Raw genomic sequence first — 56,967 nt, 5'->3', positions numbered from 1 at the left:
ATTTGTCGGTAGGCTCCACCGTCTCTCTGACGACCGTAGGAGCCGCTTCGCTGATGATCTGGTACCAGCAGCCCGTTTATGTCGTGATCATCGTCTCTTTGCTTGCAGGGGCGCTTATCGGCCTGCTGAACGCTTTGCTGATCGTTAAACTGCGGATACCGGATTTGCTGGCGACCCTTGCGGTGATGTACATCGTCGGCGGCATCCACAAAACCTATGCGCAGGGCTACAACATCTATAATCATATGGAATTTCCCGACGGCACCAAGGCTCCCGGGGAAATGAGCGCCGCTTTCCTTCAGCTGGGGCAGGGGAAGTGGTTCGGCATCCCGATCTCCGCCGTTTTGTTGATCATCGCCGTGGCGGCGGTCCATATTTTCCTGACGCGCACGAAATACGGCAGGCAAATGTACGTCACCGGCGGCAACGAGGAGGCGGCGCGACTTTCCGGGATCAAGGTGAAAAAAGTCCGCACCCTCGCCTACGTTGCATCGGGCATTTTTGCGGCCATCGGCGGCATTTTGTATGCGTCGCGCGTCGGCTCGGGGCAAATCGACGCAGGTTCGCCGCTGCTGATGGAATCCGTCGCCGCCGTCTTCGTCGGCTTCTCGGTTTTTGGCGCGAGAAAGCCGAACGTCATCGGCACCTTCATCGGCTCCGTGCTGATCGGCGTGCTTGTCAACGGCTTGACGATGATGAACATGCAGTATTTTACGCATGACATTATCAAAGGAACGGTGCTTGTGCTGGCGCTTGCCGTCACTTTTTATGTTTTGAACCGTTCCAAAGCTTAAAACTCTTGAAATTATAATGGCGCTGTATTACTATAAGTTTGTCCGCGCCTGCGGCTGTACTGGCTTTACGGCGATTCTATCTGTAAATAACAGCAGATGAACGTATATTTTGCTGCAAAACGGAAAGAGTGAGTAACAACCGATCGAACCTTTGGGGAGGTGAAATGACCATGAATAAATCCGAACTGATTTCCCAAGTAGCTGAAACTGCAGAATTGTCCAAAAAGGATGCGACGAAAGCCGTTGACGCGGTATTCGAAGCGATCGCTCAAGCTCTGCAAAACGGAGACAAAGTCCAACTCGTTGGATTTGGCAACTTTGAAGTTCGCGAGCGTTCCGCCCGTAAAGGACGCAACCCGCAAACCGGTGAAGAAATCGAAATCCCTTCGAGCAAAATCCCTGCTTTCAAACCAGGCAAAGCGCTCAAAGACGGAATCAAATAAGATTTCTACATATTTCCAATAAGCTGGTGAGAAAAAGACCGTGATGAACCCGGCTGCCGCTGCAGATCTTGATCCGCAGCAGCGTTTCGGGTACCTGCAAAGCTTTTCGGTTCAACCCGATTTGACGCGCAGGCGTTCACGGCCTTTTCTTTTCTGTCTGGACGGTACGAGACGGATCGGCAGGGACCGGCCGGGGGGGAGTTTTCAAGCGTACTTCATTGGGATGCGGGTTGGTCTTGGTCCGCGTATGCGATCAGGACGACGGGATAACCTGCTTCCCGGCTGATCTGGCGTTCATACTCCCGGAGCTTCGAAATCGTTTCTTCGTCCAGCGGCGCCGGTTCGTAATGATTCATCATGGGGCTCACTCCTTTTTTAGTATATTGCTTGATTAGCTTTCCCAGGACGGCATCGAATTTTACGAGAAGAATCGATCGCGCAGATGATGGCGGAAGGAGGGAATTCATATGGAAAATCCGAACAACAACGATTACATCGTCGTGAAGGCCAAAGAAAACGGCGTGCAGGTGATCGGGCTGACCCGCGGTACTGATACGAAATTCCATCATACGGAAAAGCTCGATAAAGGCGAGGTTTTGATCGCGCAGTTCACGGATCATACGTCCGCCATGAAAATCCGCGGCAAGGCGGAGGTTCAAACCAAGCACGGGGTGATCGAAAGCGACAGCTAAATGCAGGCATAGCCTGCTTTTTTTTCGTTGGGTAATCGAGGTATGGACTCCGGGAATGAAGCTTAAACTATAGGTACCGAACAAGCGAGGAGGACTACCAGATGACCCGTTATATCCTTCCATGCGCCGCGCTCATCCTTGCTTTGGGAACGGCGCCGCCTTTATTTTGGGCAACCCCGCATGCCGATGCCGCCCCGGCCCGTCCCAAACAGGTGATGCCGGTCGTTTTGCATCGGCAGGGCTGGGAATTGAGCGACGACAACATCGTCGACGTGCTGCATTCGCTGCCTTTGACGCTGGCGATCCGCCGCGTGGAATGGCATGCGCCCGCGATATCCATCGACCTGACGGTACCCGCTCCCGAAACGACGCGAACGGAAATGTACAAAAACATCGCCGAAATCCTGTCGTTTTGCTTCTCGGGCACAAGCAACGTCCAGCAGGTCAAGCTGAGGCTGATGGCCGAGGATCCGTGGCTGGATACGCGCCATCTCCTTCTGGCGGCCGACACGGGACGAAGCGCATGGGATTCGGCCATGTACCGCGAACTCCGGCTGACGGGAGAAGCGGCGCTGCCCGAATACATAAAGAGCCGTTTGCACGTGATCGAAACCCTGTTGTGGAAAGAGCGTTACGGCGGATATTTTAGCGGGTAGATATATATAAAAATAAGGCTTCCCCACCCGTGCGTGGGGAAAAAACATGTGATATAATAGAAAAGATTGTGAACAAATGATCTTGTTCGTCGGATAAGCAAGTGATTCAAGAGAAATAAGGCTCGGAGGCTGACGATGAAACCGTACCGCGTACCCCAACTAGCAAAGAAATATGTCGAATACGACATGATCCAAAAACATACGGAGCTGCCGCCTTTTCCAGACGCTCGTGTTCAGCTTTTATACATTTTCCTGAACCAGGGAACCGGCAGTCACGGCATGCACAGCGAGCTGTTTTCGCTGGTGACTTCCCTCGTTCAATTAGGTATAGATACGCATGAAACGATTGATACGCAAAAGGACAAACCGGGCGAAGGCTTTATGCGTTCCCGCCAGCTGAAGGTTCTCGCAGGAGACTATTTCAGCAGCCGGTTTTATCAGCTCTTGTCCCAGAAGGGACAAATCGAAGCCGTTTCGCGCCTAAGCCAGGCCATTTGCGACGTCAATGTGCTGAAGATGAACTTGTACGGCAAAATGAAAAGCCTGTTATTGTCGGCAGAAGAATATTTGCGGCATACGGTGCAGCTGAATATGCAGCTGTTTCTTTCTTTTACGCCCCTGCTGGAAGAATCCCTCCACGAGTTGTGGGGCACTCTGCTCCGCAAAGTCAGCGAATGCGAAACCGTGTCGAGGGAAATGCAGCGGAGCGGCGGCGAACCGTTTCTTTACAGTTACTCTTACTGGCACATCCTGGATGTGGCCAATGAAGAGGATAAAGAGGCGCTGAGAGAACGAAAAATCGACAACAAGGACTGGAAAAAGCTGATGCTGAAATACAAAGCGGCCGAGCATATGGCCGAACGGCTGCGTCAAGCGGTAAACGGCGTCCAATCCGTTTTGAAAAACGCCAAAAGCGACGGCTGCCTTCGCGAGATCGGACAGGTTCTGGAGCCGTTCCAGCGTCAGCTGCACGCTTCCGGTTCGGCCGTCGGAGAAGGGTAGGGTTGCTTAATGAATATCAATGCTTCGGAGCCCAAAACGCATACGGAGGACCACAAATACGACCACGTCCAATCCGTATTCGAAAGCATCGCTCACAAGTACGACATCATGAACGACATTTTAAGTTTCCGCAGGCATAAGGCCTGGCGCAAATTTACGATGAAGAAGATGGCGATGAAACCCGGGGATACGGCCATCGACCTGTGCTGCGGTACATGCGACTGGACGCTCAGCATGGCTGAGGCCAGCCGGACCGGCCAAGTGGTGGGACTTGATTTTAGCCCCAACATGCTGAAGGTAGGGGAAAGCAAGGTCCGGGCCAAACATCTCGAAAACCAGATTACGCTGGTGCAGGGGAATGCGATGGAGCTGCCGTTCGAGGATAACCGGTTCGATTATGCGACGATCGGTTTCGGCCTTCGGAACGTGCCGGATCTGGTGCAGGTGCTCCAGGAAATGAAACGCGTGGTCAAACCCGGCGGCATGGTCGTTTGCTTGGAATTGTCCAAGCCGACATGGCAGCCGTTCAAGAGCATTTATTATTTTTATTTTCAAAAGGTACTGCCTAATCTGGGCAAACTTTTCGCCAAAAGATACGAGCAGTACAAGTGGCTGCCGGATTCGCTTGCGCTTTTTCCCGGAAGGGAGGAGCTGGCGTCGATATTCCGGGACGTCGGGTTACAGCATGTCAAGGCCTATCCCCTGACTGGCGGCATCGCGGCACTACATATTGGGATTAAGGAGAATCGGCATGTTTAAGAAAATCGGCGTTTTTTTGGAAATGATCAAAATCGAACATACATTGTTCGCACTTCCCTTTGCGTTTATGGGGGCCATTTTGGGATCGGTGGCCGTAAACGGCCATCTGCCTTCATGGGCGCAAATCGGCTGGATATTGATGGCCATGTTCGGGGCGCGGAGCGCCGCATTCGGTTTGAACCGGATGATCGACCAAGTCATCGATAAAAAGAACCCCCGCACGGCCGGGCGGGCGATTCCCGCAGGGCTTCTCAAAACGGCCGAAGTCATCGTGTTTACGATCGTTTGTTTCGTATTGTTGTTCTGGGCGGCGTTCGAATTGTCCCCGCTTGCCGTAAAGCTGCTTCCGATCGCGGTCTTTTTCCTTGTTTTTTATTCTTACACGAAGCGCTTTACATGGCTCTGCCATTTGATTCTCGGGCTTACGATCGCGCTGGCTCCGCTGGGCGGCTGGGTGGCCGTGACGAACAGCATCGACTGGACGGCGCTTTTGCTTTACGTTTCCGTCGCGTTCTGGACGGCGGGTTTCGACGTGATTTACGCGATTCAGGACATGGAATTCGATAAAAAGGAAGGGCTGTTCTCCATTCCTGCCCGCTTCGGCCTGCACGGGTCGTTGAAAATCGCAAGATATTTTCATATGGTCACGGCCGCAGGTTTTATCATCCTCTTTTTTGCGACGGATTTGAGCTGGTGGTATTTCGCCGGGATGGTCATTTCTTATTTTATCCTATTCTATGAACATTTCATTTTGTCGCCAAATGATATGAGCAAGCTGCAGACCTCGTTTTTCACCATGAACAGCGTGCTTAGTATCGTTGTTTTTGTCTTTACGCTGATTGACTTGGTGGTGCAGTTCCATTGATCGATGCGAAAAAACGGGGCTGGGTCGTCGGAATCACGGGAGCTAGCGGCTCCGTTTATGGCGTACGCCTGGTCGAAGCTCTTTTGAATGAAAATTATCCGGTTCATTTGGTCGTTTCCAATGCGGGCTGGCGGGTCCTTGGCGAGGAACTCGGGTGGAACGCGGCAAGGCGGGAGCAGGCGCTGCAGGACAAATTCGGCGGGCTTCCGGGCAAGCTGACGTACCATGCGATCGCGGACATCGGCGCGACCATTGCAAGCGGCTCCTACCAGGTCGAAGGCATGGTGATCGTTCCGTGTTCCATGGGCACGTTGTCCGCGGTGGCCAGCGGCGCCTCCGACAATCTGATGACGCGGGCGGCGGACGTCATGCTGAAGGAAGGGCGACCGCTCGTCCTGGTGCCGCGGGAAACGCCTTTGCATGCCATCCATCTGGAAAATATGCTGAAGCTTGCCCGGCTCGGAGTGAAAATGATTCCGGCCATGCCGGCTTTTTATTTTCATCCCGAAACGATCGACGATCTGGTCGATTTTCAGGTAGGCAAAATATTGGACAGCCTGCGGATCGAACATCGGCTGTTTACCCGCTGGGACGGCGGGCAGGCCGCGCACAAGCGGGAAAAACCCTGAATCCGGTACAGTGTCATCTGCGTATGAACTGTGCTATGATGAACTAAAACTGGTTATTGCATGAAAACAACTCGAATTCTGCTGCTGCAAAAGGGAAATGCGGATTGAGAATACGCTGACACGGGTGAAGGAATGAAAAGATTAGACATATTCGGCTTACTGAAAAAAGATATGAACTACATTGAAAACGAGCTCTTTCGCAGCATCGAAGGAGAGCATCAGCTGCTGAACGAAACGTCCATGCATCTGCTGAAGGCGGGAGGCAAACGGCTGCGTCCCGTGTTCGTGCTGATGGGGGGGAAGTTCGGAAACTACGACTTGGAAAAGCTTAAGCACGTGGCGGTGCCGCTGGAGCTGATCCATATGGCCTCTCTCGTTCATGACGACGTGATCGATGACGCGGATACCCGCCGCGGGGAGTTGACGGTCAAGTCCAAATGGGACAACCGGATCGCGATGTACACCGGCGACTATATCTATGCCCGGGCTCTCATGATCGCAGCGCAGCTGGAAAAACCGCAAATTCATCAAATCCTGTCCAAAGCGATGGTCGAAATGTCCATCGGCGAAATGGAGCAGATCCGCGACTTTTTCAATACCGAGCAAAGCGTGCGCCGCTACCTGCTGCGGATTCGCCGCAAAACCGCCCTTCTGATCGCGGTCAGCTGCCAGCTCGGAGCCGTGGCTTCCGACGCGGATGAGAAGGTGTCCAATTTGCTGTACCGTTACGGATACAACGTCGGCATGGCCTTTCAAATCCAGGATGACCTGCTGGACCTGTGCGGGACGGAAAAACAGATCGGCAAACCTCCGGGAAGCGACATCCGGCAGGGGAACATTACGCTGCCGGTCATTTTTGCCCTCCAGGACGAAGAGCTGAAGGCTCCCCTGCTCAGGGAAATCGGCTATATCCGCGAACGCAACGGGGAATGCGACGTGACCGGGGCCATTCAGATGATCAAGTCCAGCAGCGGCATTTCGCGGGCCGAAGCCTTGGCGGATCGTTACATAAAAAAAGCGCTTGGCGCGCTGGAGCGCCTCCCGGATAACCGGACGAAGAAAAATTTGAGGGACATCGCCCATTTCGTGACCAAACGCTCTTATTGAAGCACCTTGCCGCCTTCCATTGCAGGTATGACGAAGTTAATATCAGTCTGATTTTATATATTGTAAGATTGCCATACTTAACCTTACGACTTGAGTCAAAATAGGAGAGTGAGTTTATGGAACGAACTTTTTTAATGGTCAAGCCAGACGGAGTACAACGTGGTTTAATCGGCAAAATCATCGCAAGACTGGAAGACAAAGGGTTCAAAATGGTGGCAGGCAAGCTGGTGCAAGTGTCGCAGGAACAGGCGAAACGCCATTACGCCGAACATGAAGGCAAGGATTTTTACGATAACCTGGTCAACTTTATTACTTCCGGCCCCGTCTTCGCCATGGTATGGGAAGGCGACGACATTATCGCCCTGTCGCGGATGTTGATGGGGAAAACGAACGTGAAGGAAGCGCAGCCGGGCACCATCCGCGGCGATTACGCTTCGCACACCCCGCATAATCTGATCCACGGTTCCGATTCCCCGGAAAGCAGCGCGCGCGAGATCGCGAATTTTTTTGAAGCGCACGAACTGGTGGAATACGACAAGACCATCTCGCCGTGGACGTAAAACAGCCGTATCCGCCGACCGGGGGGGAATCTGCCGGAATTTCCCTGCCGGACCGTGATTATATGATGTTCATCGAAAACGTAAAGAAAAGCACCGGCATCGATCTGTCGGAATATAAGGAAGCGCAAATGAAACGCCGTTTGACCACGCTCCGCGTTAAAAACGGTTACACGAGTTTCGCCGCTTTTTTCGAGGCTTTTTCCAAGGACAAATCCTTGTTTTATGAATTTTTGGACCGGATGACGATCAATGTATCCGAATTTTGGCGCAACCCGAACCGCTGGGAGGTTTTGCGGGACATCATCCTTCCCGAGCTGGCCGGCGGAAGTCCGCGGGGGCTTAAGGTTTGGAGCGCTGCCTGTTCCACGGGGGAGGAACCGTATACGCTTGCGATGATCCTCGACGGCAAAGGCCTGCTGGATGCGTCCAAGCTGGTTGCGACCGACATCGATGAAGGCGCTTTGGCCAAAGCCAAGCAGGGGCTTTACATGGAGCGATCCCTCAAGGATGTGCCGCAGGACGTCGCCGCCCGCTATTTTACGCAGGATGGAGCCCTGTTCAAATTCAGCGAGCTGCTGAAAAAGAAGGTCGAGTTCCGCAAGCAAAACCTGCTGCTTGACCCGTTCGAAAAGGGACATGACTTGATCGTCTGCCGGAATGTCATGATTTATTTTACGGAGGAAGCCAAATCCAAGCTGTACCACAAATTCGCGGAAGCCCTCCGCCCGGGCGGGTATTTGTTCGTCGGCAGCACGGAGCAAATTTTTTCGCCGGGACAATACGGGCTCGAGCCGACCGAAACGTTTTTTTACCGGAAAAAAGGCTGACGTTCCAGAACAGGTATAATGAAGGCCGGTTCAAACCGATACTATGATTGACATGGGAACTCACAAAAGTGGAGGTTCGTATCATTCATGGACAAACGCCAGGTCATTACCGCGTACCGCCGCGGGTTTATTACGATTCAGGAATGCGGGCAAATTCTGGGCATCGAAGATATCCGGCTAAGCCGGATGGTGCGGGATTCCGTGGAAAACCTGGAGAACGCCCCGAAGCCCGCCGGCAGACTCACCGCAAACGGCAGCAGCGCAGAATAAGACGCCGACCCTTGATTTCAAAGGGCCGGCTTTTTTTGTATGCGGATTTACAGGCAACAGATTACCGTGATCATGCTCTGGCGGCAAATTTTGAATCAACGCGTGACAGGGCCTACCGTTAAATATTATAATGGGCAAAGATATCATCGGATTTTAGCCGTTTACCGTTTAACAGTTTAAAGGGGGAAAGCAACATGAGTATTTCTAACTTCATCGCAAGCGGAGTGTTGCGAATATGAGAACGGTACATGTGGATTTGGGAGAACGCTCGTACCCGATTTATATCGGCACCGGCCTGCTGCCGCAGGCGGGATCGTTTCTGGTCAAACACGGCTTGTCCGTCAAAAGCCCGCATCTGATCGTCACCGACGACAAGGTCGCCCCGCATCATCTGGATACGCTGAAGTCAACGCTCGAGAAAGCCGGCTTTCGCCTGGTCGTCTCGGTGGTGAAATCGGGCGAAAGCTCCAAATCGCTGCAGGTGTTCGAGGAAGTCATGACTTCGGCCATCCAAGGCGGCTTGGACCGCAAATCTTCGGTCATTGCCCTCGGCGGCGGCGTCGTCGGGGACTTGGCGGGTTTCGTGGCCGCGACCTATATGCGCGGCATCGCATTCATTCAAATGCCGACCACGGTGCTGGCCCATGACAGCAGCGTCGGGGGCAAGGTGGCCGTGAACCATCCGCTGGCGAAAAACATGATCGGCGCCTTCCATCAGCCCGAGTTCGTGCTGTACGACCTCGACACGTTGATGACGCTGCCTCCGCGCGAAGTGTCGGCGGGTTTGGCGGAGATGGTCAAACACGGGCTCATCCGGGATGCCGCATTCGCCTACTGGTGCAGAGACTATGCGCAGGAACTGCTTTCGCTCGACCGGGAGGCGCTGGGGTACGGTCTCGAACGCGGGGTGGCCATTAAGGCGGAGGTGGTGTCCCAGGACGAGCGCGAAGGCGGTCTGCGGGCCATATTGAACCTTGGCCATACGATCGGCCATGCCATTGAGGCGGTTGCCGGGTACGGCGAATTCCTTCACGGCGAAGCCATTTCGATCGGGATGGCCGGCTCGGCCCTGTTGGCCGAGGCGCTCGGCCGCGGCACAGGGCTGTACGAAGACACGACGGCCATGCTGAAAGCGTTGAATTTGCCGGTCATTTTGCCCGACCATTTGGGCGAAGACGAGCTGATGGCAGCAATGATGCATGACAAAAAGTTCAAGGAAAACACGATGGTATTCATCGTACCGGATGCCATCGGCTCCGTCAGCATCGTGAAGGATATTCCGCAACAGCTGGTCAGAGATATCCTGAAGCAGCTTAGAAAAGGAGGAAAAGCCAATGTGTAACAGAGGGATAAGGGGCGCCACGACCGTCCGGCATAACGACGAGCGCGAAATTCTCGACGAGACCGTCGTTCTGATGCGCGAAATCGTCGAGCGGAACCAAATCGATCCCGAAGATATTTGCAGCGTGTGGATCACGCTTACCCAGGATCTGGACGCGGCCTTCCCGGCCAAAGCGATCCGGGAGCTCGAAGGCTGGGAGATGGTGCCCTTGATGTGTTCCGTGGAGGTGCCGGTGAAGGGCAGCCTTCCGCGCTGCATCCGGCTGATGGTACAGGTGAACACCGAAAAAAGCCAACGCGAAATGAAACACGTGTATTTGAACGAGGCCCAAAGATTGCGCCCGGATCTGGCGGCTCCCAAATCCTAACTTTTTTTGGAAGGATGCTTGCCAGGACAGGTTTCATCCTGTATAGTGTAGGTTAACGGTTCGGGCAACAGGGAATCCTTTGCAGGAACCGAAACAGGATTGAACCGGGATGGAGATTCCGGTTAATCATGAGACGAGTAGAGTTTAGTTGAGCTGAGTTGAGTATAGAAGAGCCGAGTCCATATGAATCGCAACTTGGAACGTGTCGGGCATTCGTTTTAACGCCCCTTGAAGGTTTTTTGCCCGATTGCAGGCAATAGATCCGCAAGGCGCCGTTGAAGCCGATCTGCTGACGGACCCCTCTTTCCATATACTTAATGAACGTCAAACCCTCTACTTCGGTAGAGGGTTTTTTGCTGTCCAACATCAAAAAACTCGATTCGCTGCTGACATGAAGTCCTTACAACCTGAAGGAGGGAATATGGCCAATGATGAATCCGGGCGTTGAACAGGTTTTGAAGCTGTCCCGCGAATACAATTTGATCCCCGTCGTAAAAAGGCTGCTTGCCGACATGGAAACCCCGATCCGCATTTTCCAGCGGTACGCCGGGCGCGACTGCGCGTTTTTGCTCGAAAGCGTGGAGGGCGGCAGCAGATGGGCGCGATATTCGTTTATCGGCACCGATCCGTTTATGATGATTTACGGCAAAAAGGGCGAAATCGTGCTGGAGCGCCAAGGGAGCAAGGAAACGATGAAGGGCAGGCCGGTGGAAGAGCTGAAGCAGCTGCTTCGCCGGTACCGCAGCCCGAAGCACGATGAGCTGCCGCCGTTTACGGGCGGGGCGATCGGATTTTTCGGATACGATCTGCTGCAATATTACGAGAAACTGCCGGCGCATGCGGTGGATGACCTGGGCATGGACGACATCCGGTTTATGTTCTGCGATTCGGTCATCGTATTCGATCACGTGAAACAGCAGATTTTGCTGGTAGGCAACGTGCATGTCAACCCGGGCGACACGGATGAAGACATCCGCCGCAAATACGCGGAGCTCGACGGGAAGCTGGACCGAATCGCGGAGCAGCTGCAAAGCCATGGGCCGCGGGAGAACGTGAACGGTCGTCCGATTCCGGCAGACATCCCGCTGGGCGACATCAAATCGAACATGACCAAGGAGCAATATATGGCAAACGTGGAGCGCGCCCAGGAATATATACGGGCAGGGGACATTTTTCAGGTGGTGCTGTCCCAGCGCTTCCACATCGAAACCGAAGTTTCCCCGCTGCATGTATACCGGGTGCTGCGGACGTTGAATCCGTCGCCTTACATGTACTACTTGAAAATGCATGAGGAGATCATCGTCGGCACGTCGCCGGAAGCGCTGGTCAAGGTCGAAGGCGACCGCGTGGAGACAAGGCCGATTGCGGGGACGCGCCCGCGGGGGAGCGACGAGCACGAAGACGAACGGCTGGCGCGGGAGCTCCTGGCGGACGAGAAGGAACGCGCCGAACATTTGATGCTCGTCGATTTGGGACGCAACGATCTGGGGCGCGTCTCGAAGTTCGGAACGGTCAAATGCGACATGTTCATGGAAATCGAACGGTACTCCCACGTCATGCATATGGTCTCGAACGTTTCCGGCACGCTTCGCGACGATAAGGACTTTTTTGACGCTTTCCTTTCCTGCCTGCCGGCCGGAACCGTCTCCGGCGCTCCGAAGCTGCGGGCCATGGAGATCATCGCCGAACTGGAGCGGGAAGCCAGGGGAGCTTATGCGGGAGCGATCGGGTATCTCGGATTTAACGCCAATATGGATTCCTGCATCACGATCCGGACGATCATTTTCCGCAAAGGAAAAGCGTTCGTTCAGGCCGGGGCGGGCATCGTGTGGGATTCGGTGCCCGAGAGGGAGTACGAAGAAACGCTCAACAAGGCGAAAGCCCTGCTGAAGTCGATACGCGTGGCCGAAGCGATGTTCCCGCAGGCCGATCAGGCGATGCCGGAGCAGCTGAATCAGGATTATTTTTATGAATATACGCCATAAACCCGAAGGAGGAGATGAGGTATGAGTACGGGCGGATTTATCCCTGCATGCTTAAACCGGTTGATCGAAGGGCGCGATTTGACGCGCGAGGAAGCGCGGCAGCTGATGTCGTCCATTATGGAAGGCAGCGTGACGCAATCGCAGATCGGCGCGGTGCTGATGGCGCTGCGGATCAAAGGCGAAACGGTCGATGAGATTACGGGCTTCGCGGAAGCGATGCGGAACGTGGCCAGCACGGTCAAGGCGGACAACGAAAAGCTGCTGGACACCTGCGGAACGGGCGGGTCGGGCATCCACAAATTCAATATTTCCACGGCGTCAGCCATCATCTCTTCCGCGGCTTCGGTGCGCGTGGCCAAACACGGAAACCGTTCGGCCTCCGGACGCGCCGGCAGCGCGGACGTGCTCGAAGCGCTCGGGGTGAATATTCATCTGAGCAGCGAGCAGGCGAAACGCTGCCTTGATGAAATCGGCATTTGCTTCTTGTTCGCGCAGCTGTACCATCCGTCCATGAAACATGCGGCGGTGCCGCGGAAGGAGCTTGGGGTCCGGACGGTGTTCAACATGCTGGGGCCGCTGACGAACCCGGCCGGAGCGGATCGGCAGCTGCTCGGGATCTACGACCGCAACCGGACGGAAACGATCGCGGAGGTGCTTCGCGAGCTTGGCTCCAAACGGGCGCTTGTCGTAACCAGCCACGACGGGCTGGACGAAATCAGCATTTCGGCGCCGACCCAGGTCTCGGAGCTGCGGGACGGCGTGGTGCGGACCTACCAAATCCACCCCCACGATCTCGGTCTCGATGTGCATCCGCTGGAGGCCGTTCTGGGCGGGGACGCGTTGCAAAACGCCAGGATCGTCGAGTCCGTGCTTCAAGGCGAACGAAGCCCGTACAGGGACGTTGTGCTCGCCAACGCCGGAGCATGCATTTATGTGGCCGGCCTTGCGGACAGCATCGCCGAAGGCGTTCATGCCGCCGCGAAAGCGATCGATAACGGAAGTGCTTATGCTAAATTGCAGCAATTGATTCAAATGACGGGAGAGCTGAGTTATGTATCTTGATCGAATTGTCGTGACGAAACGGGAGGAAGCAGCCAAGCTGGCGGAACGTTTATCGGTAGACCATGCGCTGCAAGCCATTGCGAACATGCCCGCGACCAAAGGTTTTGCGCGGGCGCTGACGGCCGGGAGAAAGCGGGACATGGGGCTCATCGCGGAAGTGAAGAAGGCATCCCCTTCCAAAGGGCTGATCCGCCCCGATTTCGATCCGGTCCGGATCGCGCTTGATTATGAAGAAGCGGGAGCGGACTGCCTGTCGGTCCTGACCGACGAGCCGTATTTTCAGGGCAAAGGGGAGTATTTGCAGGCGGTGCGCGAGGCCGTGAGCCTGCCGCTGCTCCGGAAGGATTTTATCATCGACGAGCTTCAAATTTATGAAGCCCGGCTGCTCGGCGCCGACGCGATCCTGCTGATCGCGGCCATTCTGACGCCTGAACAGATTTCATCGTATATGAGAACGGCGGCCTCCATAGGCCTCGATTCGCTGATCGAGGTGCACAGCGAGGAAGAGATGAAGCAGGTGCTTCGGCTTGACCTTGCGGACGGAGCGTTGATCGGCATCAACAACCGCAATTTGCATACGTTCGAAACCTCGTTGACAACCACCGAGACGCTGAGCAAGCTGGTACCGGACAGCGTGCCCGTCATCAGCGAAAGCGGCATTTCCGGGGTGAGCGACATGGAGTTCCTGAAGAATACCGGGGCGACAGGCGTTCTTATCGGGGAGTATTTCATGCGCCAGCAGGACGTGCGGGCTGCGGTCCGGGATTTGATGGGCCCCGTTACGGAGGAAGGCGGCGTTTACCGAACATGAACAAAACGATGGTAAAAATTTGTGGACTTCAAAGCGTTGAAGTGCTAAAATCTATGAATAACCTGCCGATCGATTATATCGGCTTCGTATTTGCCAAAAGCCGGCGGCAAGTGACGCCCGGCGCGGCAGCCGAGATGGCCGAAACCGCCAAGGCTTGGGAGGGGTTTCCCGCCCCGCGCACCGTAGGCGTATTCGTCAATCCGGACATGGAGCGGCTTGAGGACGTCATGTCCCGCGTCGCGCTGGACGTAATCCAGCTTCACGGACAGGAAAGCCCAGATTTTTGCCGGGAGGTCAAAAACCGTTTTCAAGCGGAGTTGTTCAAAGTCGTCTCCGTCGAGCCCCAGCACCGATCGGACGGGAATCCGATCCTTATTCAGGACTATGCAGGGGCGGTCGACGCGCTGCTGCTGGATACGTTCGAACCCCAATACGGCGGCGGATCGGGGACCACATTTGCTTGGGATAAAATCCCCGCATATCAAAAATGGACCCGGAAGCAGGGAATTCCGCTGCTGGTGGCAGGGGGGCTGAACGCTTCCAACGTCGCGGGTTTGGTCCGGGATTATGCGCCGGACGGCGTCGACGTATCCAGCGGCGTGGAAACGAACGGAACGAAAGATCTCGAAAAAATTGCAGCTTTTGTGGAAAGGGTGAAGCAGGCATGATTCAATTACCGGATCAAAATGGACGTTTTGGCGAATTCGGAGGACGGTTCGTTCCGGAAACGCTGATGAATGCACTCATAGAGCTCGAGGAAGCTTATCATCGTTATGCGGAGGATCCTTCCTTCCAGGAGGAGCTTTCCTATCTGTTGAAGCAGTACTCGGGACGGGAAACCCCGCTATATTACGCGGAGCGGCTGAGCAAACATCTGGGCAAGGCCAAAATTTATCTGAAACGCGAGGACCTGAACCATACGGGGGCGCATAAGATCAACAACGCGCTGGCGCAGGGCGTACTCGCGAAACGCATGGGCAAAAACAAGGTGATCGCCGAAACGGGAGCCGGCCAGCACGGGGTGGCCACGGCGACCGTCGCCGCGCTGCTCGGCATGGAATGCAAAGTGTTCATGGGCGAGGAAGATACGAAGCGCCAAGCATTAAACGTATTCCGGATGCAGCTTCTCGGGGCCGAAGTCGTACCGGTGACCTCGGGATCGCGGACGCTGAAGGATGCCGGCAACGAGGCGCTCCGGTATTGGGTGAGCAACGTGGACGACACCTTTTACATTTTGGGTTCCGCCGTCGGGCCGCACCCGTATCCGATGATGGTGCGCAACTTCCAGCGGATCATCGGGGACGAGACTCGCCGCCAGATTTTAGAAGCCGAAGGGCGCCTTCCGGATCATGTCGTCGCGGCCATCGGCGGCGGCAGCAATGCCATCGGCATGTTTTATCCGTTCATCGAGGACAAGGGCGTGGCGCTGATCGGGGTTGAAGCTGCGGGCAAAGGCGTCGAAACCGCTTTTCATGCGGCAACCATGAGCAAAGGGACCAAAGGGGTGTTCCAAGGTTCGATGAGTTATTTGCTCCAGGATTCATTCGGACAGGTTCAGGAGGCATTTTCGATCTCTGCGGGCCTGGACTATCCGGGCGTCGGACCCGAGCATTCGTATTTGAAGGATATCGAACGGGCCAAATACGTGCCGGTTACGGACCAGGAGGCGCTTGACGCGCTGCAGCTGCTGTGCCGTACCGAAGGAATCATCCCGGCGCTGGAATCCGCGCACGCGATCGCGCAGGTGGTCAAAATGGCGCCAAGCCTCGGCAGCGAAGACCTCGTCGTCATTTGCTTATCCGGGCGCGGGGATAAAGACGTTGAATCCATTATGGCGTACACGGGAGGGAAACAGGCATGAACTTGATCGACCAAACCTTTTCCAGATTAAAGGAAGCGCGGGAGACCGCCTTGATCCCTTTCCTGACCATCGGCGATCCCGATGTGGAGACGTCGGTGGAGATCATCGCCCAATTGGAAGCGGCCGGAGCGGATATCGTCGAGCTGGGCGTCCCTTATTCCGACCCTCTGGCCGACGGACCCGTCATTCAGCGCGCTTCCCAGCGGGCTTTGAAGCATCAGGTCAACATCAGATCCTGCATGGAAGCCGCCGTCAAAGCGCGCAGCGCCGGGGTAAAGCTTCCTTTCATCCTTTTTACGTATTACAATCCCGTGCTGCAGTTCGGCTTGGACCGGTTTTTCGATGAGGTGAAGAAACATGACATCAGCGGTCTGATCATACCGGATCTGCCGGTGGAGGAATCGGCGGAACTGCTTCGCCGGGCGGAAGCCGCGGAGATCCATGTCATCCCGCTCGTGGCGCCGACCTCGAAGGAAAGAATCAAGAGCATCGTGGCGGGGGCCAAAGGGTTCATCTATTGCGTTTCTTCGCTGGGCGTGACGGGGGAACGGTCCAGTTTCTATGAAGGCGTCGAGGAGTTCATCGGCCAGGTCAAAGAATTTACGGACACGCCGGTCGCCATCGGTTTCGGAATCTCGAACAGGGAACAGGCCGAGCGTTTCTCGCGCATCTGCGACGGCGTCGTCGTAGGCAGCGCCATCGTGCGAACCATCGAAGAATCCATCCCCCTTCTGCAAAATGCGGACACTCGCCAAGATGGCCTCTTGCAAATACGCAAGTTTGTGTCACAATTAAAAGCATAAATTTGCTGAAAGTGAGTGGTTATTGTGAGACCTAAATCCCAAATTGGAAATCTTCCCGTGTATCAGCCCGGAAAACCGATCGAAGACGTCAAACGGGAACTCGGCTTGGACGAAGTCGTCAAGCTGGCGTCCAACGAAAACCCGTACGGCGCATCGCCCAAAGCAAAAGAAGCTATCGTGGCCGAGCTTGAACATATCAGCCTTTATCCGGACGGAGGCGCCGTCGAGCTGACTTCCGACCTTGCGAAGCACCTCGGCGTGAATACCGACCAAATCATTTTCGGCTGCGGCTCCGACGAGATCATCGCATTGATCTCCAGGGCATTTTACGTGCCGGGCGACGAAACGATCATGGCCGACCAAACGTTCTCCGTGTACAAGAGCAACGCGGATATCGAAGGGGCGGTCACCGTTGAAGTGCCGCTCGTGGACGGGAAACATGATTTGGATGCGATGCTGGCCAAGGTCAACGATCGCACGAAAATCATTTGGGTGTGCAACCCGAACAATCCTACCGGCACGCTTCTTTCGGAGCAGGAGGTCACGGCTTTCCTCGAGAAAGTGCCTTCGAACGTCATGGTCGTCCTTGACGAAGCTTATTTCGAGTACGTGACGGATCCTTCTTACCCGAACGGCATCCGATATATCGAAAAGTATCCGAACGTCGTCGTTTTGCGCACGTTCTCCAAAATTTACGGTTTGGCGTCGCTGCGCATCGGATACGGCGTCGCCCAGCCGGAGGTCATTCGTTTGATCAATCAGGTACGTGAACCGTTTAACACGACGCGCGTGGCTCAGGCCGCGGCGAAAGCGGCTTTGAAGGATCAGGATTACATTGCCAAATGCCGTGCGGCGAATCGGGCCGGCATCGAACAGATCCAGGCCGAATTCGACCGCCTTGGACTCGATTATTTCCCGGCTCACGGCAATTTCATCATGGTGGACGTGCGCAAGCCGGCCGGAGAAGTTTTCGAAGCCATGCTCCGCAAGGGCGTGATCATCCGGGCAGGCCACAGCAAATATCCGACCCATATCCGGGTGAGCGTAGGCACTCCAGAACAAAATAAAGCATTTATTCATGCCCTTGAGCAGGTCTTAAACGCGGAAACAGCTCATGTGCAATAGGATGCGAACAATGAAGTGAGGTACCATGACGACGAAAATCGCTATTTTCGGAGTGGGACTGATCGGCGGCTCCCTGGCCCTTTGCTTTAAAGGCAAGCCGGGGATTACCGTCGTGGGCCATGCCCACCGTCCCGCATCCGCGGATAAATATATAAGCCGCGGCGTTGTCGACCAGGCCACGCTGTCGATCGAGGAAGCGGCACTTGATGCCGACTTCATTTTTTTGTGCGTGCCTGTCGGCAATCTCGACGAATACTTGACGAAACTCAGCGCTTTGCCATTAAAAAAAGGCTGCATCATCACCGACGTCGGCAGCACGAAGGCCAGCATCGCGCTTGCCGCCGAGAAACTGGCTCTGGAGGACGTTTATTTCATCGGCGGCCATCCGATGGCCGGCTCGGAACGCTCGGGGGTCGAAGCGGCGACGCCGCTTTTGTTCGAAAACGCCTACTACGTGTTGACGCCGCCGCCGGGTTTGCCTGAAGAAGTGTATGACTCGCTGGTCCACCTTCTCAGCTACACGCGGGCGCAGATCGTAAAAGTCGATCCCGTGGAGCATGACCGCATCGTGGGGGCGATCAGCCATCTTCCGCATGTCATCGCTGTTGCGCTCGTCAACCAGGTGTGCGACTACAACAAGGACAATCCGTTGTACCGGCAGCTTGCGGCCGGCGGATTCCGGGACATTACGCGGATCGCCTCGAGCGATCCGATCATTTGGCGCGACATTTTATTGAATAACCGGGACGTCATGCTGCAGATGCTTTCGGATTGGAACAACGGTATTTCGGCATTCGTCAACCTGCTGAAGCAGGAGGACGGGGAAGGGATCGTACAAGCCTTCGCCAAAGCGAACGACTTCCGGAGCGAGCTCCCGGAGCGCCGCAAAGGAATGATCGCTTCGACGTTCGACCTGTATATCGACGTTCCCGACCATCCGGGCATTATCGGCAAAATCACGACCATCCTCGGGGAAAACCATATCAACCTCAGCAATATCCAAATTATCGAAAGCAGGGAGGATGTGCCGGGCATCATGCGGCTGTCTTTCCGCCAGGAAAGCGATATGGAGCGGGCCAAAGAACTGCTGAACAACACGGATTACAGCATTTCGCTGTAATCCGGTTTTTTTCTTTTTCTACGGGCGGAAAAAACGTCTCAAAACGTGATGTACGGTACAATTTTTTCTTTATTTATAGCTTTTGAAATGAAGTTTGAATATAGGGTTGACAAAATGAAAACGGATACATATAATAAAAGTACAGTATGGTTTCTCTCCACTCCTATCCAAATAAATGGTTGTTCCGAAGTGAACAACGGACCGCGAATGATTCGCGGTCTTTTTTTTGTTTTTCTGCTAACCCCATGATTGTCCAAAGCGTTTTACATATCGTGAGCGGGTGTGGGAGTTTTGATCGGCTCGGTCGCGGCGAGGTTAAACGTGGTTTGCTTTTTTGGCCGAAAGCTGTTTCCGAAAAAAATATGTATGTTCTAGTAACATTTTGCGAGGTTGTTCCGTCTATTGATATATTGGAATCATTTTTTATTCGGCAGAATTCCGGTTTCGGCGGGGGAAACGGACAATTTGCGCGCGGCTTTCCTGACGGTTATACTTGAATGTGCTACAATGATAGTGATAGTTTTGTAGAATCGTTGGGGAATTTGCCAATACATAGTGTTTGCGTGTCATGGACCGCCGACAACAAATATCGACCGCAACTTTTCGGATCCTGTTCGGTACTTATATACGACTGAATCGAACGGGGAGGTTTTGTACGGGCGAGGAGGTTACATAAAAATGACGGATTCCCAAATGATTAGGGAAATCAAGAAGGGCAACGTCGAGCTCTTCTCCGAATTAATGCGCCGTTATCAACGGAAAATTTTGGCTTTTGTTTACCATATGCTTCGAAGCTCCCACATGGAGCTCATGGCCGAGGACTTATGCTCCGAGACATTCTATAAGGCATTTCGCAGCCTGCATTCCTTCCGGGAAGTGGATGCATCCTTTTCGACCTGGTTGTATACGATCGCACGGAACACCGTGCTCAGCGAGCTGAGAAAACAAAAGGGCGCCCATGTTCCGATCGAGGAAAGCGGGGTGACGCCCGTTGCGCCGGCGGAGATTGCTCCGGAACAAGCCGTTTTGCGGAATGAGAAGGTGGAGCTTGTGCGCGAGGCCATCAACAATTTGCCGGAGAAACAGCGGTCTGCCTTGATCCTTCGGGAATATGACCAGCTCGACTATCAGGAGATCGCCGATATATTAGGACAAAGCGTCAGTTCGGTCAAATCCTTGCTGTTCAGAGCCCGATCCAGCGTGAAGGTACAGCTGGAACCGTATTTTTATGAGCAAAACTATGAACAATACGAAGGGATGAAAAGCAGATGACTTGCGATGAGGCTCAAGAATTATTCGGGCTGATATCGGATTTGAATGAAAATGATCCCAGATGGCGGCAGCTGGAAATGCACATGACGACCTGCAGCGATTGCGCGGCGGAATTCGATTTGTGGATGGAAAGCCACAGCTACATTTTGGAATTGCAGGAGGAAGCCTCCGAAGAAAAAGCGGAGGAGATCAACCGGAACGTCATGGACCGGATTTACCGGGAATCCCCGTGGCTCATTCCGGACAAGGGCAAGCCGTTTGACGTGCCTGCGGCGACGAGGAAACGGTTGTCGTTATGGATTACCGGCTTCGTGATGGTGTTCCTGTGCAGCGCGCTTTATTTCCTGCTTATGGATAAGCCGCAACCGAAGGAAACCGCCGACGCCGCGACGGGCATATTGCCGACGGGGATTGCCGGCAGCGCGGAATTAAGCCGTTTCAGCTACAATATTCCGGCAACGAACAGCGGGATCATCGAACCGTTTGTCGTCAGCATGGGACCGACGCATCCGCAATATTGGATGATTTTATCGGTGCTGGGCGTTGCGATGGCCCTGCTGTCGCTGCGGCGGCTGAGCCAAATGCGCAAATAAAGCGTTTGGATGCGCGAGAAGGCCGCGCGAAATCCGGAATATGCCTTTTCGCAGCCCTGAAGCAGCAGCGAGGCATTGGCGGACGGCGCGAGCGCCGAACGGATTTTCCCGCTTTTCCGCTTATAACATTTATACCGCTCGTTTTTCTTCATGCCAAAGAATAACTTGGACTTTCGTTCGGGTTATTTTTTTTGTTTTTGCCGAATAAAAATTGTAATAATTCCCATAATGGTAGTAAAACGGCGAGGCGATCAGAGATGAATTTAGCGGATATGCTGACATATGCCGACATCGGCCAGCTGACGACCATTGCGGAGCATTACGAATGCGAGTGCAAGCGGAATTCCAAACATGAACTGATCCAGAGCATTTTGGTTATGCTAAACCGTAGGGAATTTATCGAGCAGCAGGTCAGCAGCAGTTCGGCAAAAGATTTGCGTTTTCTCAACACCCTTTTGTTTGACGGCCGCGGCTCCTACAGCCTGGAAGAACTGCTGGCCATCATCGGGCAAACCGCTTTTGATGCCGATCCTTCGGACAAGCAGCAGAAGGCGGAAAGTCCGCGCGAAGCCATCGCCAGGTATAAGCGAAGCGGGTGGCTGTTCAACGGCACGACCCAAAGCACGAGATTCCTGTTTCAGATGCCGAACGATTTAAAGGAAAGGTTCAGGCAGGAACTCGGCGCCATGCTTCGCAACCGGGTCAGGCGGTCCGGAGAACCCGGGGCCTACCGTGAGGAACAAAACTTGTATGCGGAGGATCTGCTGTTATTTTTGCGGTATGTCCGCGATCAGGAAATCGAGCTTAACCAGGAAGCGGCCATGTATCGCCGCCAGCAGCAGCAGGTCATGGACATGCTTCACGTAAGCGAACCTTTGGTCACGAAAGGCGGGTGGCGTTTCGGATACGGAAGATCATTCACCTCTTACCCGAGCCGGTTTGCTTTGCTGTACGATTTTGCATCCTATCAGGAGTACATTGCCGAAGAGGGAGGGCGCTTGCGCTTAACCCCGAAGGGAACGGAAATGATAGACGGCGGAATGAAAGAAAGCATGGTGCAAATTTTCCGTTTCTGGTTAAGGCTATATAAACAAGCGATCCCCAACCTGACTTCCCTGGTTTACTGGACAAGCGAATGCGCCAAGGAATGGGTGACCGTCTCATCGCTGCATCAGGCGATCGGCTGGTTGATCAAACCTTATTACTACGACACCGCGGAATCGATTCTCAATGAGCGGATTTTGAAGATGATGCTTCATTTGGGACTGCTGCGGATCGGAGAAAGCCAAGAGCAAGGAGCCGTGGTCCAGATGACCGCTTGGGGACTGAAACTTGCGGGGAAAAGCTCCGTTTTAGGCGGAGGGAATGCTTCTTTCGTCCATTGACAAAAGCTTGTAAAAGTTGTTAAAATCACTCCCAAAGTTAGGAGTGATGAGAAATGTTATTGCGTTACGGTCAGCATATGCCGAAGCTGCAGCCTTCCGTTTACGTGGCCGAAGGTGCCAAAATCATCGGGGACGTTCAGATCGGAGCGGACTCGAGCGTATGGTTCAATGCCGTTCTCAGAGGCGACATGGCGCCGATCGTGATCGGTGAGCGATGCAACATTCAAGACGGAGCCGTCGGACATGTGAATACGGGTGAGCCGCTCATCGTCGCTGACGACGTATCCGTTGGACATTCCGCCATCATTCACGGATGTACGATAGGTAAAGGTACATTAATCGGCATGGGGGCCATTGTACTGAACGGTGCCGAAATTGGAGAATATGCTTTAATAGGTGCAGGCAGTCTCGTTACTGAAAACAAAAAAATCCCACCCTATACGCTATCCCTCGGTTCTCCAGCAAGAGTGGTCCGCGAATTGACGGAAGCGGATTTGCAGCGAATGTACCGCACGACTCAAAACTATGTGGAGAAGGGGAAAGAGTATAGGATGTTCTAAACAATGTTTGGAGGTGCATCCTATGGATAAAATGAAAGCTACGTATGAAGTCATGTTGGGGCTTGCTGCTGAAATGGTATGGGACGAAGCGTTGCGCAAACATCGGAGCGAGGAGCTCTATCGCGAAATCGATCGGGCGCTGGCTACCGGAGACGAATCGGCTTTCCGTAATCTAACGGATGAACTGAGGTTGTTGAATTAAACCGAGCGCATGATATTCGATCTATGCGACCGGCGTGGAAGGCAAGTTGGTTCCACCCTAAAAGCCCGTCACAAAAAGAAATGCAGGCAGCTTTCCGTTCGGGAACGCGGGACGTTTACCCGAGCGGAGAGACCGGCGTTTCTTTTTTTCTTCAGCCGAGGCATAATATGAAATATAATGGAGAAAAATGATGGAAGGGTGAAACGAATGAAATTCAGCGAAGTGGACGAGTCGTCTTGGGGGGAACTGCAGCCCTATTTTGACACTTGTCTCATTCCCTATACGGGATTGACCGGGAACGAAAGCCCGGTCGAAGCCACGGCAGCCCTTGAACGTCTAAGGGATTTCATGGACCTGGTCGAAATTCCGTTTAAGGGAAGAATGATTACATATCCTGCATTCCAATACGGATTGCAGCGGGAAATGTCGCTTTTGAACGAAGTGTGCCGCAACGTGAAACAGGCGGGCTTCAAACATGTCGTCATCATGTCGGCGGACTGCAGCCTCCCGGCAAGCGATCTGCCGGAAGCCGATTTGATCTTGGCGCGACCAGCGATAGAAGCCGAGAGCGGGAAAGAATTGGCCGGTATCGTGCAGGGAGAAATTCATAAATTATGGAATTCCGGAACCGAAATGCAATTGTGACAGAAATTCAACAATTTAATTGGTTAATTCTTCAACTGTAGAATAAAAAGATCTGGTTATTCTTGACGGTCTTATAAGGCTAATATATTATTATTATGTCCTAGTAAGTCGTGTGATGATAATCATTGAAAGCACTTAAAGAATTGGTTGACAAAGGGGGTTGAAGACATTATGAGCAACCAAAATGACCACCATGAACCATCTGAGAAACCACCCGGGCGTAAAGAAATGTCCCGTCGACAATTTCTTGCTTATACTTTAGGTGGTGCAACCGCATTTATGGCAATGGGCCCAGTGCTCCCGATGGTGCGGTTTGCAGTTGATCCGATTCTGCATAAAAAAGGTGAAGGCGAATTCATTAAGGTCGTGGAAGAAAGCAAAATTACGGACGAGCCTCAGGAATTCTCTTTTGAACTCCAACAGCAGGATGGATGGTACGCGAGCAAGGCTACATTGACGGCCTGGATCCGTAAGGATGAGCAAGGGAAAATCTATGCGCTGTCCCCGATCTGTAAGCACCTGGGGTGCACGGTCGGCTGGAACAACGACAAAAATTTCCCTGACGAGTATCACTGCCCATGCCATGGCGCACGTTACAACAAACTCGGCAAGAACTTGGCTGTAGCGCCTAAACCACTCGATACGTATAAACTGAAATTGCAGGACGGTTGGGTGTATTTGGGGCAAGTAGAGCCAAATACTGAAGTGAAATAGGAGGCGTAGATTCGGATGTTTAAGAGTGTCTACAACTGGATTGATGAACGTCTTGATGTCACGCCGATTTGGAGAGACGTTGCTGACCACGAAGTGCCTGAGCATGTTAACCCGGCGCATCATTTCTCCGCATTCGTATACTGCTTTGGCGGATTGACGTTTTTTATCACGGTCATTCAAATCCTGTCAGGGATGTTCCTGACCATGTATTATGTACCGGACATCATCAACGCGTACAACAGCGTCGAGTACCTGCAAACGCAGGTGGCGTTCGGCCAAATCGTGCGCGGTATGCACCACTGGGGCGCGAGCCTGGTTATCGTCATGATGTTCTTACATACTATGCGCGTGTTCTTCACGGGTTCTTACAAAGCGCCGCGTGAAATGAACTGGGTCGTTGGTATGCTTCTGTTCTTTGTTATGCTGGGTCTGGGCCTTACCGGTTACCTGCTTCCTTGGGATAACAAAGCTTACTTCGCTACGAAGGTTACGCTCGAAATCGCGAATTCCGTTCCTTGGCTCGGGCCAATCATCAAGGAATTCCTGCAGGGCGGTACCATCGTAGGCGCGGAAACGCTGACACGGTTCTTCGCGCTTCATGTATTCTTCCTCCCGGCCGTATTGCTCGTACTGATGGTGGGACATTTCATCATGATCCGCAGACAGGGCATTTCCGGTCCACTATAATAAGAAGGGAGGAATATCGATGGCACACGGGAAAAATTCGAAAGAAAAAGTTGTGTACGTAGGAGACTCCCGCGTTAAAAAGGGCGCAGGGTTCGTCACTCCTCCGGACTACACCGCGTATCCGGGCAAATCGGAAGCGTTCATCCCTAACTTTCTGCTGAAAGAATGGATGGTCGGCGTTGTCGTGCTTGTCGGATTCTTGGTACTTACCATCGCAGAGCCTGCTCCGCTGTGGTTCCCGGCGAATCCAAGCGCTTCGATCATTCCGATGCCGGACTGGTACTTCTTGTTCCTGTATCAGTACTTGAAGATGCCATACGCATCCGGCGATTACATCGTGCTCGGAACGATTGGCGTGACGGGCGTTGCCTTCGGTTCGCTGCTGCTTGCTCCGTTCCTTGATACGGGCAAAGAGCGCCGCTTCTATCGCAGACCGATCGCTTCGTCGCTTATGATTCTTTCTTTGATTGCGTGCGTATACCTGACGAACAGCGCCTGGACTCATTACAAAGCCGAGCTGGCTGAAACGGGCCAAGTCCCTGAAAACATCCAGCGCGAAGAAAAAGCGGCAGAAAACAGAGCCAAAGGCCTTCCAACGACAAGCGGCAATCAACAACAAGAAATTGCGATCGTCGATAAAGAAAATCCGGCGATGGAATCCTTCAAAAAAGCGGGCTGCATTTCTTGCCACGCTGCCGATTTGAAGGGTGCCAGCGGACCATCGCTGCGTGGCGTCGGCGACAAACATGATAAAGCAGCCATCCTCAAAATCATCAAAGAAGGTTACGAAGGCAAAATGCCGGCGATGTACGACAGTGCAATCGCGGCAGGCCTGACGGACAAAGACATTGACAATTTGGCGGATTGGCTCTCCAAACAAAAGGCTGAAGCAAAATAAGCCGAAATATGTGATCCAAAAACCTGATCGTGAAAGCGGTCAGGTTTTTTTGGAAAAAAACGGCGAAAGGAGGACCGCCAGTTGTCTGTTTCGTTTTTTTGGAGCCGCGCTTTTTTAACCAACCGGGTGATTTTATGGCTGCTGTTTTGGTGCAATTTGATCGGAACCGTATACGGGTACATATGGTATGGAGACCAGATCGAATTTACGTTGGCCCACAACGCGTTATGGCAGGTTATTTTTGTCCCTGACAGCCCGACGGCAAGCCTCTTTTTTACGATCAGCGTGTTGTTTCTTTTGTATCCGCCGAAGTCGTCCTTTTTCGCAGGTTTCAGGCTTTTGATGGAATCGCTGGCCGTTGTGACCTCCGTCAAATACGGGGTATGGGCGGTGAGCATCATTTTTGCCGGGGCTGCCCAAGGGGATCAGTTGGTGTGGCAGGATTGGATGCTGGTTGCATCCCATTTGATCATGGCCATCGAAGCGCTGCTGTTCGTGCGGTTTTTTCGTTTTGGCGCGATCATGCTTATTCCGGCCGCAGCCTGGACGTTTCTTAACGATATCGTGGATTATACGTTTGGCGTCTACCCGTGGCTTCCCCGAGTTTTGGAGGACGATCTGCAAGGAGTTCAGAGCTTTACGCTCGGGCTTACGCTGTTCAGCGTTTTGCTCGCCTGGCTCGTGCTCCGTCTTGGCAAACGCAATTCTACATAGCTTGTTCTACCCGCATCCCTTCTGCCATACATTTACGGTAGGAGGGATGTCCTATGCTGCGGAGCATACCGTTAAAGCCCAAAACCCGATGGTTCATCCTATGGCTCCTGGCCGTTGTGCTGTCATTGCAGCCGGTTATCGCGCATGGCCGCTCGGCTGACGACCAGGCTCCCGCAGGGCCGGAGGACGCTGCCCGGCAGGCGGCTCGCTTAAGCCAGGTGGCGGAGCAAATGTACAACCATGTCCTTCAAGGCGACATTAACCAGGTCGGCAGGGAATTGCAGGAGGTGAACGCGATCTTCGAGTCCTCTTCTTTTCAAAAGCTGACCAGCGTGGAGGGGATTCATGCCCTGTCCGAAAGCATCATCGAAATGAAAGAAGCGGTTGCGCGGGTCCACCTCGACAAGAAGCAGTGGCTTACGGCATCGGCCAAGCTTAGAATGGCTGCCGACAGTCTGAACAACCCCAAACAGCCGATATGGATGCAATATTACAAGGTGATCCGCGAGGAACTGAGCCAGATGAGGGCAGGATTGGGCAAAGGCGACGTATTGGCCGCCAAACAGGCATACGACCGTCTTCAGGAGCATTACGAGCTGATCCGTCCGGCGGTCACGATCCAGCGTACGCCCTCGGACGTGGCGATGGTGGATTCCTGGATTTCGTACATGGGAGGTTTGGTGAATGCCGTCCAGCCCAAACCCGCCGAAATCGAAAGCATGATCGGGCAGGGCGAGGAAATGTTCAACGGGCTGTTCGGCAAGAAAAAAGATCATCCGGCGTTGGCGCCGCTTGATCAAGTCGATGGTTCGTGGCCGTGGATGTTTTGGGGAGGGGCTTTTATTGCCGCCATTCTCGCTTATACCGCATACCGAAAATACAAAGGCGAAAAAAACAGCTTTAAAAAGGTGACGCCAAGGACGTAATGCTTCAAAAAGCTCCCTGAACAGCAAGTTCGACAGGAGCTTTTTTTGTTTTGCAGGGCATGCAACCAAACGCAAGCGGAAGCAGCAGGCTTTTGGTGCTATTTACGCTTACAGCCGATGAGTCGCCGGGGTTTGCCGGCGCCAATTCGTCAGGTCTCTTTGAACCCTTCGCCAAGCACGTCATGGACGTCATTGATAATGACAAACGCGCGGGGGTCGATCGATTTGACGATTCCGTTCAGCCTCCGGATTTCGTGTCTTGCGACTACGCAATAGGCCATATGCTTCGCCTGTTTCGAATAAGCCCCGATGGCCGGAATCAGCGTTACCCCGCGCTCCATTTCGGCCGTGATTTTGTCGGCGATTTCCGGCGCATGGTCGCTGATGATGGTAAAGGCTTTGGCGGCATATGCCCCTTCTTGAATGAAATCGATCACCTTGGACGATATGAACACGGCGACAAGCGTGTATAATATTCGTTCTCTGGGGATAAAGAAAAGGGAAGCGCCGATAATGATGATATCGATTCCTAAAATGACCTGGCCCATGCTCCAGCCGAACTTGCGGTTGCAGATCCGGGCCACGATGTCCGAGCCGCCCGTCGTCCCGCCGAACCGGAACACGATGCCGAGCCCCGCGCCTAACGTAACGCCGGCGTACAGGGCAGCGAGAATGTAGTCCCGTTCGGTTTGGAACGGGGTGATCCAACCCCAGCCTATCATTTTTTCGAACACCCATAAAAAGAACGTGAGCGCGGCGATGCCGACGCCGGTATAGATCATTTGCCTGCCGCCCAACACTTTGAGTCCGATCAGGAACAGCGGAATGTTCAGCACCAGCGTCGAAAGCGCGGGCGGTACGGCGAAGGCGTAATTGAGCAGGACGGTGACGCCCGTAACCCCGCCTTCCATCAGCTGGTTCGGAATGATGAAATACAGCAGCCCAAAAGCATACACGGCGGTCCCGAGGATGATCGGCAGGACCATTTTCATGGGAGACAACCATTTCGATAATGTCATGAAACCCCTCGCATTAACCAAAAGTAGGAAGAACAAGCTCTTCGCTCCAACCATAGTATACCTTTTTCCAGACGATTTAAAAAAGATTTGTGTTCATTTCGGCTTTGCGATAACATATGGAGTAAACTGATACCTTGTCTAATCGGGGTGAAAAATGCAGATTTAAGGGGGATGGTCCATCCGAAATGGAAAAGACACTGGCTGAAATGCAAAAGGAAGTCGACCGGTATATCTCCCAGTTCAAAGAAGGATATTTCAGTCCTTTGTCCATGCTGGCGCGGATGTCGGAAGAGGTGGGCGAACTGGCTCGCGAGGTAAACCACCGCTTCGGGGAAAAACCGAAAAAAGCCACGGAGGAGGAAAACTCCATCGAGCTTGAGCTTGGCGACATTTTGTTCATCACGATCTGTTTCGCCAACTCTCTCGGCATTGACCTGACGGAGGCGCATGACAAGGTCATGCATAAATTTAATACGCGGGACGCAAACCGTTGGACGAAAAAGGACACCGAATAAGCCCGTCATACATATGCTGTACAATAGCCTGTAATAACAGGGGGGAGTACGGCAGGATGAAATCCGAACAATTCGTTCGAAATGCTTACCAGTGCATTTTGCAAAATGATTTCGAAGGGGCTCTTCAGTGGTTTGAGGCAGCTGCTGCGGAGAATCCGGCGTCCGCTGAAATTCGTTACCGGTGCTCTGTGACCTATGCGCGAAGCGGAAAAATCGACAAAGCGCTCGAACATGCACAAAAGGCCTGCGAGCTGGAACCGGATAAAGCGGAATACGCCCTCAATCTTCAGCATCTGCAATCGATGCGAATCGTGCAGGATGCCAAAAAGGTGCTCGACTCAGGCGATATGGCACCCGCCAGCGAACTGTATCAAACGGTGTCCGTGCTGAAGGAAGCCGTACACCTTGACCCGCTCTACGCGGAGGCGTACATTTGGCTTGCCGTGGCTTACAGCCAGCTTAACGAGCATGCGCTTGCGATCGCTTCATTAAAAGAAGCCATGGCTCTGCAGCCGCAGGATGACGGACTGCAAAGCATGCTTGACCAGTTCAAAAGCCGATTGAGCACCTATTTGCACGATTCCACTACGTAGCAAAGAAAAAAGCGGGGGGAAAAGCGCATGTCAAATCGAATCAAAGTTGCAGTCGCCGGGGCTGCCGGAAGAATGGGAAAAGAGGTCGTCAAGCTGGTTCTTGAGGATCCGGATTTGGAGCTGGCGGCAGCGGTCAACCGCTCCCAGCAAGGCACCGATGCCGGAACCCTGGTCGGTCTGCCGGCCTGCGGGGTCCAAGTGACAAACGATCTGGAGTTAGCGTTGGTAGAAACGAAGCCGGATGTCCTCGTTGATTTCACGACGCCGCAATTTGCTTATGCCAATACGGCACTTGCGGTTGCTCACGGCGTTCGTCCGGTCATCGGGACAACCGGGTTCACCCCGGAGCAAATCGAAGAGTTGGACAAGCAGTGCCAGAGCAAAGGCATCGGCGGCTTGATCGCGCCGAACTTTTCGGTAGGCGCCATTTTGATGATGAAATTCGCCGCGCAAGCGGCGAAATACTTCCCGCATCTGGAAATTATCGAGTACCACGGGGACCAAAAATTGGACGCTCCGTCCGGGACCGCAGTGAAAACGGCCGAATTGATCGCCCAGAACCGCGAAGAAATCCGCCAGGGAAATCCGAAAGAGGAAGAGACGATTGACGGAGCCCGCGGCGGTTATTATAACGGCTTCCGGATCCACAGCGTCCGGCTGCCGGGCGTGTTCGCGCAGCAGGAAGTGATTTTCGGGGGCTTCGGCCAAACCCTGAAAATCCGTCATGATTCCTATGAACGGGCAGGTTATATGCCTGGGGTGAAAATGGCGATCGAAAAGGTTATGGGTTATACCGGCATGGTTTACGGATTTGATCATTTTATAGAGTAGCTTCCGAAGGAGTGGGACAGGATGAAAATCGCATTTATCGCACACGACCGCAAAAAGGACGAAATGGTCAATTTTGTGACGGCCTATGAAAATGTATTTGAAGGACATGAGCTGTACTCCACCGGGACGACCGGCAAACGGATCATGGAGAACACCAATCTGAAAATCCACCGTTTTATGTCGGGGCCGCTCGGCGGCGACCAGCAGATCGGGGCGCTTGTCGCCCAAAACGAAATGGATTTGATCATTTTCCTTCGCGATCCGCTGATGGCTCAGCCGCATGAACCGGATATCAACGCTTTGCTGCGCCTTTGCGACGTGCAGGGCATTCCGCTCGGAACGAATATCGCGACGGCGGAAATTTTGGTGAAAGCACTGGACCGCGGCGATTTCGCCTGGCGCGAGCTGGTACATAAATACAAGCCGGGTGTTGAGGAATGAGCGACAGGCTGGACATTCTGGTCTTCGGCGCTCATGCGGACGACGCTGAAATCGGCATGGGCGGCACGATCATCAAGCATGTGGACGCCGGTTACCGCGTGGGCATCTGCGACTTGACTTATGCCGAGATGTCTTCCAACGGCACCGTGGAGCGGCGCCGGCAGGAAGCCGATGCGGCAGCAGGCGTGCTTGGGCTGGCGATGCGGAGCAACCTGGGATTGCCGGATCGGGGGTTGTTCGCCACTCCGGAGCACGTGCGCCGGATTACCGAGGAAATACGACGTTACGCTCCCCGGATCGTGTTCGCGCCTTATTGGGAAGACCGGCATCCGGATCACGTCGCTTGCAGCCGGCTGGTTGAGGAGGCGGTTTTTAACGCGAAACTCCGCCGCTATATGCCCGAGATGCCTGCCGTGCAGGTGGATCAGCTGTATTTTTACTTTATAAATGATATGGGCCGGACGGACGTCATGGTGGACATTACCGCCGAGCAGGAGAGAAAAGAACAAGCGCTTTTATGCTACCGTTCGCAGTTCGAAAGCGGGCTTGGCGAAGAGGATGCCGTTTCGACCCCGCTCAATCAAGGTTATATCGAACGCGTCCGTTCCCGGGACAAGCTGACCGGCCAGCGCAGGCTTATTCCGTATGCGGAAGGTTTCGCGGCGCGGTCGCCGTTCCTCGTGGACAAATTCATGTAGAGATGCCTTTCAATCAAAGTCAGGACTGATCTTCAGCCATGTTGCGGGGGGTCAGTTCTGACTATTTCACGCTTTAGGAACATACGGGTTCATATACTTCTCTTCATAAGGGAGGCAGGCAGATTGAGTCAACCATTAAAAATAGGAATCACGTGTTACCCTTCCCTTGGCGGTTCCGGGGTCGTTGCCACCGAACTCGGGAAGCTTTTGGCCGAAAAAGGGCATCAGGTCCATTTTATCGCGAACAGCATACCGTTTCGGCTGGGAGGCACGTTTCACAAAAACATTTTTTATCATGAGGTGGAGGTCAGCGATTATTACGTATTCCGCTATCCGCCGTACGAAATGTCGCTGGCGACGAAAATGGCGCAGGTTGCCAAAATGCAGCAGCTGGACGTTTTGCACGTCCATTATGCCGTTCCGCATGCCGTTTGCGCATTCCTGGCCAAACAGATGGTGGGGGATCAATTGAAAGTCGTTACGACGCTCCATGGCACGGACATTACCGTTTTGGCCCAGGACGAGTCGCTTAAGGACCTGATCCGCCTGGCCATCAACGAAAGCGATGCGGTAACGGCCGTTTCCCGGGATTTGATCCAAGAGACGCGCGAGGTCCTCGACATCAGCCGGGACATCGACCTGACCTATAACTTTGTCGACAAACGGATATATTATCCGCGGGACATCAGCTCGCTGCGCGGAGACTACGCGGAACCGCACGAAAAAATATTGATGCATATTTCCAATTTCCGGCCCGTTAAACGGGTGGGGGATGTCGTGGACATTTTTGCGAAGGTCCAGGAGAAAGTGCCTTCCAAGCTGCTGCTCGTCGGGGAAGGTCCGGACCTGCCGAAGGTTCAATGCAAAATCCGGGAGCTCGGCCTCGAGGAAAAAGTGTTGTTCTTAGGTAAACAGGACGACATCGCGCAAGTGATTTCCCTGGCGGACGTGCTGCTGCTCCCGTCGGAAAAGGAAAGCTTCGGTTTGGTCGCGCTGGAGGCGATGGCTTGCGGCGTGCCGACGATCGGTTCGATTGCCGGCGGCATTCCGGAGCTAGTCGTCCATGGCGAAACCGGATTTCTGGCGCCGATCGGCGACACGAAGCGCATGGCGGATTACGCCGTTCAGCTGTTGTCCAACGATGCGCTTGCAGCCACGTTCAAGGAGGCCTGCGTCAAAAGGGCATGCGAACAGTTCTGCGACGGGCTGATTACCCAGCAGTACGAGAAAATTTATTACCGCGTTCTTGGGCGCGAGGTTCCGGAGCTCGATTCGGTGTGCGGCTGATCCGGCTTCGGACGAGAGGCAGGGAGGAACGATATTGGTACGATGGAAACAAGCCGATCCCGCGATGGCGGAGCAGGGCAAACAAGTGATTTCAAAGCTGCTTGAGCATGGTCATGAGGCTTATTGGGTCGGCGGCTGCGTCAGGGACGAGCTGATGGGCAGGCCGGTCGACGACATGGACATTACGACCTCCGCGTTGCCGGAAGAAGTGCAGGACGTATTTGAACGGACCGTCCCGACGGGCATCCAGCATGGAACCGTTACGGTCCTGAGCGGGGACTGCGCCTTCGAGGTGACCACATACCGTGTTGAAGGAGCTTATGAAAAGCATCGGCGGCCTGCCGAAGTCGCGTTCGTGCGGGATTTGCGGGAAGATTTGAAGCGGCGGGATTTTACGATCAATGCGATTGCCAGGGATATCGAAGGCAATGTCGTGGATCCGTTTCACGGCATAAACGACCTGGAGGCCCGCTTGATCCGCTGCGTAGGCGATGCCAAAGGACGGTTTCAAGAAGATGCGCTGCGCATGGTGCGCTGCATCCGGTTTGCCTCGGTGTTCGGATTCAACATTGCCTACCGCACTTGGAAAGGGCTGCTCGAGGAACGGGAAAACATCCGCTACGTAGCCATGGAGCGCTTCCGCGTGGAGCTGGAGAAGCTGATGGCCGGCAGCAAGCCGTCAAGAGGGCTGGGATTGCTTTACCGCAGCAAGCTGCCGGCTTATGCCAAGGTTCCTTTTCCCTATGCGTCCGAGGCAAGGCTTATCCGCCTGATCGACGATCTCTCTCCCGAAGAACCGGCGATCCGATTTGCGCTGCTGTTATATGCCTGCGCTGTGCCGGCTGAGAAAGCGAATGCGTACCTCCGGGATTGGACCTTTCCCAATACGGTTCGGGAGCGGATTGTCGGCATTTTAAACGTCGGAGAAGCCGTCGAAGCCATGGACCATACCTCCCCTTGCCGTCTGGAGTGGATCCGGATCGTGCTTCGGTTCGGGCGGGAAACCTCCGAATCTTGGCTGAGGCTGGCCGATGTGCTGAAGGCGGGGGAAGCCGCTGGGGGTTATCCGCAGGACGTATTGGAAAACGGACGGGCGTGGATGGAAGAAATGGCCGTATACCACATGTCCGAGCTGGCTGTCACGGGCAAAGACGTGCTTGCGTTGTCCGGGCGGAAAGGCGGGCCGTGGTTGGGCGAACTATTGAACGGGCTGCTTGTACGCGTTAGTTCGCGCGAGCTGCCGAACGACCATAACCGATTAATCGAAGAAGCGAAACAGGTGATATCAACCCATGAGTGAAAAAGAAACGCTGCTTGATTTGCTGCTCGCCAGCCCGCAGGAGTTCGTTTCCGGCGAGGAAATCAGCCGCAGGTTGTCCGTCAGCCGCACGGCCGTCTGGAAACAGATCAACAAGCTGAGGGAAGCCGGGTACGAATTCGAGGCCGTCCCGAACAAGGGCTACCGGATCGTCAACAAACCGGTACGGATCGACACGCTGACGCTGCTGAAAACGTTAAAGACGAATATCGCGGGCAAGAAGCTGAAAGTGCTTGAAACGACGGTATCCACGCAGGAGGAAGCCAAGGCGCTCGCCGAGGCCGGGGCGCCGGAGGGAACGCTGGTCGTTGCCGAGGAGCAGACGGGGGGCAAAGGCAGGCTCGGGCGGAAATGGTTTTCTCCCAAAGGCAAAGGCATATGGATGAGCCTGGTGCTAAGACCGAAACAACCGCTGCATTACATGCCCCAGCTGACGCTGCTGACGGGCGTCGCGGTGTGCAGGGCGGTACGGCGGACGACCGGCGTCATGGCCGGGCTGAAATGGCCGAACGACCTCCTGGTCGACGGCCGCAAAATCTGCGGGATCCTCTTGGAATCGGCGGCGGAGGACGAATATGTCCGTTACTGCATCGCCGGCATCGGGATCAGCGCGAACCTGGACCCCGACGATTATCCGGATGAGCTCAAATCGGTCGCCACCTCTTTAAAAATAGAAGCCGGTCACCCCGTCGACCGCGTGCAATTGATCGCGGCGGCGATGGAAGAATTCGAAACGTTGTACCGGCTTTACCAGCAGGAAGGATTTGCGCCGATCGCCTCGTTGTGGGAGGCGTTGTCCGTCACTTTGGGCAAACGGGTCACCGTGGGAGCCGCATCGGGTCCCGTAACGGGCCAGGCACTGAAGCTGGACCCTCACGGCGCGTTGGTCATCCTGATGGAGGACGGGCGGGAATTGCCTGTTTTTTCCGGAGATGTCGAACTTAGACGATGAAATTTTGCGAAGGATTTGATATACTGACATGTAGAGGCGGTATCGGCAAGGGACCGAACTGCACTCTGCATGTGCAAGCAATCACAACAGCATAATGCATACGTTGGATTCTGCTCTGAGCCGAAGGGACCGAGACAGAAGGGACGATCGCAAGTGACTCTTTTTTGCCCTTTCGGAACTTTTTAGTGATCTGCTAAAAGGTTTTTTTGTTTTTCCAACACTATTCCGAAGGAAGGGGCTGCAAACATGGCAGTGAAACATCCGCTCAACATCGTTAAAATGAAAAAAATGAAAGAGGAAGGCACGGCGCTCAGCATGGTTACCGCTTATGATTACCCGACGGCGCGCCTCGCCGAAGAAGCGGGCGTCGACATGATTTTGGTCGGCGACTCGCTCGGCAACGTCGTGCTCGGGTATGATTCGACGCTCCCGGTCACCATCGACGACATGGTGTACCATACGCGTTCGGTCGTCCGGGGGGCGGGCAATACGTTCGTCGTCGCCGATTTGCCGTTTATGACATATCACGGGAGCATCGACGAAACGCTGCGCAACGTGCGCAGGCTGATGCAGGAAGGCCATGCCCATGCCGTCAAAATGGAAGGCGGCAAAGATATCAGCGCGGCGGTCGAAACGATCGTTGCCGCGGGCGTTCCCGTTTTGGGCCATATCGGCCTCACGCCCCAGTCGGTGAATCAAATCGGGGGGTACCGGATTCAAGGGAAAGACGAAAAGGATGCGCAGCGCCTGCTGGAAGACGCCAAAGCGCTGGAGAAAGCGGGCGCGTTCGGGGTCGTCCTGGAACTGGTCACCGAACAGGTTGCGGCTTACATCACGTCGCAGCTGTCCATCCCGACGATCGGCATCGGCGCGGGCCGGGGCGTGGACGGCCAGGTGCTTGTTTTCCATGATATTTTCCAATATGCCTCCCCGTACCGCGCCAAAAAATTTGTAAAAACCTTCGGGGATGCCGGAACGATGATCCGCGAGGGTCTGGCTCAATACGTCAAAGAAGTGAAAGAACGTTCTTTCCCGGATGAGAGCCATGTATTTACGGCAGACGATCACGTCATCGATAATCTATACGGCAGAGGCCGGGAAAAGGTGAACAACGCATGAAAGCCGTCAGAACGATTGCAGAGCTTAGGGAAGAAATACGAAGTTTGAAAGCGGCTAAGGATGTAGGAACGGTCGGGTTGGTGCCGACGATGGGATATCTCCATGAAGGGCATGCCAGCTTGATCCGGGCAGCCAAGGAGAAAACGGGCGTCGTCGTCGTCAGCATATTCGTCAACCCGATCCAGTTCGGGCCGGGGGAGGATTTTGAAACATACCCTCGCGACGAACAGCGGGATTTGGCCGCGGCTGAAAACGCCGGAGCCGATCTTGTATTTCTTCCGACCGTGGACACGATGTACCCGCAGCCGACCAAAACGAAAATCGCCGTATCCGAGGTAACCTCCGGGCTTTGCGGCGCGTCACGCCCCGGACATTTCGACGGGGTGACGACCGTGGTGGGCAAGCTGTTTAATATCGTGCAGCCGGATTACGCGTTTTTCGGCATGAAGGACGCGCAGCAGGTGGCCGTGATCCAGCAGATGGTTTACGATTTGAACTTTAACGTGACGATCGTGCCTTGCCCGATTGTACGGGAAGAGGACGGGCTGGCCCTCAGCTCGCGGAACGTGTACCTCAGCCCGGAAGAACGGACGCAAGCGCTGGTACTTTCCCGTTCCCTTCGCGAGGCGAAAGAAGCGGTCGAAAGCGGCCGAATCCGGACCGCGGGCGAGGCCAAACGGTTTTTGACCACTCGCATCAGCGAATCCCCGCTGGCCGTCATCGATTACGTCGAAGTCGCCGCATTTCCGGCCCTTGCGCCGCTTGCGGACGGCGAGCCGGTGATCGAACACAATGAATCCGTATTGATGGCGCTGGCCGTCAAATTCGGCAGAACGCGCCTGATCGACAATTGCCTGCTCCATTCGAAAGGGGAATGACACATGTTCAGAACGATGATGAAATCCAAAATACACCGCGCCACCGTAACCGAAGCGAACCTTAACTACGTAGGCAGCATTACGATCGACGAAGACTTGATGGAAGCCGCCGACCTGCTGGAGAACGAAAAAGTCCAGGTGGTCGACAACAACAACGGCGCCCGGCTCGAAACGTACGTGATTCCGGGTCCGCGCGGGAGCGGCGTCATCTGCCTCAACGGGGCGGCGGCACGCCTGGTGCAACCGGGGGATACGGTCATTATTATGTCCTATGCCATGATGTCCGATGAGGAGATCAAAAACCATAAGCCGAGAGTGGTGTTCGTCAACGAGTCCAATCGGCCGCTGACAACGATGAGCAAGGAAGTGCACGCAACCATCATCTAACGTTTATGAAGACAAGGAATGGCAGGCTCCGCGGAGAATGAAAACAGCCCGTTCAACAAAAAATGAATGCAGGTGACCGCACTGATTTCATTTTTAGTTTAAGGGTGGGATGCAGCGATGTTCCAGCATGTTTTCGCGGAAATGAACCACATGTTAGATGAAATCATGAAACATTACCCGACGGCGGAGGAAACCCAGAAACATCAGTTGATCCAACAATGGAATATGCTGAAGACGATGAGCGACGGCATTATTGATGAATGGTTATCTTTTGAGGAAAAAATGGGGGAATTCCGCCAGCATGTCGAGGTGCCTGCCACCTTGTTTTCAGATCAGAGCTCGCCCGAATTGGAAATGAACGCATTCGTGCGCGGGCAGGGGTATTTCAGGTTGTTGATGTACCGCCAAGCCGCGCAGCAGTTTGCCCAAGTCATCCGTCAATATCCCGACAGCCTTTTGGCCCGGATGTATCTGGCCATGTCCCATTTGCACCTGGACGAAACGGAAGCGGCCCAAAAACATTTCCAATGGATTTTGCCGCTCGCCCACAGCCAAAAGCTGAAAGCGATGATTTACAATGCTTTGGGATGCATTGCCGTGAAGCATGGAGCAACAAGCAAAGCCCAGGAGTTTTTTACCATTGCGTTGCAGTGCGATCCGACGCTGCCCGATCCGCTGATCAATTTGAAGGTGTGCCAGCAGAACCGCGGCCAGCTTCAATACGGCAGCCAGCTCATATCGATGATGTAGAAAGCAGCAAAAAGGCCGATGCATCATGCGCTCCGGGAAGCGCCTTGTGCATCGCCTTTTTGCTGCCCTTTAATTTTCAAATGTGAAATCTTCTGTTATGCTGGTAATTGAGACTGGAACGAAAGGATTAATTTTGATCATGAAATTTGCCGTACTGGATTTTGAGACAACAGGCAACCAGTCCGCCGATGAGATCATTCAAGTTGGACTTGCCATCATAGAAGAAGATTTGACGATATCCCGCGTGTACGGTTCCTACGTCAAACCGACGGTGGAAATCCCGCCGTTTATTACGGGGCTGACCGGTATAACGGAAGAGGATGTGGCGGATGCGCCGCCGCTGGAAGAGATGCTGATGGAGCTTGTGCCGATGCTGGACGACGTCGTCCTGGTCGGGCATAACGTCGCGTTCGACTTCAATTTTTTGCAAAACGCGCTGGACAGCTCCGGATATCTCCCGTTTTCCGGGCGCATTCTCGACACGTTGGATTTTCTTAAAATATGCTTTCCGTCCCTGACTTCCTACCAATTGGGCCAGGTCACGTCGCATTTCGGCATCCAGCATGACCGGCCCCATCAGGCGGACAGCGATGCATTGGCGACGGCTTATGTATTTTTGAAATGCCTGTCAGAACTCAGGGACTTGCCTCTCATCACGCTGCAGCGGCTTACCGAACTGTTTGCCGACGAAGACAGCGATTTGGGATGGTTTTTTGACGGCTTGTGCCAGGAAAAGGAACAGGAGCCGATTCAGGACCTGAACAGCCATACGTTTTACCGCCAGTTTGCCCTGGCCGTCGAAGACTGGACGGAAATGAAACCGCCGCGGGACGAAGGGGACGACAACCCTCTCGCCGGGGTGGAGTTCAAGGAATATTTGGGCGAAATTCAAAATCGTCTTAAGGCTATTATGCCCCAATACGAGGAGCGCGAACCGCAAACGATCATGTTCGATCAGGTGATGAACGCGCTGAACGAGGACAAGCATCTGCTGATCGAGGCGGGAACGGGTACCGGCAAATCGCTGGGATACCTTATTCCTTCCATTTACCAAAGCGTCAAGCAGCAGCAAAAGGTGATGATCAGCACGCACACGATCAACCTTCAGGAGCAGCTGCGGGAGCGCGACGTGCCATTGTTGACGCAGGTTGTGCCGTTCCCTTTCAAGGCGGCGGTCTTTAAGGGAAGACAACATTATTTGTGTTTGAGAAAATTTGAACATAAAATAAACAGAAGAGACTTTTTTAATCCCAAGGAAGATACGATTACCGCTGCGCAGATGATCGTATGGCTTGCGCAAACCGAAAACGGCGACGACGAGGAGCTGAATCTCGGGGGAAGGGGCGGCGACTTCTGGGAAACGGTGAGCAGCGATTCGGATTCCTGCCTGGGCCGCGCCTGCCCGTGGTTCCGCAAATGTTATTATCACCGCGCGAAACATGAAGCGGGCATCGCCGACGTCGTCATTACGAACCACTCCAAGCTGTTCACGGACGTTAAAGCGGGTCATCAGCTGCTGCCGTCCTATGAGCGCCTCGTCATTGACGAAGCCCATCATTTGGAGGACGTTGCCGGCAAACATCTGGGGCTGCACATGAAATATTTCAGCGTCGTCCACACCCTTACGCGTCTGTACAAAGATTCGCGGAGCGGACAGCTTATCGCCCTCCGCCAACAACTGCAGTCGTCCGGGCAGGAGCGGGCCGGCGACTGGATCGCGGCGATCGATCGCATCAGCGAAGATTTGGTCGACGTCAAGGAAACTTGGGACAAGCTCAGCGAATCCCTTTTCGCCCTGATGCCGGAAAGGAATGACGCCGCGCCGGGAGAATCCGGGCAATATGTGCTGAGGCTCCAGCCGTCGAAATGGCCGCAGGAATGGGAAACACTGAAGGCGATGGAGAACCAGATCCATGTGAAAATGAGCGAAATCGTCCGCCGCGGCGAAAAAATGCTGGCCGAATACAAGGAAAACGAAGACGATTACAGCGCGGACAGCCTGATAACGGATCTTAGCGGCCTGTTCAAGGATCTGGCTGCCGAACGCGACGATCTGCGGACGTTCATGAACTTGGACGATGCCACCGTCGTTTATTGGATGGAGGCAAGCAGTCATTTCCGCAGCAAATCGCTTCAGCTGTATGCGGTTCCGGTAGACGTCAGCAAACAGCTCAAGGAGTTGTTTTTCGATAAAAAGAAAAGCGTTATATTAACGTCGGCTACGTTGTCGGTGGACAAGTCCTTCCAATACATGATCGATAATCTTGGCCTGCAGGAAGACCAGGAGAGCGGCAGGCTGGTATCCGTGCAGCTTCCTTCCCCGTTCAAATACCGCGACCAGGCGTTGCTGGTCATTCCGCGGGATTTCCCGAGCGTAAAAGGAAGCGTCGGCGATCCGGTGTTCGTGGACACGCTCGTGCGGTCCCTGGCCGACGCGGCGATCGCAACCCATGGCCGAATGCTGGTGCTGTTCACCTCGTACCGGATGCTCCGGCAGGTGCACGAACCGCTGAAAAACGCCCTTGCGGGCAGCGATATCACCGTGCTCGGCCAAGGCGTGGACAGCGGCAGCCGCACCAAGCTCATTCGCCGGTTTCAAGACAGCAGCGCTTCGGTGCTGCTCGGTACGAGCAGCTTCTGGGAGGGAGTCGATATCCCCGGCGAAGCGTTGACCTGCCTGGCGATCGTAAGGCTTCCGTTCCAGCCGCCGAATCACCCGCTGAACGAAGCGAAAGCCGAACTTTTGCAGCGCCAGAAGAAAAATCCGTTCATGAAGCTTTCCGTGCCGCAGGCGGTCATCCGCTTTAAGCAGGGCTTCGGCCGCTTGGTTCGTACGGCGAATGACCGCGGAATCGTCATCGTATACGATACGCGCGTAATCGAGTCTTACTACGGGAAATATTTTCTCTATTCCTTGCCGGGGCCAAAGATGGAGCATATGAATACGGAAAAAATGGTTCCCCGTATATCTGAATGGCTTCAAGAAGGTTAATACGACCCTTTTCATAGGATCGAACGATAGAATTTAAGCTGTTAAATAGGGGGAACATGCATGAAATCGGAGAAAATTTCCGAAGCGGTCGTCCGCAGATTGCCTGTATATTTACGTTATTTGAATGATTTGCACAAGCGGGAGGTAGCGACGGTTTCCTCCCAGGAGCTTGGTCAGCGACTGGACCTGAACCCGGCACAAATCCGCAAGGATCTGGCGTATTTCGGTGATTTCGGCCGGAAAGGGATCGGATACGACGTTTCGTACCTGATTGAAAAGATCCGCCACATCCTGAACCTGGATCAGCAGATCAACGCGGTGCTTGTGGGCGCCGGCAACCTGGGACAGGCGCTTTCCAACTACAACTTTTACCTGCGCGAAAACATTAAAATCGTGGCGGTCTTCGACGAAAATCCGAAAAAAATCGGCAAAAAAATCAATACGCTGACGGTGCAGCCGATGGAAGAGATCACGGATACGATCAAAAACCGGAACATCCGGATCGGCATCATCACGGTGCCCGCCGTCGAGGCCCAGAATGTGGCCGACCAGCTTATTGGCGCCGGGATCGAGGCGATCCTGAACTTCGCGCCGACCATTCTGAAGGCGCCGGCCAACATCCGGATCCATGCGGCGGATTTCACGACGGACCTGCTGAGCCTGGCTTATTATTTGAATAACGGAAAGGACGATTCAGCCGATGGCGGAGAACAAGACAAACCAATGGATCATTAAAAACGGCAGCTTTGCCGTGCCTGGCCAAGACAAGCCCGTAATCCAGGGCTGCATGGTCATCGAAGGCGACCGCATCGCATATATAGGGGAAGAAATGCCGGAGCTTGAAAACGATGTTCCCGTATTCGACGGCACGCATCTGTTTTTTATGCCCGGCCTGATCAACACGCACGGGCATGCGGCGATGTCGCTGCTGCGGGGGTACGGGGACGACCTGGCCCTGCAAATTTGGCTGCAGGAGAAAATGTGGCCGATGGAAGCCAAGTTTACCTCTTCCGACGTCTATTGGGGAACGGCGCTGTCGGTGCTGGAAATGCTCAAGGGCGGGACGACCACTTTCCTGGACATGTATGACCATATGGACCAAGTCGCAAAGGTGACCGAAGAGTCGGGAATCCGCGCGTCCCTCATGCGGGGCGTCATCGGGTTATGCTCCGAGGACATTCAGCGTCACAAGCTGAACGAGGCGATCCAGTTCGCACGGGATTGGAACGGCAAGGCGGACGGCCGGATCACGACGATGATTTCGCCGCACGCGCCGTATACATGTCCTCCGGATTTCATCGAGAAATTCGTGCAGGCCGCGTTTGACCTGGATTTGCCGATGCATACCCATATGTCCGAAACGATTGCCGAGGTCGAGCAAAACGTTCGGGATTACGGCTTGCGGCCGGTCGCCCATTTGGAGAAGCTCGGCGTATTTTCAAGACCGTCCCTGGTCGCCCATGCCGTTCACTTAACCGATGAAGAAATCGGCATATTGGCGCGCAACAACGTGGCCGTGTCCCACAATCCGGGCAGCAACCTGAAGCTGGCGAGCGGCGTGGCCCGCGTGACGGATCTGCTCAAAGCGGGCGTAACGGTCTCGCTCGGCACCGACGGCGCGGCCAGCAACAACAATTTGGACATGTTCGAGGAAATGCGTCTTGCGGCGCTCATCCATAAAGGGGTGTCCGGCGACCCGACGGCGGTTCCGGCTTACGAAGCCTTGAAAATGGGAACGGTATACGGAGCGCAATCCCTTTTCCTGCAGGACGTCGGTACCCTTGCGCCGGGCATGAAAGCCGATTTTATCGCACTGAATACCGACCAAGCCCATTTCCTCCCGCATACCGATCTGATTTCCCATGCAATCTACTCGGCTAGCGGCAAAGACGTCGAACACGTGTGGGTGGACGGCAAGCAGATCGTGAAGCATGGCGCGTGCCTGACGATGGACGAAGAGCGCATCCGCCGGGAAGCCCAAGCCGCGTTCGAAGGTCTCTTGTCCCGGTAAGAACGGCCAAAGATAGGGGAACTTATGCTAAAGAACAAAAAGAAATGGATTTTTCTCGGCATCGTCGCGTTTCTGCTGATCGTGTTCGGGCTTTACCGTTATTACATATACGTAACGCAGGATATCCGCGCGCAAGAGACGGCGGCCATTCTGAAGGCCAAACAGGAGACAAGCCTCGTGAAGGTGACCGAAGCCCAAAAATCGGTATGGGATACGATCTGCTGGGCGATCGAAGGGTTGGACAAAGACAACCGTCCGATCATGGTGTGGGTGACGATGGACGAAAACGGCAAAGTGAAACCGGGCGAGGGCGCGGTGCACGAAGAGTTGCTCTCCAACGGCATGTCGGAAAATCAGATCAAGGAAAAAGCGACGAAGGAAATTCCGGACGTCAAAAAGCTGAAGGTCGTGCCCGGGATGTACAACGGCGAATACGCATGGCAGCTTTTTTACTGGTCCAAGGATCATTATTATTATCAATTCTACCGGTTCAGCGACGGCCAAAGCATCGGGGGTCCTTTTACGCTGCCTAACCGTTAATCCGCCTAAACGCATTGATGCGAATCATTAGCTAATAAATGGAAAAGAACCTCATGAAAATGGGGTTCTTTGGCGTGCGCAGGATAATATTTTAAATACTTTCACACATTACCTTCGATTTAGTATATACGATGTGATATACTCTATATTGTGATTCAAAGATATACTCTCTGAAAATGGTGTGACCGTCGTGTTGAATGCAGATTGAAAAAGTTTGGAATGACCGTGACTTAGAAGCTTTGCTTAGAGCTCCTTTGCCGCGGTTGTCTATTTTTCGTATGATATAGATAGAACGAATTAAAGTTTTTATGTCATTCTTCGATTCCACGGGGAATTCGTTTTTCGAAGGTGACTTGCTTTAATTCAATCTAAGCAGATAGAGATAATTTTTTAGAATAAGAGAGGAGGACAACGTTTTGAAACTGCGTCCAATACCAATTGCGCTTACTGTTGTCATATCGGCGGCGGTGCTGTTCGGCGGATGGTTCGTTTATCGCCAGACGACGATGCAAGGGCCGCTGCAAAAAATCGTTCAAAATTATAAAGGCGTCAACAACGCCCAATTCGATATTACCCGCAATCAGATCAATTTGAAACTGGATTTGAAGCCTGACACGAACTTATCGGGACTTGTAGACCAAATTACGACCAAAGGAAAATCGGTGGTAGGCAACCGCAAGCTGAAATTCGATTTCGTGGACCATTCCTCCGAGAAGCTGAACCGTTTCTGGAATTCCGCGATGTTCTCCGTCGCCGAAGCGATGGACAACAAGAAATATACCGAAATTCCGGCCAAGCTGGAGCAAATGGCCAAAGATTCCGGCATCAAAACCCAAACGGAGATGGATACGGACAACGTGTATATCAGCCTTAGCGACGGCGATTCCAGCAAGTTTATCGTGCTGCCCCGGAACCCCGCGAAGATAGGGGTGTGGGAATAATGCCAAGATGGACCAAAGAGGTGCTGGTCGGTTTCGTTCCGGTATTGCTCATATTTTTGGCTTATATCGGCGTCAATATCATTCCGTTGATCATTGCGGCGCTGCTGATCGGCGGGCTGCTTTTCATGGCGAGCGTTCGCGGCGGACTGGCCGTAGGAGCCGGGGCGGAGCGCAAACGCAAAAAAAGAGGGCCCAAGAAGCTGACGTTCGAAGAAATCGGCGGGCAGGACCATGCGAAGCAGGAGCTGATGGAGGCGCTGGACTTTTTGATCAAGCATGAAGAAATCCGAAAGCTCGGCATCCGTCCTTTGAAAGGGATTCTGCTGACGGGACCTCCGGGAACCGGGAAAACGCTCATGGCGAAAGCGGCCGCGCATTATACGGATTCCGTATTCGTGGCTTCGTCCGGCAGCGAATTCGTCGAAATGTACGTCGGCGTCGGCGCCGGTCGCGTGCGCGAGCTGTTCCGCGAAGCGCGCAACCGCGCCGTGAAGGAAAACAAACAAAGCGCGATCATCTTCATTGATGAAATCGACGTGATCGGCGGCAAACGCGAAGGCGGCCAGCAGCGCGAATACGATCAGACGCTGAACCAGCTGCTGACCGAAATGGACGGGATTTATTCGTCCGACAGTCCGAGAATTTTGCTTATCGCGGCAACGAACCGCAAGGAAATGCTCGACAGCGCGCTGCTCCGTCCGGGACGTTTCGACCGGCATATCCAGGTCGACCTGCCCGATAAAAAGGGGCGCGAGCATATTCTCCGGCTGCATGCGAAAAACAAGCCGCTTAAAGAGGGCGTCGACCTCGGGAAAATCGCCGAGGAAACCTTTGGTTTTTCCGGGGCGCAGCTCGAGAGCGTCATGAACGAGGCAGCCATTTACGCGATGCGCGAAGGCTTAAAAGAAATCGAACAAAAACATTTGTCCATGTCCATAGACAAGGTGATGATGGGCGAACGCACCGACCGCGAATCGACGCTCGAAGAGAAAAAACGGGTCGCGATTCACGAGCTTGGTCACGCGATCATGGCAGAGCTTGTCCGTCCGGGAAGCGTCAGCCAGGTTGCGCTCAGCCCGCGCGGCAAAGCGCTTGGTTACGTGCGGCATAATCCGACCCAGGAACAATATCTGTACACGAAAACGTTCCTGGAGGAGCAAATTATGATCGCCCTTGGCGGCGCCGCGTCGGAGGAGATTTTCTACGGCGGACGCAGCACCGGCTCGAGCAACGACTTCGAGCAGGCGCTGAACATCGTGCAAACCATGATGAAATCCGGGTTGACGTCCCTTGGCATCGTCGATTTGGACATGGTGACGAAAGAAGAGCTGATGAAAGAAAACAATGCCATTTTGGAAGATCTCATGAAACGGACGCGGACGATGCTGGAGGAACGCCGGACGATTTACGAACAGTCGCTCGATATCCTGCTGAAGGAAGAAACGCTGTCCGGAGACCAATTTCGTCGACTATTTCGTGAACATTCCCAATTACCAGCATAATTTGTGATGCTGGTTCTTTTTTTTTACTTTTTTTCTGTGCTAAGTTATTATTATAGTTTGGGTCACCATGTACCCTCCTACATTAAAGATACGGGTACGACATAGAAAATTCGCAAACAAGTGGCCATAGGAAGGTGGAAGAGAAACATGTACTTTAAAAAGATTGGCGTAATCGGCGGGGGCACGATGGGCCAAGGCATCGCCGAAATGCTGGCGACGCGCGGCCTGGACGTGCTGCTCGTGGAGAAAACGCCGGAAAAACTCGATTATTCGTATTCCATGATCGAGCTCAGCTTGGACAAACAGCTCGAAAAATGGGCCATTACCCAAGCAGAAAAAAAATTGATTTTGGGCAGAATTCATAAAGTGGTGCATCTTGCGGAGCTCGGCACATGCGACATGGTCATCGAGACGATCTCCGAAGACCTGGACGCCAAACGCGTCGTGTTCTCGCAGCTGGACCAAGTATGCCCTAGCCATATCATTCTTGCCAGCAACACGTCTTCGCTCAGCCTGACGGAGCTGGCCAGCTCGACCATGTATCCGGAGCGGGTGATCGGCATGCACTTCATCCATCCGGTAAGCAAAGTCGACCTGGTCGAAATTATCCGCGGTTTGAAAACTTCGGATACGACGTTTACGGAAACCAAACGTTTCGTTGAGGAAGTCGTCCATAAAAAAGGCATCATGGTCTATGAATCCCCTGGTTTCGTTTCCAGCCGGATGATTTGCCTCATGATCAACGAAGCGCTGCATATCCTCCAGGAAGGCGTGGCTTCTCCCGAGGACATCGACGACGCGATGCGCATCGGATACCAGTTCCAATACGGACCGCTGGAGATGGCCGACCGTTTCGGCCTCGACTCCGTCCTGGCGGCGCTGGAGCGGATGTTCCGGGAATTCGGCGAGCTGAAATACCGTCCGTCGATCGTGCTTAAAAAGATGGTGCGCGCGGGGCATTTGGGCGTCAAAACAGGCGAAGGCTTCTTCAAGTACGACAAGGATGGTGACCGGGTATGAAAATTTTAGTCATTAACGCGGGAAGTTCTTCCCTTAAATACCAGCTGTACGACATGACCGACGAATCCGTGCTGGCCAAAGGGCTGGTGGAACGGATCGGCATGGATTCCTCCATCGTAACGCACAAACCTGCGGGACGGGCCGACGTGACGGAAGTGAGCGAAATTTTGGAGCATACGACGGCCATTCGTAAAGTGCTCGGTCTGCTGACAAGCCCTGAGCACGGCGTGATCGGTTCGGTCGACGAAATCGAAGCGGTCGGGCACCGCGTCGTTCACGGCGGCGAATATTTCGGCGAGTCCGCGGTCGTGGACAGCGACGTGAAGTCCAAAATCCGCCAGCTCTTCGACCTGGCGCCGCTTCACAACCCGGCTTCCATGATGGGGATCAAGGCCGCCGAAGCCAATATGCCGAACATTCCGCAGGTTGTCGTCTTCGATACCGCCTTCCATCAATCGATGCCGGAACATGCGTACCTGTACGCCATTCCGAGAGTGCTCTATAAAAAGCATAAAGTAAGACGCTACGGCGCGCACGGCACGTCGCATGATTACGTCAGCCAAGCCGCGGCGGAATTCCTGGGCCGTCCAATCGAAGATCTGAAAATCATCACCTGCCATATCGGCAACGGAGCCAGCATCACGGCCGTGAAAAACGGACGTTCCATCGATACCTCGATGGGCATGACGCCGCTTGAAGGCCTGATGATGGGCACGCGCAGCGGCGATTTGGACCCGGCGATCGTGCCGTTCGTCATGAACAAGGAAGAATTGACGGTCAACGAGGTCAACTCGATGCTGAACAAACATAGCGGACTTTTGGCGATTTCCGGCATCAGCAGCGACATGCGGGAAATTACCGAAGGGATGCAAAACGGCGACGCCAATTCGAAGCTGGCATTCGACATGTACGAATACCGTCTCCGCAAATACATCGGTTCGTATGCCGCCGTCATGAACGGCGTCGATACGATCGTCTTTACGGCAGGCGTCGGAGAGAATTCGGTTGTTTTGCGTGAAAAAGTATGCGAAAATTTGACTTATCTGGGCGTCGAGCTGGATAAGGAATTAAACGCGATCCGTTCCGGCGAACCGCGCCGCATTTCTTCGGCCAATTCCAAAGTGGAGGTTCTGGTGGTCCCGACCAACGAAGAGCTTGTCATCGCCCGGGACACGAACCGCCTCGTACAAGGATTGAAGTCGTAGACGCGAAATCATCGAATACAAGCAAGTTATTGTAAAGGGAGAGATTTAGGCATGGCCACCAAAAGTGTGATTCGTGACGTGAACAAGCACGTAGGAGAGACCGTTACGATCGGCAGCTGGATTCATAACAAACGTTCGAGCGGAAAAATCCAGTTTCTGCAGCTGCGTGACGGCAGCGGATATATTCAGGGCGTCGTCGTGAAAAACGAAGTTTCCGAGCAGGTATGGAACGATGCCAAAAGCCTGACGCAGGAAAGTTCGGTATACGTCACCGGCGTCATTCGCGAGGAGCCGCGCAGCCAGTCCGGCTATGAAATGACGGTAACGGGACTTGAAATCATTCACTTGACCGAAAATTATCCGATTACCCCGAAAGAGCATGGCATCGATTTTCTGATGGACCATCGCCATCTGTGGCTGCGTTCGCCGAAGCAACGCGCCATTTTGGTCATCCGCGGAGAAATTATCCGCGCCGTTCAGGAATTTTTCGATCAAAACGGATTCACACTGGTCGATCCGCCGATTTTGACTCCGACGTCCGCGGAAGGAACGACGAACCTGTTCCACACGAAATATTTCGAAGAGGACGCCTATTTGACGCAAAGCGGCCAGCTTTACATGGAAGCTGCGGCCATGGCGCTCGGTAAAGTCTATTCCTTCGGGCCGACGTTCCGCGCCGAAAAATCGAAAACCCGCCGCCACCTGATCGAGTTCTGGATGATCGAGCCGGAAATGGCCTTTACCGATCATGAAGAAAGCCTTCAGATCCAGGAGCAGTTCATCACGCATGTCGTGCAATCCGTCGTGAAAAACTGCAAGAAGGAACTGGAAGCGGTCGGACGCGATATTTCCAAGCTGGAGAACATCCAAGCGCCGTTCCCGCGCATTACGTATGACGATGCCATCAAATTCCTTCAGGAAGAAGGCTTCGACATTCCGTGGGGCGAAGACTTCGGGGCACCGCATGAAACGGCCATCGCCGAGAAATACGACAAACCGGTATTCATTACGCATTATCCGGCGGGGATCAAGGCGTTTTACATGAAACCGGACCCGAACCGTCCGGAGGTCGTGCTGTGCGCGGACATGATCGCGCCGGAAGGTTACGGCGAAATCATCGGCGGTTCGCAGCGGATCGACGATCCGGTCCTGCTGGAACAGCGTTTCAAGGAGCATGACCTGTCGATGGAAACGTACCAGTGGTACATGGATTTGCGCAAGTACGGAACGGTGCCGCATTCCGGATTCGGTCTGGGGCTGGAACGTACGGTAGCTTGGATCTGCGGACTCGATCACGTTCGCGAAACGATTCCGTTCCCTCGCACATTGTATCGCCTCTACCCTTAATAAAGAGAGATGAAGCTCATGGACGGCGCAGGATGGAACGCATGGGCCGAGGGTGCTTCCTTCGGCCTGGGATCCGGCATGGCGGTCATTCCGTATGTGCTGCTCCGGCATTACCGCAAACTGAAGCTGAGCGATCAAGAGGTGTTGCTGCTCATCCATCTGATATCTTTCAAGCAGGTGGAACACAAAGATTTTCCGACGCTGGAAGAACTTCAGGAGGTGATGGGCGTCTCGGCCCAAGCCATCGCCCAGAGCCTACAGAAGCTGCTGAAAGCAGGGATGATCAGCATCGACGAAGAACTTGACGAGCTCCGCAACATTCAATACGAGCGGTACAATTTGTCCGGCTTGTTCGAGAAGCTGGGCATGCTTTTGGCGGATCAGCGGAAAAACAGGTCCACTCCCGCGTCACGCCCGCATTCGGACACCGGTCCGGAGCAGGAAGCGGGCCGCAATCTGTTCGTCGTGTTCGAGAAGGAATTCGGACGGCCCCTGTCGCCGATGGAACTGGAGGCCATCTCCGGATGGATCGATCAGGACCGTTATCCGGAAGAATTGATCCGCATGGCGCTGAAGGAGGCCGTATTTGCCGGGAAGGTGCATTTCCGGTACATCGACCGGATTTTGCTGGAATGGAGCCGCAACCGGGTCAAAACGGTCAGCGATGCCAAAGCCTATACGCAAAAATTCCGCAATGGCGGACGAGCATAACATGACGGACCGCATGCGGCGGGCATTTTAATGGCGAGATGTTTTGAAATTCCACGTAAAGCGTGCCTTTCCGGTGCATTCGGAGGGCACGCTTTTGTGGTAAAATACATAGGAAACGAGAGTATGGACTGAACGAATATCGATGTTGGGAGGACATCCATGAAAAACATATTAATCTTGGGTGGAACGCGCTTTTTCGGCAAAAGGCTTGTCCGTTTGCTTTTGGACGAAGGCTTTAAAGTGACGATCGCCACCCGGGGAAATACAAGCGACGAATTTGGCGACCAGGTGGAACGCATCCAGCTGGACCGCAACGATAAAACTTCGCTGATGAAAGCGGTCGAAGCGGGGCAGGAGTGGGATACCGTCTTCGATAATATCTGTTATTCTCCGCAAGCCGCCAAGGATGCCTGCGAAGTGTTTCAAGGCAAGGTAAGGAGATATATCCTGACTTCGACGTTGTCCGTCTATGACCCGGCTCCGCGCAAACATAAAGAAAACGACGTGAATCCGTATATTTATCCGGTAACGCTCGGCGGAAAAGACGATTTTTCCTACGGGGAAGCCAAACGGCTGGCGGAAGCGGTATTTTTGCAGCAGGCCGATTTTCCGGTCGCGGCGGTACGTTTTCCGATCGTGCTGGGCGAAGACGACTACACGGGCCGGCTGGAGTTCCATATCGATCATATCAAGCAGGGGCAGCCGATCGGCATCCCGAACCTGAAGGCGGAGATGTGTTTCATATCCTCCGGCGAAGCGGCGTCGTTCCTCGCCTGGCTGCGAAAGCAGCGCGTCGAAGGGGCGATCAACGCATGCTCGCAAGGGGTTGTGAAGCTGTCCGAGCTGATCGGGTGGATCGAAAAAGAAACCGGCAAAAAAGCGGTGATCGCCAAACAGGTTCGCGATGAGGACAAATCCCCGCTCGGCGTTCCCGATTCGTGGGTGATGGATACGAGCAAAGCGGAGCGATTGGGCTTCGAGTTCCAGCCGCTTCGTGCTTGGCTGCCGGCGCTGATCGGCCGCATGTCTGCCGAAAGATGATGAAACTTCGCCTTGTTTTAAGCCTTTTCCTGCGGGGAAAGGCTTTTCTTTTTGCGATCGCACGGGGAAATCTATCATGCTAAAAATTGTTTTTGAAAAAGATGCAGGGTTGGCGGAACGGTTGTCGTCTATTGTTACGGGGAAGGGGGAGAGAAAGATTGACGAAGCACGATTGATCGATCAAATCAGGCGCGGCGACCAGGCTGCATTCCGGATGCTTGTGGAGCAATACTCGCAGCATGTGTTCCAAACCGCCTATTCCGTGCTCAAAAACGCCAAAGAAGCGGAAGATGCGGCACAGGAAGTTTTTTTGCAGGTCTATAAATCTCTCCCGGAATACCGTTCCCAAGGGTTCAAAACATGGATAACCCGTATTTGCGTGAACAAGGCGATCGACGCCAAACGCAAGATAAGCAGGCGGCGGGAAGAGCAGATGGCCGATGGAGAGCTCATCGAGCACTTGCCGTCGGCGGAAGAGGATGTGCTGAGGCAGCTGGTCCGCAAAGAAAAGCAGAAGCTGCTGGAGACAAAAATGGACGGTTTGCCTGCCCAGCACAGGGACATTTTAGTTCAATTCTATATAGAGGAAAAAAGCTATGACCAGATCGCCAGGGAGCAAAACATTGCGGTAAAAACGGTAGAATCGAGGCTTTACCGGGCGCGAAGCTGGATTCGGAAGCACTGGAAGGAGGAAGAATGGGATGAATGACAACCGGAAAGCGATGCCGTCCGTCGAGGCATGGGCCGCATACATCCGCGGGGACGAGTCGGTACGGGAGCAGGTGGAATATATGGAAACGCTCCTGCTCGAAGATGAACAGGCGCTGGAGATGTACATGAAAGCGCTGGAGCGGGAAGGCTCGGAACTCCCCGTTTTGGCGCAGCCCGAGCGGTTTGCGGACAATGTCATGTCGCGGATCGGGAATCCTCACGCCAAAGTCGTCAACATGGAGGCAAAGGACGACAGGCGCCGCTGGTACGAACATCGCTTGTTCCATTATGCCATAGCAGCTTGCCTGACGCTGATCTTCCTCTCGGCGGGGTGGTTCGATAAGCTGACGCCCGGTCCGGAACATGTCAAAAAACATGCCAACGAGTCATCCTTCAGCGAAGAGCTGGTTAAAGTTACGACGGGCTGGATCGACCGGCTAAAGCCTCAAGGCCGTTAAAAATAATGACCGTACCGTTTAGGATGCCTTGGGCATCCTGAGACGAACATTTTTTGAAAGGACAGATGAACGTGGAACCTTACCGCAATAAAATGACAGCCTTTATCCTGAATTTCATCCCTGGGCTGGGGCATTATTATATGGGCAGAAAAGGAAGAGGATTCGTTTATCCGTTTCTGTTTTTCGGGGGAATCTTGTTCGGTTTTATGCTGGCCGTCGCCAACACGTACGAAGCGTTTTTTTTTATCGTTTTGACCGCGATTTGCGCGATAGCGCTGTGGCTCGTCTGCATGCTGGATTTGGTCGTGTTTTTGCTGCGGCAGCCTGCGTTCCCGCCTCAAGGTTATGATCCTAACGGATATTACCCTGGCGGCCATCCGCCGTACGCCGATCCGCATGCGCCGCCTGCCGGCATGTTCGCGGGGCAGGATGAAACGGGAGGCGGCTATGCGTATCCGCCGTATCCGCCCCGTACCGGATCGTCCCAGAGTCCGGAAAGCGAACGTTTTTATACGATTTTGCTGTCCTTCGTGCCGGGACTCGGCCATTTGCATATGGGACTCATGCAGCGGGGACTATCGTTTTTGATCGCCTTTTTCGGCTTGGGCACGATCATGTTTTTCCTGACCGGACTTACGAGCCATACGATTTTCCTGTTGTTCCTCGGCGTGCTGCCGATCATCTGGCTCTACTGCATGTTTGACGCCGTTCAGCTCATACACCGCAGACAGTCGGGGGAAGCGCTTCGCGACCGTTCGCTGTTCGACGATATGGAGGCGGGCCGCGAGGAAGGCAAACGGAGCAAAGTGATCGCGACGCTGCTGTCCGCTTTTCCGGGCGCGGGGCATATGTACCTCGGACTGCAAAAACGGGGGCTGCAGCTGATGGTGATTTTCCTTGGCAGCGTGTATGTGCTGGATGTGCTGCACTTGTCCCTGTTTCTCTTTCTCATTCCGCTGGTCTGGTTCTTTTCGTTTTTTGACGGGCTTCAGCAAACGAGCCGTTATGGACGCGAGCCGCTCGTGGACCGTCCGATCATCGAAGGCATTTCCGACCACCAGCGCTGGCTGGGCATCGGGCTGGTGCTGCTTGGACTGTATTACGTCGGATCCACGATCTTGGTCCCGTTCCTTGACCGGTGGTTCCCGGAGTGGTTTATCGAATATAAAATGCGTTATTTGAAGCCTGCTCTCGTGTCGATCCTGCTCATTGCGGGCGGCATCAAGCTGATGACCGGTTCGGATAAAAGCCGCGCGAACAAAAATAGGAAGTTTCACTAAACGCGGACGCTGCGGAAACTTACATTCGACTGCTTGCCTACGGGGCTGCCCGGAGGATGGGCATGATCGCGGAAACAAAATTACAACATCACGTTTACAAAGGGGGAGCGGCGGCTTCCCCTTTTGTTCTGTATTTTTTTATTTAAACCATACATTACGTTTGTGCATCTTTCGGACGATCTGCTAAGATGTGAAGGGATTGAGCGATCGCCGGAAATGAACGAACAATGACTTGGAGTGTGAGCGTGATGGAAATGGCAACGATAGAAGATTTTTTGAAGCTGGATTTACGGATCGGCACGATCATAAAAGCGGAAAACTTTGCGAAAGCCCGCAAACCCGCCATGAAACTCGAAATCGATTTTGGCGACTTGGGAATCAAACGTTCGTCGGCGCAAATTACCCAAAGATATTCGCCCGGACAATTGGTGGGGAGACAAGTGGTAGCCGTCGTCAACTTTCCGCCCCGCAGGATTGCGGGTTTCGATTCGGAAGTGCTGGTCCTTGGGGGCGTTCCCGGGGAGGGGGACGTCGTGCTGCTGAAGCCGGATTTGGTTGTGCCCAATGGAACGCCGATTGCTTAAGCGGCTGGAACGCATTAGGGGAAGAGGCTCCGCTATGGTATAGTAAAGACATGAATTCAGGACAGAAACGGAGCGATTGACAGGATGGCCGAGAACAAACAAAACAAAGCAAAGGGAGCGGCAGGCGGCCGGGGAACGGAACAACGCGATTTCAACCCGGCGGGCGACCGCCGATCCAAGCGACAGGCTGCCCATCCGAAAGAAACAGGCAAGCATGGAAAATCAGGGGAGAAATGGCATGGAGCGGCCCCAAGCACAAAAGGGATCTCCCCTAAAAACGAACCTTCCGCTGAATCCGTGAAGGTAGGAGAAAAAATCGTCGTGACGATCAAACGGATCGGCATTAACGGGGAAGGCGTCGGCTACTACCGGAAGAAGGCGGTTTTCGTGCACGGCGCACTGCCGGATGAGGTCGTGAAGGCCAAGGTTACCCGGACCGAACCGGGATATTTGACAGGGGAAATCATCGAAATCGAAAAAAAATCGCCGCAGCGCAAAGAGCCGCCGTGCCCGATTTATTACAAGTGCGGCGGCTGCCAGATTCAGCATATGAACTACGATGCCCAGCTGCAGGCGAAAGAAGAGATTATAAGGGAGTCGTTTCAGCGTTATACGAAGCTGGAGACGCTTCTCATTCGCCCGATCCTCGGCATGGATAACCCGTGGGGATACCGGAACAAAGCCCAGCTTCAAGTGGGGCGGGAAGGGAAGGATGTCATTGCCGGCCTGTATGCGATGGGAACGCATCGCCTGATCGACATCAGCGGCTGCCCGATTCAGCATCCGGTGGTGAACCGGGTCATCGAACAGGTCAAGGAAGTGCTGGAGGAGCTGGATATCCCCGTTTATAATGAACGGACGCGCGAAGGCGCAATCAGAACGATCGTGGCCCGCGTCGGGCAGACCAGCGGCAAGGTCCAGCTCACGCTGATTACGGCGACCGACCGGCTGCCCGATTCCAGAAGGCTCGTCGGGCACCTCCGGGCGCGCCTGCCGATGGTGACGACGATCGCGCATAATATCCACAAAGGGAAATCGCCGCTTGTGTTCGGCAGCAAAACCGTCATTTTATGGGGTGAAGAACAGCTGGAGGAGTCTCTTGGAGACGTGCGGTTCGCGTTGTCTCCGCGCGCGTTTTTTCAGCTGAATCCCGAACAGACGGTGAAGCTGTACAATGCCGTCCAGGAAGCGGCCGGCCTTAACGGTTCCGAGCTTGTCGTCGATGCCTATTGCGGGACGGGCACGATCGGCCTTTGGCTTGCGCCGTTTGCGCGGGAAGTCCGGGGGATCGAGCTGATACCGGAGGCGGTGGCGGACGCGCGCGCCAATGCCAAATCGACGGGCGTGGACAACGCGCATTTCTACGAAGGCCGCGCCGAACAGCTGCTGCCCGAATGGGTGAACCGCGGCATCCGCCCCGACGTCGTCGTCGTCGATCCGCCGCGTACCGGATGCGAGCGTCCGCTGCTGGATGCCATCGTCAAAGCCAAACCGAAGCGGATGGTGTACGTATCTTGCAACCCGGCTACATTGGCGAAAGACTGCCAGGTGCTTATCAGCGGCGGCTACAAGATCGAGTGGGCGCAGCCGGTGGACATGTTCCCGCAGACGAGCCATGTGGAGTGCGTGTGCTCCTTGATTTATAAGGGGGGAGCATAGAGGCATGAAGGGGAAACGTTGCACGTTTACCCACTTGCCGCCAATGCAAAGAGAGCAAAGACACCCTGTGGGATTGATGCCGCAGGGTTTTATGAGGTAGCTCGGATTCGAGGTTCAGGAATCTCTTGTATGAGCGGGGGAACCCCATGGGAAAAGCGAAGGTGCTGGAAAAAGCAAAAAGGAAAGCAAGAGAAATTAAACGCAACATTTTTGTGCTATTCCTAGCTTACAAAGACCCAAGAGTATCGTGGTATGCTAAGCTATTTACGATAGTAGTTGTTGCCTATGCATTTAGTCCAATTGATTTCATCCCCGATTTCATTCCTGTTTTGGGTTATATTGATGATTTAACCTGAATTTCGAAAGTAACATCGTCTGAAAAACAAGAAAAGGGCTCCAATTCTTTGGTAGAATGGTGTTTGTCCAGAACATCACCTACAAAGAAAGGAGCACCTTTTAGATGAAGTCTACCACACCCGTCAGCAAAATCAAGACCGAATT

At 54.0% G+C, this 56,967-nt stretch carries 63 protein-coding genes and 1 pseudogene (1 of these 64 only partly in view); 62 read left to right on the top strand and 2 right to left on the bottom strand.

What is annotated here, in order from left to right:
• Nucleotides 1-794, top strand: partial view of an ABC transporter permease gene (locus tag KI367_RS00320; RefSeq protein WP_212946831.1) — the 3' portion only. The gene continues 193 nt to the left of window position 1, outside the view; only the last 794 of its 987 coding nucleotides appear in the window; its start codon lies off the left edge, out of view; the stop codon is at nt 792-794.
• Between the two features lie 170 nt (nt 795-964).
• Nucleotides 965-1,237: a non-specific DNA-binding protein Hbs gene (gene hbs / locus KI367_RS00315; protein WP_036710010.1), complete on the top strand. Its 273-nt coding sequence runs from the start codon at nt 965-967 to the stop codon at nt 1,235-1,237.
• Nucleotides 1,238-1,452: 215 nt separating this feature from the next.
• On the opposite strand, the gene KI367_RS00310 is transcribed toward hbs, so the two are convergent.
• Nucleotides 1,453-1,596 carry a hypothetical protein gene (locus tag KI367_RS00310; RefSeq protein ID WP_156124571.1) on the bottom strand — a complete coding sequence of 48 codons (144 nt, stop codon included), beginning with the start codon at nt 1,594-1,596 and terminating at the stop codon, nt 1,453-1,455.
• A 108-nt stretch (nt 1,597-1,704) separates the two neighbouring features.
• Between KI367_RS00310 and mtrB the strand changes: the two genes are divergently transcribed.
• From mtrB to KI367_RS00155, 31 genes are all read left to right on the top strand, one after another.
• A complete protein-coding gene (mtrB, locus tag KI367_RS00305) occupies nt 1,705-1,929 on the top strand; it encodes a trp RNA-binding attenuation protein MtrB (protein ID WP_036710013.1) in 225 nt (74 codons plus the stop codon).
• A gap of 101 nt (nt 1,930-2,030) precedes the next feature.
• Complete coding sequence (locus KI367_RS00300; RefSeq protein ID WP_052146992.1) at nt 2,031-2,585, top strand: hypothetical protein; 555 nt, start codon at nt 2,031-2,033, stop codon at nt 2,583-2,585.
• A gap of 135 nt (nt 2,586-2,720) precedes the next feature.
• The gene (locus KI367_RS00295; RefSeq protein WP_212946829.1) at nt 2,721-3,587 is read left to right on the top strand and encodes a heptaprenyl diphosphate synthase component 1; all 867 of its coding nucleotides are present in this window, start codon (nt 2,721-2,723) and stop codon (nt 3,585-3,587) included.
• Between the two features lie 9 nt (nt 3,588-3,596).
• The gene (locus KI367_RS00290) at nt 3,597-4,346 is read left to right on the top strand and encodes a demethylmenaquinone methyltransferase (RefSeq protein WP_212946824.1); all 750 of its coding nucleotides are present in this window, start codon (nt 3,597-3,599) and stop codon (nt 4,344-4,346) included.
• Entirely contained in the window at nt 4,339-5,211 is an 873-nt protein-coding gene (locus KI367_RS00285; protein WP_212946822.1) for a UbiA-like polyprenyltransferase, read from the top strand. The genes KI367_RS00290 and KI367_RS00285 overlap by 8 nt, the downstream gene beginning before the upstream one ends.
• Nucleotides 5,208-5,840, top strand: a complete 633-nt coding sequence (locus KI367_RS00280; RefSeq protein ID WP_212946820.1) for a UbiX family flavin prenyltransferase — start codon at nt 5,208-5,210, stop codon at nt 5,838-5,840. The genes KI367_RS00285 and KI367_RS00280 overlap by 4 nt, the downstream gene beginning before the upstream one ends.
• 132 nt (nt 5,841-5,972) lie before the next feature.
• Nucleotides 5,973-6,947 carry a polyprenyl synthetase family protein gene (locus KI367_RS00275; protein WP_036710023.1) on the top strand — a complete coding sequence of 325 codons (975 nt, stop codon included), beginning with the start codon at nt 5,973-5,975 and terminating at the stop codon, nt 6,945-6,947.
• 116 nt (nt 6,948-7,063) lie between these two features.
• Nucleotides 7,064-7,507: a nucleoside-diphosphate kinase gene (gene ndk, locus KI367_RS00270; RefSeq protein WP_036710027.1), complete on the top strand. Its 444-nt coding sequence runs from the start codon at nt 7,064-7,066 to the stop codon at nt 7,505-7,507.
• A gap of 62 nt (nt 7,508-7,569) precedes the next feature.
• Nucleotides 7,570-8,334 carry a CheR family methyltransferase gene (locus KI367_RS00265; RefSeq protein WP_052147000.1) on the top strand — a complete coding sequence of 255 codons (765 nt, stop codon included), beginning with the start codon at nt 7,570-7,572 and terminating at the stop codon, nt 8,332-8,334.
• A gap of 87 nt (nt 8,335-8,421) precedes the next feature.
• The gene (locus tag KI367_RS00260; protein WP_036710030.1) at nt 8,422-8,604 is read left to right on the top strand and encodes a hypothetical protein; all 183 of its coding nucleotides are present in this window, start codon (nt 8,422-8,424) and stop codon (nt 8,602-8,604) included.
• A 235-nt stretch (nt 8,605-8,839) separates the two neighbouring features.
• Nucleotides 8,840-9,946 (top strand): 3-dehydroquinate synthase, encoded by a 1,107-nt coding sequence (gene aroB, locus KI367_RS00255; RefSeq protein ID WP_212946819.1) that lies wholly within the window; start codon nt 8,840-8,842, stop codon nt 9,944-9,946.
• Nucleotides 9,939-10,313, top strand: coding sequence for a chorismate mutase (gene aroH / locus KI367_RS00250; protein WP_212946817.1), 375 nt, complete (start codon nt 9,939-9,941; stop codon nt 10,311-10,313). Before aroB ends, aroH begins: the two co-directional genes overlap by 8 nt.
• A 428-nt stretch (nt 10,314-10,741) precedes the next feature.
• Nucleotides 10,742-12,298: an anthranilate synthase component I gene (gene trpE / locus KI367_RS00245; protein ID WP_212946816.1), complete on the top strand. Its 1,557-nt coding sequence runs from the start codon at nt 10,742-10,744 to the stop codon at nt 12,296-12,298.
• Between the two features lie 21 nt (nt 12,299-12,319).
• The gene (gene trpD, locus KI367_RS00240) at nt 12,320-13,360 is read left to right on the top strand and encodes an anthranilate phosphoribosyltransferase (protein WP_212946814.1); all 1,041 of its coding nucleotides are present in this window, start codon (nt 12,320-12,322) and stop codon (nt 13,358-13,360) included.
• On the top strand, nt 13,350-14,171 hold the full coding sequence (gene trpC / locus KI367_RS00235) for an indole-3-glycerol phosphate synthase TrpC (RefSeq protein WP_212946813.1): 822 nt from the start codon (nt 13,350-13,352) through the stop codon (nt 14,169-14,171). The genes trpD and trpC overlap by 11 nt, the downstream gene beginning before the upstream one ends.
• Entirely contained in the window at nt 14,168-14,839 is a 672-nt protein-coding gene (locus KI367_RS00230) for a phosphoribosylanthranilate isomerase (protein ID WP_212946812.1), read from the top strand. Before trpC ends, KI367_RS00230 begins: the two co-directional genes overlap by 4 nt.
• Nucleotides 14,836-16,032 carry a tryptophan synthase subunit beta gene (gene trpB, locus KI367_RS00225; RefSeq protein WP_212946810.1) on the top strand — a complete coding sequence of 399 codons (1,197 nt, stop codon included), beginning with the start codon at nt 14,836-14,838 and terminating at the stop codon, nt 16,030-16,032. Before KI367_RS00230 ends, trpB begins: the two co-directional genes overlap by 4 nt.
• A complete protein-coding gene (gene trpA / locus KI367_RS00220) occupies nt 16,029-16,835 on the top strand; it encodes a tryptophan synthase subunit alpha (RefSeq protein WP_212946809.1) in 807 nt (268 codons plus the stop codon). Before trpB ends, trpA begins: the two co-directional genes overlap by 4 nt.
• A 24-nt stretch (nt 16,836-16,859) precedes the next feature.
• Nucleotides 16,860-17,960 (top strand): histidinol-phosphate transaminase, encoded by a 1,101-nt coding sequence (gene hisC / locus KI367_RS00215; RefSeq protein ID WP_036710040.1) that lies wholly within the window; start codon nt 16,860-16,862, stop codon nt 17,958-17,960.
• Between the two features lie 25 nt (nt 17,961-17,985).
• Nucleotides 17,986-19,080, top strand: a complete 1,095-nt coding sequence (locus KI367_RS00210) for a prephenate dehydrogenase (protein WP_036710042.1) — start codon at nt 17,986-17,988, stop codon at nt 19,078-19,080.
• 678 nt (nt 19,081-19,758) lie between these two features.
• Nucleotides 19,759-20,352, top strand: coding sequence for an RNA polymerase sigma factor (locus KI367_RS00205; protein WP_036710045.1), 594 nt, complete (start codon nt 19,759-19,761; stop codon nt 20,350-20,352).
• Entirely contained in the window at nt 20,349-20,945 is a 597-nt protein-coding gene (locus KI367_RS00200; RefSeq protein ID WP_212946807.1) for an anti-sigma factor, read from the top strand. The genes KI367_RS00205 and KI367_RS00200 overlap by 4 nt, the downstream gene beginning before the upstream one ends.
• A 257-nt stretch (nt 20,946-21,202) precedes the next feature.
• Nucleotides 21,203-22,330 carry a hypothetical protein gene (locus tag KI367_RS00195; protein WP_212946806.1) on the top strand — a complete coding sequence of 376 codons (1,128 nt, stop codon included), beginning with the start codon at nt 21,203-21,205 and terminating at the stop codon, nt 22,328-22,330.
• A 53-nt stretch (nt 22,331-22,383) separates the two neighbouring features.
• Nucleotides 22,384-22,890, top strand: coding sequence for a gamma carbonic anhydrase family protein (locus tag KI367_RS00190; protein ID WP_212946801.1), 507 nt, complete (start codon nt 22,384-22,386; stop codon nt 22,888-22,890).
• 22 nt (nt 22,891-22,912) lie between these two features.
• Complete coding sequence (locus KI367_RS00185) at nt 22,913-23,092, top strand: IDEAL domain-containing protein (protein ID WP_036710053.1); 180 nt, start codon at nt 22,913-22,915, stop codon at nt 23,090-23,092.
• Between the two features lie 207 nt (nt 23,093-23,299).
• Nucleotides 23,300-23,737: a DUF2487 family protein gene (locus KI367_RS00180; protein ID WP_212946799.1), complete on the top strand. Its 438-nt coding sequence runs from the start codon at nt 23,300-23,302 to the stop codon at nt 23,735-23,737.
• Between the two features lie 171 nt (nt 23,738-23,908).
• Nucleotides 23,909-24,451 (top strand): Rieske (2Fe-2S) protein, encoded by a 543-nt coding sequence (locus tag KI367_RS00175; RefSeq protein ID WP_212946797.1) that lies wholly within the window; start codon nt 23,909-23,911, stop codon nt 24,449-24,451.
• A 15-nt stretch (nt 24,452-24,466) separates the two neighbouring features.
• On the top strand, nt 24,467-25,138 hold the full coding sequence (qcrB, locus tag KI367_RS00170; RefSeq protein WP_212946792.1) for a menaquinol-cytochrome c reductase cytochrome b subunit: 672 nt from the start codon (nt 24,467-24,469) through the stop codon (nt 25,136-25,138).
• A 19-nt stretch (nt 25,139-25,157) separates the two neighbouring features.
• Nucleotides 25,158-26,036 carry a menaquinol-cytochrome c reductase cytochrome b/c subunit gene (locus KI367_RS00165; RefSeq protein WP_036710063.1) on the top strand — a complete coding sequence of 293 codons (879 nt, stop codon included), beginning with the start codon at nt 25,158-25,160 and terminating at the stop codon, nt 26,034-26,036.
• Nucleotides 26,037-26,117: 81 nt separating this feature from the next.
• Complete coding sequence (locus KI367_RS00160; RefSeq protein ID WP_036710068.1) at nt 26,118-26,750, top strand: DUF1405 domain-containing protein; 633 nt, start codon at nt 26,118-26,120, stop codon at nt 26,748-26,750.
• A 53-nt stretch (nt 26,751-26,803) separates the two neighbouring features.
• Complete coding sequence (locus KI367_RS00155; RefSeq protein WP_212946791.1) at nt 26,804-27,676, top strand: sporulation protein YpjB; 873 nt, start codon at nt 26,804-26,806, stop codon at nt 27,674-27,676.
• A 149-nt stretch (nt 27,677-27,825) separates the two neighbouring features.
• Here the strand turns inward: KI367_RS00155 and KI367_RS00150 are convergent, their stop codons facing one another.
• Nucleotides 27,826-28,695, bottom strand: a complete 870-nt coding sequence (locus KI367_RS00150; RefSeq protein WP_212946790.1) for a YitT family protein — start codon at nt 28,693-28,695, stop codon at nt 27,826-27,828.
• Between the two features lie 185 nt (nt 28,696-28,880).
• Here KI367_RS00150 and KI367_RS00145 point away from each other — a divergent pair, with 185 nt between their 5' ends.
• From KI367_RS00145 to KI367_RS00005, 29 genes and pseudogenes are all read left to right on the top strand, one after another.
• Nucleotides 28,881-29,210, top strand: a complete 330-nt coding sequence (locus KI367_RS00145; RefSeq protein ID WP_212946789.1) for a nucleotide pyrophosphohydrolase — start codon at nt 28,881-28,883, stop codon at nt 29,208-29,210.
• A 56-nt stretch (nt 29,211-29,266) separates the two neighbouring features.
• Entirely contained in the window at nt 29,267-29,803 is a 537-nt protein-coding gene (locus tag KI367_RS00140; protein ID WP_212946788.1) for a tetratricopeptide repeat protein, read from the top strand.
• 27 nt (nt 29,804-29,830) lie between these two features.
• On the top strand, nt 29,831-30,634 hold the full coding sequence (gene dapB / locus KI367_RS00135; protein ID WP_036710086.1) for a 4-hydroxy-tetrahydrodipicolinate reductase: 804 nt from the start codon (nt 29,831-29,833) through the stop codon (nt 30,632-30,634).
• A 21-nt stretch (nt 30,635-30,655) separates the two neighbouring features.
• Entirely contained in the window at nt 30,656-31,075 is a 420-nt protein-coding gene (gene mgsA / locus KI367_RS00130; protein WP_036710090.1) for a methylglyoxal synthase, read from the top strand.
• The gene (bshB1, locus tag KI367_RS00125; RefSeq protein ID WP_212946787.1) at nt 31,072-31,773 is read left to right on the top strand and encodes a bacillithiol biosynthesis deacetylase BshB1; all 702 of its coding nucleotides are present in this window, start codon (nt 31,072-31,074) and stop codon (nt 31,771-31,773) included. Before mgsA ends, bshB1 begins: the two co-directional genes overlap by 4 nt.
• 123 nt (nt 31,774-31,896) lie before the next feature.
• Entirely contained in the window at nt 31,897-33,060 is a 1,164-nt protein-coding gene (gene bshA / locus KI367_RS00120; protein WP_212946783.1) for an N-acetyl-alpha-D-glucosaminyl L-malate synthase BshA, read from the top strand.
• A 34-nt stretch (nt 33,061-33,094) separates the two neighbouring features.
• On the top strand, nt 33,095-34,360 hold the full coding sequence (locus KI367_RS00115) for a CCA tRNA nucleotidyltransferase (protein WP_246536497.1): 1,266 nt from the start codon (nt 33,095-33,097) through the stop codon (nt 34,358-34,360).
• Nucleotides 34,353-35,330 carry a biotin--[acetyl-CoA-carboxylase] ligase gene (locus tag KI367_RS00110; protein ID WP_212946781.1) on the top strand — a complete coding sequence of 326 codons (978 nt, stop codon included), beginning with the start codon at nt 34,353-34,355 and terminating at the stop codon, nt 35,328-35,330. The genes KI367_RS00115 and KI367_RS00110 overlap by 8 nt, the downstream gene beginning before the upstream one ends.
• A 246-nt stretch (nt 35,331-35,576) precedes the next feature.
• Complete coding sequence (gene panB / locus KI367_RS00105) at nt 35,577-36,449, top strand: 3-methyl-2-oxobutanoate hydroxymethyltransferase (RefSeq protein WP_212946779.1); 873 nt, start codon at nt 35,577-35,579, stop codon at nt 36,447-36,449.
• Nucleotides 36,446-37,327: a pantoate--beta-alanine ligase gene (panC, locus tag KI367_RS00100; protein ID WP_212946777.1), complete on the top strand. Its 882-nt coding sequence runs from the start codon at nt 36,446-36,448 to the stop codon at nt 37,325-37,327. The genes panB and panC overlap by 4 nt, the downstream gene beginning before the upstream one ends.
• Before the next feature lie 3 nt (nt 37,328-37,330).
• Nucleotides 37,331-37,714 carry an aspartate 1-decarboxylase gene (panD, locus tag KI367_RS00095; protein ID WP_036710102.1) on the top strand — a complete coding sequence of 128 codons (384 nt, stop codon included), beginning with the start codon at nt 37,331-37,333 and terminating at the stop codon, nt 37,712-37,714.
• A gap of 117 nt (nt 37,715-37,831) precedes the next feature.
• Nucleotides 37,832-38,464 carry a tetratricopeptide repeat protein gene (locus tag KI367_RS00090; protein WP_212946776.1) on the top strand — a complete coding sequence of 211 codons (633 nt, stop codon included), beginning with the start codon at nt 37,832-37,834 and terminating at the stop codon, nt 38,462-38,464.
• Nucleotides 38,465-38,603: 139 nt separating this feature from the next.
• The gene (dinG, locus tag KI367_RS00085; RefSeq protein WP_212946773.1) at nt 38,604-41,456 is read left to right on the top strand and encodes an ATP-dependent DNA helicase DinG; all 2,853 of its coding nucleotides are present in this window, start codon (nt 38,604-38,606) and stop codon (nt 41,454-41,456) included.
• Between the two features lie 60 nt (nt 41,457-41,516).
• Nucleotides 41,517-42,191 carry a redox-sensing transcriptional repressor Rex gene (locus KI367_RS00080; RefSeq protein WP_036710109.1) on the top strand — a complete coding sequence of 225 codons (675 nt, stop codon included), beginning with the start codon at nt 41,517-41,519 and terminating at the stop codon, nt 42,189-42,191.
• Nucleotides 42,157-43,467, top strand: coding sequence for an amidohydrolase (locus KI367_RS00075; RefSeq protein ID WP_212946772.1), 1,311 nt, complete (start codon nt 42,157-42,159; stop codon nt 43,465-43,467). The genes KI367_RS00080 and KI367_RS00075 overlap by 35 nt, the downstream gene beginning before the upstream one ends.
• Nucleotides 43,468-43,491: 24 nt before the next feature.
• The gene (locus KI367_RS00070; protein WP_036710116.1) at nt 43,492-44,007 is read left to right on the top strand and encodes a cell wall elongation regulator TseB-like domain-containing protein; all 516 of its coding nucleotides are present in this window, start codon (nt 43,492-43,494) and stop codon (nt 44,005-44,007) included.
• A 416-nt stretch (nt 44,008-44,423) separates the two neighbouring features.
• Nucleotides 44,424-44,948: a hypothetical protein gene (locus KI367_RS00065; RefSeq protein ID WP_212946770.1), complete on the top strand. Its 525-nt coding sequence runs from the start codon at nt 44,424-44,426 to the stop codon at nt 44,946-44,948.
• Nucleotides 44,948-46,450, top strand: coding sequence for an AAA family ATPase (locus KI367_RS00060; RefSeq protein ID WP_212946769.1), 1,503 nt, complete (start codon nt 44,948-44,950; stop codon nt 46,448-46,450). Before KI367_RS00065 ends, KI367_RS00060 begins: the two co-directional genes overlap by 1 nt.
• A 147-nt stretch (nt 46,451-46,597) precedes the next feature.
• A complete protein-coding gene (locus KI367_RS00055; RefSeq protein ID WP_036710120.1) occupies nt 46,598-47,470 on the top strand; it encodes a 3-hydroxyacyl-CoA dehydrogenase family protein in 873 nt (290 codons plus the stop codon).
• Nucleotides 47,467-48,675, top strand: a complete 1,209-nt coding sequence (locus KI367_RS00050; RefSeq protein WP_212946767.1) for an acetate kinase — start codon at nt 47,467-47,469, stop codon at nt 48,673-48,675. Before KI367_RS00055 ends, KI367_RS00050 begins: the two co-directional genes overlap by 4 nt.
• A 51-nt stretch (nt 48,676-48,726) precedes the next feature.
• A complete protein-coding gene (asnS, locus tag KI367_RS00045) occupies nt 48,727-50,022 on the top strand; it encodes an asparagine--tRNA ligase (protein ID WP_036710124.1) in 1,296 nt (431 codons plus the stop codon).
• Nucleotides 50,023-50,040: 18 nt separating this feature from the next.
• Entirely contained in the window at nt 50,041-50,733 is a 693-nt protein-coding gene (locus KI367_RS00040) for a DnaD domain-containing protein (RefSeq protein WP_036710126.1), read from the top strand.
• A 159-nt stretch (nt 50,734-50,892) separates the two neighbouring features.
• Nucleotides 50,893-51,774, top strand: coding sequence for an NAD-dependent epimerase/dehydratase family protein (locus KI367_RS00035; protein ID WP_212946766.1), 882 nt, complete (start codon nt 50,893-50,895; stop codon nt 51,772-51,774).
• A gap of 76 nt (nt 51,775-51,850) precedes the next feature.
• Nucleotides 51,851-52,483, top strand: coding sequence for an RNA polymerase sigma factor (locus KI367_RS00030; protein WP_212946764.1), 633 nt, complete (start codon nt 51,851-51,853; stop codon nt 52,481-52,483).
• Complete coding sequence (locus KI367_RS00025) at nt 52,476-52,943, top strand: hypothetical protein (protein ID WP_212946762.1); 468 nt, start codon at nt 52,476-52,478, stop codon at nt 52,941-52,943. The genes KI367_RS00030 and KI367_RS00025 overlap by 8 nt, the downstream gene beginning before the upstream one ends.
• 65 nt (nt 52,944-53,008) lie before the next feature.
• A complete protein-coding gene (locus KI367_RS00020; RefSeq protein ID WP_212947416.1) occupies nt 53,009-54,223 on the top strand; it encodes a resistance to Congo red protein in 1,215 nt (404 codons plus the stop codon).
• A 254-nt stretch (nt 54,224-54,477) separates the two neighbouring features.
• Nucleotides 54,478-54,807, top strand: coding sequence for a chaperone CsaA (gene csaA / locus KI367_RS00015; RefSeq protein WP_212947414.1), 330 nt, complete (start codon nt 54,478-54,480; stop codon nt 54,805-54,807).
• Nucleotides 54,808-54,891: 84 nt separating this feature from the next.
• Nucleotides 54,892-56,466 (top strand): 23S rRNA (uracil(1939)-C(5))-methyltransferase RlmD, encoded by a 1,575-nt coding sequence (rlmD, locus tag KI367_RS00010; protein ID WP_212946760.1) that lies wholly within the window; start codon nt 54,892-54,894, stop codon nt 56,464-56,466.
• Between the two features lie 146 nt (nt 56,467-56,612).
• Nucleotides 56,613-56,816, top strand: a pseudogene (locus tag KI367_RS00005) (YkvA family protein); the annotation flags it as partial.
• Between the last annotated feature and the right edge of the window lie 151 nt (nt 56,817-56,967).

The sequence above is a fragment of the Paenibacillus cookii genome (assembly GCF_018333375.1).
GTDB classification, from domain to species: domain Bacteria; phylum Bacillota; class Bacilli; order Paenibacillales; family Paenibacillaceae; genus Paenibacillus_AQ; species Paenibacillus_AQ cookii.
This window is presented reverse-complemented; position numbering and strand designations above follow the sequence as displayed.

Coding starts and splice junctions, on each gene's coding strand:
- bshB1 (WP_212946787.1), top strand. CDS start 31,072: ATGAGCGACAGGCTGGACATTCTGGTCTTCGGCGCTCATGCGGACGAC.
- KI367_RS00090 (WP_212946776.1), top strand. CDS start 37,832: ATGTTCCAGCATGTTTTCGCGGAAATGAACCACATGTTAGATGAAATC.
- KI367_RS00040 (WP_036710126.1), top strand. CDS start 50,041: ATGGACGGCGCAGGATGGAACGCATGGGCCGAGGGTGCTTCCTTCGGC.
- KI367_RS00205 (WP_036710045.1), top strand. CDS start 19,759: ATGACGGATTCCCAAATGATTAGGGAAATCAAGAAGGGCAACGTCGAG.
- KI367_RS00210 (WP_036710042.1), top strand. CDS start 17,986: ATGACGACGAAAATCGCTATTTTCGGAGTGGGACTGATCGGCGGCTCC.
- KI367_RS00200 (WP_212946807.1), top strand. CDS start 20,349: ATGACTTGCGATGAGGCTCAAGAATTATTCGGGCTGATATCGGATTTG.
- trpA (WP_212946809.1), top strand. CDS start 16,029: ATGAACTTGATCGACCAAACCTTTTCCAGATTAAAGGAAGCGCGGGAG.
- dinG (WP_212946773.1), top strand. CDS start 38,604: ATGAAATTTGCCGTACTGGATTTTGAGACAACAGGCAACCAGTCCGCC.
- KI367_RS00150 (WP_212946790.1), bottom strand. CDS start 28,695: ATGACATTATCGAAATGGTTGTCTCCCATGAAAATGGTCCTGCCGATC.
- KI367_RS00310 (WP_156124571.1), bottom strand. CDS start 1,596: ATGATGAATCATTACGAACCGGCGCCGCTGGACGAAGAAACGATTTCG.
- KI367_RS00055 (WP_036710120.1), top strand. CDS start 46,598: ATGTACTTTAAAAAGATTGGCGTAATCGGCGGGGGCACGATGGGCCAA.
- KI367_RS00190 (WP_212946801.1), top strand. CDS start 22,384: ATGTTATTGCGTTACGGTCAGCATATGCCGAAGCTGCAGCCTTCCGTT.
- panC (WP_212946777.1), top strand. CDS start 36,446: ATGAAAGCCGTCAGAACGATTGCAGAGCTTAGGGAAGAAATACGAAGT.
- KI367_RS00165 (WP_036710063.1), top strand. CDS start 25,158: ATGGCACACGGGAAAAATTCGAAAGAAAAAGTTGTGTACGTAGGAGAC.
- KI367_RS00230 (WP_212946812.1), top strand. CDS start 14,168: ATGAACAAAACGATGGTAAAAATTTGTGGACTTCAAAGCGTTGAAGTG.
- KI367_RS00155 (WP_212946791.1), top strand. CDS start 26,804: ATGCTGCGGAGCATACCGTTAAAGCCCAAAACCCGATGGTTCATCCTA.
- KI367_RS00180 (WP_212946799.1), top strand. CDS start 23,300: ATGAAATTCAGCGAAGTGGACGAGTCGTCTTGGGGGGAACTGCAGCCC.
- KI367_RS00275 (WP_036710023.1), top strand. CDS start 5,973: ATGAAAAGATTAGACATATTCGGCTTACTGAAAAAAGATATGAACTAC.
- mtrB (WP_036710013.1), top strand. CDS start 1,705: ATGGAAAATCCGAACAACAACGATTACATCGTCGTGAAGGCCAAAGAA.
- KI367_RS00265 (WP_052147000.1), top strand. CDS start 7,570: ATGATGTTCATCGAAAACGTAAAGAAAAGCACCGGCATCGATCTGTCG.
- KI367_RS00295 (WP_212946829.1), top strand. CDS start 2,721: ATGAAACCGTACCGCGTACCCCAACTAGCAAAGAAATATGTCGAATAC.
- dapB (WP_036710086.1), top strand. CDS start 29,831: ATGTCAAATCGAATCAAAGTTGCAGTCGCCGGGGCTGCCGGAAGAATG.
- KI367_RS00035 (WP_212946766.1), top strand. CDS start 50,893: ATGAAAAACATATTAATCTTGGGTGGAACGCGCTTTTTCGGCAAAAGG.
- KI367_RS00140 (WP_212946788.1), top strand. CDS start 29,267: ATGAAATCCGAACAATTCGTTCGAAATGCTTACCAGTGCATTTTGCAA.
- KI367_RS00075 (WP_212946772.1), top strand. CDS start 42,157: ATGGCGGAGAACAAGACAAACCAATGGATCATTAAAAACGGCAGCTTT.
- trpB (WP_212946810.1), top strand. CDS start 14,836: ATGATTCAATTACCGGATCAAAATGGACGTTTTGGCGAATTCGGAGGA.
- KI367_RS00020 (WP_212947416.1), top strand. CDS start 53,009: ATGAACGTGGAACCTTACCGCAATAAAATGACAGCCTTTATCCTGAAT.
- panB (WP_212946779.1), top strand. CDS start 35,577: ATGGCAGTGAAACATCCGCTCAACATCGTTAAAATGAAAAAAATGAAA.
- KI367_RS00290 (WP_212946824.1), top strand. CDS start 3,597: ATGAATATCAATGCTTCGGAGCCCAAAACGCATACGGAGGACCACAAA.
- KI367_RS00030 (WP_212946764.1), top strand. CDS start 51,851: ATGCTAAAAATTGTTTTTGAAAAAGATGCAGGGTTGGCGGAACGGTTG.
- asnS (WP_036710124.1), top strand. CDS start 48,727: ATGGCCACCAAAAGTGTGATTCGTGACGTGAACAAGCACGTAGGAGAG.
- panD (WP_036710102.1), top strand. CDS start 37,331: ATGTTCAGAACGATGATGAAATCCAAAATACACCGCGCCACCGTAACC.
- trpE (WP_212946816.1), top strand. CDS start 10,742: ATGATGAATCCGGGCGTTGAACAGGTTTTGAAGCTGTCCCGCGAATAC.
- mgsA (WP_036710090.1), top strand. CDS start 30,656: ATGAAAATCGCATTTATCGCACACGACCGCAAAAAGGACGAAATGGTC.
- KI367_RS00185 (WP_036710053.1), top strand. CDS start 22,913: ATGGATAAAATGAAAGCTACGTATGAAGTCATGTTGGGGCTTGCTGCT.
- csaA (WP_212947414.1), top strand. CDS start 54,478: ATGGCAACGATAGAAGATTTTTTGAAGCTGGATTTACGGATCGGCACG.
- aroB (WP_212946819.1), top strand. CDS start 8,840: ATGAGAACGGTACATGTGGATTTGGGAGAACGCTCGTACCCGATTTAT.
- KI367_RS00070 (WP_036710116.1), top strand. CDS start 43,492: ATGCTAAAGAACAAAAAGAAATGGATTTTTCTCGGCATCGTCGCGTTT.
- KI367_RS00050 (WP_212946767.1), top strand. CDS start 47,467: ATGAAAATTTTAGTCATTAACGCGGGAAGTTCTTCCCTTAAATACCAG.
- hbs (WP_036710010.1), top strand. CDS start 965: ATGAATAAATCCGAACTGATTTCCCAAGTAGCTGAAACTGCAGAATTG.
- KI367_RS00080 (WP_036710109.1), top strand. CDS start 41,517: ATGAAATCGGAGAAAATTTCCGAAGCGGTCGTCCGCAGATTGCCTGTA.
- trpC (WP_212946813.1), top strand. CDS start 13,350: ATGTATCTTGATCGAATTGTCGTGACGAAACGGGAGGAAGCAGCCAAG.
- KI367_RS00175 (WP_212946797.1), top strand. CDS start 23,909: ATGAGCAACCAAAATGACCACCATGAACCATCTGAGAAACCACCCGGG.
- KI367_RS00285 (WP_212946822.1), top strand. CDS start 4,339: ATGTTTAAGAAAATCGGCGTTTTTTTGGAAATGATCAAAATCGAACAT.
- KI367_RS00060 (WP_212946769.1), top strand. CDS start 44,948: ATGCCAAGATGGACCAAAGAGGTGCTGGTCGGTTTCGTTCCGGTATTG.
- KI367_RS00195 (WP_212946806.1), top strand. CDS start 21,203: ATGAATTTAGCGGATATGCTGACATATGCCGACATCGGCCAGCTGACG.
- KI367_RS00145 (WP_212946789.1), top strand. CDS start 28,881: ATGGAAAAGACACTGGCTGAAATGCAAAAGGAAGTCGACCGGTATATC.
- rlmD (WP_212946760.1), top strand. CDS start 54,892: ATGGCCGAGAACAAACAAAACAAAGCAAAGGGAGCGGCAGGCGGCCGG.
- KI367_RS00260 (WP_036710030.1), top strand. CDS start 8,422: ATGGACAAACGCCAGGTCATTACCGCGTACCGCCGCGGGTTTATTACG.
- ndk (WP_036710027.1), top strand. CDS start 7,064: ATGGAACGAACTTTTTTAATGGTCAAGCCAGACGGAGTACAACGTGGT.
- KI367_RS00025 (WP_212946762.1), top strand. CDS start 52,476: ATGAATGACAACCGGAAAGCGATGCCGTCCGTCGAGGCATGGGCCGCA.
- trpD (WP_212946814.1), top strand. CDS start 12,320: ATGAGTACGGGCGGATTTATCCCTGCATGCTTAAACCGGTTGATCGAA.
- aroH (WP_212946817.1), top strand. CDS start 9,939: ATGTGTAACAGAGGGATAAGGGGCGCCACGACCGTCCGGCATAACGAC.
- KI367_RS00110 (WP_212946781.1), top strand. CDS start 34,353: ATGAGTGAAAAAGAAACGCTGCTTGATTTGCTGCTCGCCAGCCCGCAG.
- KI367_RS00300 (WP_052146992.1), top strand. CDS start 2,031: ATGACCCGTTATATCCTTCCATGCGCCGCGCTCATCCTTGCTTTGGGA.
- qcrB (WP_212946792.1), top strand. CDS start 24,467: ATGTTTAAGAGTGTCTACAACTGGATTGATGAACGTCTTGATGTCACG.